The 57,671-nt window shown below is 73.0% G+C and carries 54 protein-coding genes (1 of these 54 running past the window's edge); 13 read left to right on the top strand and 41 right to left on the bottom strand.

The genetic code is table 11. The features are described 5' to 3' along the window. Positions 1-197: 197 nt before the first annotated feature. The 22 genes from hpf to WHI96_RS14585 all read right to left on the bottom strand — a co-directional run bounded on the left by hpf (position 198) and on the right by WHI96_RS14585 (position 28,231). Positions 198-857, bottom strand: a complete 660-nt coding sequence (hpf, locus tag WHI96_RS14480) for a ribosome hibernation-promoting factor, HPF/YfiA family (protein ID WP_345646575.1) — start codon at positions 855-857, stop codon at positions 198-200. A gap of 321 nt (positions 858-1,178) precedes the next feature. Further along, positions 1,179-1,913, bottom strand: coding sequence for a ComF family protein (locus WHI96_RS14485; RefSeq protein WP_345646578.1), 735 nt, complete (start codon positions 1,911-1,913; stop codon positions 1,179-1,181). Between the two features lie 117 nt (positions 1,914-2,030). Continuing rightward, positions 2,031-3,755: an LpqB family beta-propeller domain-containing protein gene (locus WHI96_RS14490; protein ID WP_345646581.1), complete on the bottom strand. Its 1,725-nt coding sequence runs from the start codon at positions 3,753-3,755 to the stop codon at positions 2,031-2,033. Continuing rightward, positions 3,752-5,428, bottom strand: coding sequence for an MtrAB system histidine kinase MtrB (gene mtrB / locus WHI96_RS14495; RefSeq protein WP_345646785.1), 1,677 nt, complete (start codon positions 5,426-5,428; stop codon positions 3,752-3,754). Before mtrB ends, WHI96_RS14490 begins: the two co-directional genes overlap by 4 nt. Before the next feature lie 133 nt (positions 5,429-5,561). After that, positions 5,562-6,239: an MtrAB system response regulator MtrA gene (gene mtrA / locus WHI96_RS14500; protein ID WP_020622190.1), complete on the bottom strand. Its 678-nt coding sequence runs from the start codon at positions 6,237-6,239 to the stop codon at positions 5,562-5,564. A gap of 25 nt (positions 6,240-6,264) precedes the next feature. Further along, positions 6,265-6,909, bottom strand: a complete 645-nt coding sequence (locus WHI96_RS14505; RefSeq protein WP_345646586.1) for a dTMP kinase — start codon at positions 6,907-6,909, stop codon at positions 6,265-6,267. A gap of 16 nt (positions 6,910-6,925) precedes the next feature. Then, entirely contained in the window at positions 6,926-7,405 is a 480-nt protein-coding gene (locus tag WHI96_RS14510) for an NUDIX hydrolase (RefSeq protein ID WP_073576339.1), read from the bottom strand. Between the two features lie 182 nt (positions 7,406-7,587). Further along, positions 7,588-9,075, bottom strand: coding sequence for an adenosylhomocysteinase (gene ahcY / locus WHI96_RS14515; RefSeq protein WP_345646590.1), 1,488 nt, complete (start codon positions 9,073-9,075; stop codon positions 7,588-7,590). 252 nt (positions 9,076-9,327) lie between these two features. Beyond that, on the bottom strand, positions 9,328-10,665 hold the full coding sequence (locus WHI96_RS14520) for a glutamate mutase L (RefSeq protein WP_345646592.1): 1,338 nt from the start codon (positions 10,663-10,665) through the stop codon (positions 9,328-9,330). Between the two features lie 767 nt (positions 10,666-11,432). Continuing rightward, the gene (locus WHI96_RS14525) at positions 11,433-13,658 is read right to left on the bottom strand and encodes a sensor histidine kinase (RefSeq protein WP_345646595.1); all 2,226 of its coding nucleotides are present in this window, start codon (positions 13,656-13,658) and stop codon (positions 11,433-11,435) included. Further along, positions 13,655-14,293 (bottom strand): response regulator transcription factor, encoded by a 639-nt coding sequence (locus WHI96_RS14530; RefSeq protein ID WP_345646598.1) that lies wholly within the window; start codon positions 14,291-14,293, stop codon positions 13,655-13,657. The genes WHI96_RS14525 and WHI96_RS14530 overlap by 4 nt, the downstream gene beginning before the upstream one ends. 77 nt (positions 14,294-14,370) lie before the next feature. After that, complete coding sequence (locus WHI96_RS14535; protein ID WP_345646601.1) at positions 14,371-14,802, bottom strand: hypothetical protein; 432 nt, start codon at positions 14,800-14,802, stop codon at positions 14,371-14,373. A 125-nt stretch (positions 14,803-14,927) separates the two neighbouring features. Further along, positions 14,928-15,698, bottom strand: coding sequence for a hypothetical protein (locus WHI96_RS14540; RefSeq protein WP_345646604.1), 771 nt, complete (start codon positions 15,696-15,698; stop codon positions 14,928-14,930). A gap of 53 nt (positions 15,699-15,751) precedes the next feature. Continuing rightward, on the bottom strand, positions 15,752-16,426 hold the full coding sequence (locus tag WHI96_RS14545) for a hypothetical protein (protein WP_345646607.1): 675 nt from the start codon (positions 16,424-16,426) through the stop codon (positions 15,752-15,754). Then, positions 16,423-16,824, bottom strand: a complete 402-nt coding sequence (locus tag WHI96_RS14550; RefSeq protein ID WP_345646610.1) for a hypothetical protein — start codon at positions 16,822-16,824, stop codon at positions 16,423-16,425. Before WHI96_RS14550 ends, WHI96_RS14545 begins: the two co-directional genes overlap by 4 nt. Positions 16,825-16,830: 6 nt before the next feature. After that, positions 16,831-16,986, bottom strand: coding sequence for a hypothetical protein (locus tag WHI96_RS14555; protein ID WP_345646613.1), 156 nt, complete (start codon positions 16,984-16,986; stop codon positions 16,831-16,833). 605 nt (positions 16,987-17,591) lie between these two features. After that, positions 17,592-19,142, bottom strand: coding sequence for a protein kinase domain-containing protein (locus WHI96_RS14560; RefSeq protein ID WP_345646615.1), 1,551 nt, complete (start codon positions 19,140-19,142; stop codon positions 17,592-17,594). A gap of 18 nt (positions 19,143-19,160) precedes the next feature. Further along, the gene (locus WHI96_RS14565) at positions 19,161-20,186 is read right to left on the bottom strand and encodes a virulence RhuM family protein (RefSeq protein WP_345646617.1); all 1,026 of its coding nucleotides are present in this window, start codon (positions 20,184-20,186) and stop codon (positions 19,161-19,163) included. Then, positions 20,183-23,314, bottom strand: coding sequence for a type I restriction endonuclease subunit R (locus WHI96_RS14570; protein WP_345646620.1), 3,132 nt, complete (start codon positions 23,312-23,314; stop codon positions 20,183-20,185). The genes WHI96_RS14565 and WHI96_RS14570 overlap by 4 nt, the downstream gene beginning before the upstream one ends. Further along, positions 23,311-24,363, bottom strand: a complete 1,053-nt coding sequence (locus tag WHI96_RS14575; RefSeq protein WP_349302391.1) for a restriction endonuclease subunit S domain-containing protein — start codon at positions 24,361-24,363, stop codon at positions 23,311-23,313. Before WHI96_RS14575 ends, WHI96_RS14570 begins: the two co-directional genes overlap by 4 nt. Positions 24,364-24,554: 191 nt before the next feature. Then, positions 24,555-26,525 carry a type I restriction-modification system subunit M gene (locus tag WHI96_RS14580; protein ID WP_345646626.1) on the bottom strand — a complete coding sequence of 657 codons (1,971 nt, stop codon included), beginning with the start codon at positions 26,523-26,525 and terminating at the stop codon, positions 24,555-24,557. Further along, the gene (locus WHI96_RS14585; RefSeq protein WP_345646629.1) at positions 26,522-28,231 is read right to left on the bottom strand and encodes an N-6 DNA methylase; all 1,710 of its coding nucleotides are present in this window, start codon (positions 28,229-28,231) and stop codon (positions 26,522-26,524) included. Before WHI96_RS14585 ends, WHI96_RS14580 begins: the two co-directional genes overlap by 4 nt. 109 nt (positions 28,232-28,340) lie before the next feature. On the opposite strand from WHI96_RS14585, the gene WHI96_RS14590 reads away from it, so the two are divergent. From WHI96_RS14590 to darG, 3 genes are read left to right on the top strand one after another with little or no spacing between them, the layout of a single operon-like run. Further along, on the top strand, positions 28,341-28,601 hold the full coding sequence (locus WHI96_RS14590) for a hypothetical protein (RefSeq protein ID WP_345646632.1): 261 nt from the start codon (positions 28,341-28,343) through the stop codon (positions 28,599-28,601). Between the two features lie 7 nt (positions 28,602-28,608). Beyond that, the gene (gene darT / locus WHI96_RS14595; protein ID WP_345646635.1) at positions 28,609-29,268 is read left to right on the top strand and encodes a type II toxin-antitoxin system toxin DNA ADP-ribosyl transferase DarT; all 660 of its coding nucleotides are present in this window, start codon (positions 28,609-28,611) and stop codon (positions 29,266-29,268) included. Between the two features lie 15 nt (positions 29,269-29,283). After that, complete coding sequence (darG, locus tag WHI96_RS14600; protein WP_345646638.1) at positions 29,284-30,369, top strand: type II toxin-antitoxin system antitoxin DNA ADP-ribosyl glycohydrolase DarG; 1,086 nt, start codon at positions 29,284-29,286, stop codon at positions 30,367-30,369. Between the two features lie 350 nt (positions 30,370-30,719). On the opposite strand, the gene WHI96_RS14605 is transcribed toward darG, so the two are convergent. Together WHI96_RS14605 and ald are read right to left on the bottom strand one after the other, a co-directional pair. Then, positions 30,720-32,255 carry an amino acid permease gene (locus WHI96_RS14605; protein WP_345646641.1) on the bottom strand — a complete coding sequence of 512 codons (1,536 nt, stop codon included), beginning with the start codon at positions 32,253-32,255 and terminating at the stop codon, positions 30,720-30,722. A gap of 94 nt (positions 32,256-32,349) precedes the next feature. Continuing rightward, positions 32,350-33,450, bottom strand: coding sequence for an alanine dehydrogenase (gene ald / locus WHI96_RS14610; protein ID WP_345646644.1), 1,101 nt, complete (start codon positions 33,448-33,450; stop codon positions 32,350-32,352). A 96-nt stretch (positions 33,451-33,546) separates the two neighbouring features. Here ald and WHI96_RS14615 point away from each other — a divergent pair, with 96 nt between their 5' ends. Together WHI96_RS14615 and WHI96_RS14620 are read left to right on the top strand one after the other, a co-directional pair. After that, a complete protein-coding gene (locus tag WHI96_RS14615) occupies positions 33,547-34,050 on the top strand; it encodes an Lrp/AsnC family transcriptional regulator (RefSeq protein WP_345646647.1) in 504 nt (167 codons plus the stop codon). Between the two features lie 14 nt (positions 34,051-34,064). Next, complete coding sequence (locus tag WHI96_RS14620; protein WP_345646649.1) at positions 34,065-34,466, top strand: FAD-dependent oxidoreductase; 402 nt, start codon at positions 34,065-34,067, stop codon at positions 34,464-34,466. A 31-nt stretch (positions 34,467-34,497) separates the two neighbouring features. On the opposite strand, the gene manA is transcribed toward WHI96_RS14620, so the two are convergent. The 5 genes from manA to WHI96_RS14645 form a co-directional block, all read right to left on the bottom strand. Then, on the bottom strand, positions 34,498-35,709 hold the full coding sequence (manA, locus tag WHI96_RS14625; RefSeq protein ID WP_345646651.1) for a mannose-6-phosphate isomerase, class I: 1,212 nt from the start codon (positions 35,707-35,709) through the stop codon (positions 34,498-34,500). A gap of 27 nt (positions 35,710-35,736) precedes the next feature. Further along, entirely contained in the window at positions 35,737-36,855 is a 1,119-nt protein-coding gene (locus WHI96_RS14630; protein WP_345646654.1) for a hypothetical protein, read from the bottom strand. Further along, a complete protein-coding gene (locus WHI96_RS14635; RefSeq protein WP_020627721.1) occupies positions 36,852-37,055 on the bottom strand; it encodes a Trm112 family protein in 204 nt (67 codons plus the stop codon). Before WHI96_RS14635 ends, WHI96_RS14630 begins: the two co-directional genes overlap by 4 nt. 110 nt (positions 37,056-37,165) lie before the next feature. After that, the gene (locus tag WHI96_RS14640; RefSeq protein ID WP_345646658.1) at positions 37,166-38,578 is read right to left on the bottom strand and encodes a phosphomannomutase/phosphoglucomutase; all 1,413 of its coding nucleotides are present in this window, start codon (positions 38,576-38,578) and stop codon (positions 37,166-37,168) included. A 64-nt stretch (positions 38,579-38,642) separates the two neighbouring features. Further along, on the bottom strand, positions 38,643-38,993 hold the full coding sequence (locus WHI96_RS14645; protein WP_020627719.1) for a DUF3499 domain-containing protein: 351 nt from the start codon (positions 38,991-38,993) through the stop codon (positions 38,643-38,645). Positions 38,994-39,128: 135 nt separating this feature from the next. Between WHI96_RS14645 and WHI96_RS14650 the strand changes: the two genes are divergently transcribed. Continuing rightward, entirely contained in the window at positions 39,129-39,614 is a 486-nt protein-coding gene (locus tag WHI96_RS14650) for a metallopeptidase family protein (protein ID WP_208622973.1), read from the top strand. Positions 39,615-39,708: 94 nt separating this feature from the next. Here the strand turns inward: WHI96_RS14650 and WHI96_RS14655 are convergent, their stop codons facing one another. Further along, positions 39,709-39,999, bottom strand: a complete 291-nt coding sequence (locus tag WHI96_RS14655) for a WhiB family transcriptional regulator (protein WP_083658828.1) — start codon at positions 39,997-39,999, stop codon at positions 39,709-39,711. 221 nt (positions 40,000-40,220) lie between these two features. On the opposite strand from WHI96_RS14655, the gene WHI96_RS14660 reads away from it, so the two are divergent. Further along, positions 40,221-40,991 (top strand): site-2 protease family protein, encoded by a 771-nt coding sequence (locus WHI96_RS14660; protein ID WP_345646661.1) that lies wholly within the window; start codon positions 40,221-40,223, stop codon positions 40,989-40,991. A gap of 7 nt (positions 40,992-40,998) precedes the next feature. On the opposite strand, the gene WHI96_RS14665 is transcribed toward WHI96_RS14660, so the two are convergent. The 6 genes from WHI96_RS14665 to WHI96_RS14690 are packed head-to-tail and all read right to left on the bottom strand — an operon-like array spanning position 40,999 to position 46,838. Next, positions 40,999-41,529, bottom strand: a complete 531-nt coding sequence (locus WHI96_RS14665; protein WP_073576348.1) for an NUDIX hydrolase — start codon at positions 41,527-41,529, stop codon at positions 40,999-41,001. Positions 41,530-41,532: 3 nt separating this feature from the next. Continuing rightward, complete coding sequence (locus WHI96_RS14670) at positions 41,533-42,882, bottom strand: coenzyme F420-0:L-glutamate ligase (protein WP_345646665.1); 1,350 nt, start codon at positions 42,880-42,882, stop codon at positions 41,533-41,535. After that, entirely contained in the window at positions 42,875-43,873 is a 999-nt protein-coding gene (gene cofD / locus WHI96_RS14675) for a 2-phospho-L-lactate transferase (RefSeq protein WP_345646668.1), read from the bottom strand. Before cofD ends, WHI96_RS14670 begins: the two co-directional genes overlap by 8 nt. A gap of 18 nt (positions 43,874-43,891) precedes the next feature. Further along, positions 43,892-44,839 carry a DNA-3-methyladenine glycosylase family protein gene (locus tag WHI96_RS14680; protein ID WP_301548999.1) on the bottom strand — a complete coding sequence of 316 codons (948 nt, stop codon included), beginning with the start codon at positions 44,837-44,839 and terminating at the stop codon, positions 43,892-43,894. An 11-nt stretch (positions 44,840-44,850) separates the two neighbouring features. Beyond that, complete coding sequence (manB, locus tag WHI96_RS14685; protein ID WP_345646672.1) at positions 44,851-45,921, bottom strand: mannose-1-phosphate guanylyltransferase; 1,071 nt, start codon at positions 45,919-45,921, stop codon at positions 44,851-44,853. Between the two features lie 38 nt (positions 45,922-45,959). Further along, positions 45,960-46,838: a glycosyltransferase family 2 protein gene (locus tag WHI96_RS14690; protein WP_345646675.1), complete on the bottom strand. Its 879-nt coding sequence runs from the start codon at positions 46,836-46,838 to the stop codon at positions 45,960-45,962. 414 nt (positions 46,839-47,252) lie between these two features. On the opposite strand from WHI96_RS14690, the gene WHI96_RS14695 reads away from it, so the two are divergent. From WHI96_RS14695 to WHI96_RS14710, 4 genes are read left to right on the top strand one after another with little or no spacing between them, the layout of a single operon-like run. Beyond that, positions 47,253-48,917: an LCP family protein gene (locus WHI96_RS14695; RefSeq protein ID WP_345646678.1), complete on the top strand. Its 1,665-nt coding sequence runs from the start codon at positions 47,253-47,255 to the stop codon at positions 48,915-48,917. A gap of 17 nt (positions 48,918-48,934) precedes the next feature. Next, positions 48,935-49,681 (top strand): TIGR03089 family protein, encoded by a 747-nt coding sequence (locus WHI96_RS14700; protein WP_179763028.1) that lies wholly within the window; start codon positions 48,935-48,937, stop codon positions 49,679-49,681. A gap of 22 nt (positions 49,682-49,703) precedes the next feature. Further along, positions 49,704-50,969: a threonine ammonia-lyase IlvA gene (gene ilvA, locus WHI96_RS14705; protein ID WP_179761874.1), complete on the top strand. Its 1,266-nt coding sequence runs from the start codon at positions 49,704-49,706 to the stop codon at positions 50,967-50,969. A 58-nt stretch (positions 50,970-51,027) separates the two neighbouring features. Then, the gene (locus tag WHI96_RS14710; protein WP_202416400.1) at positions 51,028-51,300 is read left to right on the top strand and encodes an MSMEG_0570 family nitrogen starvation response protein; all 273 of its coding nucleotides are present in this window, start codon (positions 51,028-51,030) and stop codon (positions 51,298-51,300) included. A gap of 42 nt (positions 51,301-51,342) precedes the next feature. Here the strand turns inward: WHI96_RS14710 and WHI96_RS14715 are convergent, their stop codons facing one another. Beyond that, complete coding sequence (locus tag WHI96_RS14715) at positions 51,343-52,521, bottom strand: benzoate/H(+) symporter BenE family transporter (RefSeq protein ID WP_345646681.1); 1,179 nt, start codon at positions 52,519-52,521, stop codon at positions 51,343-51,345. 156 nt (positions 52,522-52,677) lie between these two features. On the opposite strand from WHI96_RS14715, the gene WHI96_RS14720 reads away from it, so the two are divergent. Next, entirely contained in the window at positions 52,678-53,211 is a 534-nt protein-coding gene (locus WHI96_RS14720) for a helix-turn-helix domain-containing protein (RefSeq protein WP_345646684.1), read from the top strand. 56 nt (positions 53,212-53,267) lie between these two features. Here WHI96_RS14720 and WHI96_RS14725 read toward each other — a convergent pair whose 3' ends face one another. Continuing rightward, the gene (locus tag WHI96_RS14725; protein ID WP_345646687.1) at positions 53,268-54,233 is read right to left on the bottom strand and encodes a prenyltransferase/squalene oxidase repeat-containing protein; all 966 of its coding nucleotides are present in this window, start codon (positions 54,231-54,233) and stop codon (positions 53,268-53,270) included. A gap of 14 nt (positions 54,234-54,247) precedes the next feature. Further along, the gene (locus tag WHI96_RS14730; protein ID WP_345646690.1) at positions 54,248-55,402 is read right to left on the bottom strand and encodes an acyl-CoA dehydrogenase; all 1,155 of its coding nucleotides are present in this window, start codon (positions 55,400-55,402) and stop codon (positions 54,248-54,250) included. Between the two features lie 59 nt (positions 55,403-55,461). Here WHI96_RS14730 and WHI96_RS14735 point away from each other — a divergent pair, with 59 nt between their 5' ends. Beyond that, on the top strand, positions 55,462-56,169 hold the full coding sequence (locus WHI96_RS14735) for a TetR family transcriptional regulator (protein WP_345646693.1): 708 nt from the start codon (positions 55,462-55,464) through the stop codon (positions 56,167-56,169). A 48-nt stretch (positions 56,170-56,217) separates the two neighbouring features. Here WHI96_RS14735 and WHI96_RS14740 read toward each other — a convergent pair whose 3' ends face one another. Together WHI96_RS14740 and purE are read right to left on the bottom strand one after the other, a co-directional pair. Beyond that, positions 56,218-57,159 carry a hypothetical protein gene (locus tag WHI96_RS14740; RefSeq protein WP_345646696.1) on the bottom strand — a complete coding sequence of 314 codons (942 nt, stop codon included), beginning with the start codon at positions 57,157-57,159 and terminating at the stop codon, positions 56,218-56,220. 478 nt (positions 57,160-57,637) lie between these two features. Beyond that, positions 57,638-57,671, bottom strand: the 3' end of a protein-coding gene (purE, locus tag WHI96_RS14745; protein WP_073576360.1) for a 5-(carboxyamino)imidazole ribonucleotide mutase. It continues 479 nt past the right edge of the window; only the last 34 of its 513 coding nucleotides appear in the window; its start codon lies off the right edge, out of view; it ends in the stop codon at positions 57,638-57,640.

Below are 57,671 nucleotides of genomic sequence, written 5' to 3' on the forward strand. Positions count from 1 at the left end.
ACGTCGCGGTCAGGACACGGGGCCTCCCACCACGGTCTCCGCGCCGCGACACGGTGTCGCGGGCGGCACCGGCACGGCACCGGCGCCGCACGGCGGGCCGACCCCGTCGTCCATGGTACGGGCACCGGCGAAGGTGGCCCGCGCCGCGGCGGGGAGGCGTTCCCCGCCGCGGTACGGGCACCGTCGGGCGCGGGCGGTCAGCCGTCGAGCCGGATCACGCCGTAGTCGTAGCCGCGGCGGCGGTAGACCACCGAGGCACGGCCGGTCTCGCTGCAGGCGAACATGTAAAAGTCGTGGCCGACGAGCTCCATCCGTGACAGCGCCTCGTCGACGCTCATGGGTGTGGCCGGGTGGGACTTCTCGCGGACGATACGGCCGGGCCGGTACTCGGCCTCCCACTGCTGCTCGAGGCGGACCAGCTCGTCGTCGGTCAGGGACTCGTCGTGACCGCGCGGTGCGGGGATGGTGTCGGTGACAGGAGGGGCCGCTTCCATGAGCGCGACGGCCGAGGCGTCGGCGGCGGCACGGGAGGCGGCCACGCGGTCGCGGCGGCTGGGCTTGCGGCGGTCGTGGGAACGACGCAGTCGTTCGGCGAGCTTGCCGACCGCCATGTCGAGTGCGGCGTAGAAGTCGGCGGCGGAGGCCTCGGCGCGGGCGACGGCTCCACAGCCGCCGCGCCCGGTGATCTCGACGCGCTGGCAGGACTTCTGCTGACGGCGGTTCGGCTCGTGGAAGAGCTCCACCTCCATTCCGACGATCTTGTGGTCGTGGCGTTCCAGGCGGCTGAGCTTGTCCTGGACCAGGCCACGGAAGTGCTCCGGCACCTCGACGTTCCGGCCGGTGACGACGATCTCCACTCGAACATCCCTCGCTTCAGTCGTGCTGAACCCGGGACCCGACGACGGCCCCCGGGGGGTGGGCTCGCGGTCGTTCCTCCTGATGTGGTAGCGGTCGGAGTTCAGCGGACGTTATCGGGAAATCCGCCTCCGGGACAGGTCGTTCGCCGACCCGTCGGGTGGACACCCTGGCGCCATCGGACGCGGCGCGCGACGACCTCGCGGCACCCGGATGACCCGTCGCCCCCGGGGCGGCGCGCTCACCTCCGGATCGCGCTCCCGGCGACCACTGTGGACGACGGCCCGGGAGACGGGCGTACCAGTCCGGCCGTGTGATCGTCATCACAGTCTGTCGCCCGGTCGGCGGCGGCGGACCGAGGCGTCGGCGAGCACCACGGCCCCCACGGCGGGCAGTCCCGAGGCGGCGAGCACCGCCCCGCAGGCCCGCAGGGTCGCCCCGGAGGTCACGACGTCGTCGACCAGCAGCACCGCCTCCCCCGGGGCCGCGGGCACCGGCTCGCGGCCCCGGGCCGGGTGCAGCGCCGAGGCCAGGTTCGCCGCCCGGCCCGCGCCGTCGAGCCCCACCGAGTCCCGCGCGCGACGGTGCAGGGCCAGGGCCGCGTCGGGGCGGGCAGGCAGCCCGGCAGCGGTCAGCAGCGGCGCCAGCGCCCGGCACAGCCGCAGCACGTGGTCGCCGCCGCGCACCCGGGCCGCCGACGGCCGGGACGGGGCCGGCACCAGGCGCACCGCGGCCGGGTCCGGCGTCCCGTCGGCCCGCGGCGCGAGCACCGCCGACACCGGGCCCACCAGCAGCCCCGCCAGGTCCGGCGCCAGGTCCCGCCGGCCGCGCTCCTTGTAGGCCAGCACGGCCCGGCGCAGCGGCCCGCGGTAGCGCCCGGCCGCCGCGACCCGGCCGGCGCCGGGCACCCGGACCGGCACCGGGCCCGCCGTGTCCTGCGCGCAGGCCGGGCACCAGCCCCCGCTGCCGGGCGGCCCGGCACCACAGCCCCCGCAGGTCCGGGGCAGGAGGAGGTCCAGCAGGGCGGCGGCCGGGGACGGGGCTCGGGTCGGGGTCACGGCACCGATACTCGCCCCCGGCACCCTCGCCGCGGGCCCGCCGGAGCCCGCCCGGGCCGAGTTGTCCACAACCGCCGGAGTTGTCCACAGGCCGGGGATCCGGCCACCGGGACGCGCTCAGCCGGGGTAGAACGGCTGTGCGGCCGCTCCGGTCCCGCCCGCCTGCTGCCAGGCGTCGAACTCGCCGCCGGAGTAGCTCCACAGGCCGGTCCGGTCGGTCACGTACAGCGGGCGCCCCTCGGCGGCGGCCAGCGCCCCCAGCGGCGCGGTCAGGTTCGTGCCGGGGATCTGGTCCAGCCGCAGACCGTCCGCGCTCACCTCGGACATGGGGCGGTCCGAGTCCGACGCGACCACGATCCGGTCCGCGGAGTGCCAGTCGATCGACACCACGTCGTCGAGGTCCCCGGGGCGCAGGCGCCGCAGCGGCCCGACGGCGACCTCGCCGTCGTCGACCGGGACGATCGGGGCGACGAGCAGCGCACCGTCGGCGACGACGGCGATCCGGCCGCCCTCACGCGCCAGCGCGATGTCCCCGATCCGGCCCAGCGGCGTCAGCCGGCCCGCGTCCACCGCGCCCTCGACCGGCGGCCCGGACGGCGGGACGAGGACCCGGCGCAGCCTGCCGTCCACGACCGCCCAGATCTCGTCACCCGCACCGTTCCAGCTCAGCGAGCGGACGTCGGCGCCGGACACCGGGGTGGCGGTGAGCTCCCCGCCCAGCGGGCCGGTGAGCAGCCGCTGGGTGCCCGTCGACTCCCGGGACACGACGGCGATCCGCCCGCTGCGCGCGGACGCGGCGGCCTCGGTGATGTCGAACGAGCCGTTCCCGGCCTGCCCGGCGACCGGTGCCGCCACGCCGGTCGCGCCGAGCTGACGGACCCGGCCGCCGTCGACGACGTAGGGGAACGCGGGGGCCCGGCCGGGGCCGGCGACGAGGTCGGCCTGGTCCGCGGCCGACACCGTCGGCGTCGCGGGGACCAGCGGTCCGCCGTCGGCCAGCAGCTCCACCCGCGGCACACCCACCCCGCCGAGGGTCTGCGCGACCTGCGCGGCGAGCAGCTCCCGGTCCTGCGGGGACAGCCCCGACACCCCGGTCAGCTCGATCGACGCGGTGCCCGCCGCGGGGTCGGTCGTGGCCGAGCGGATCCGCGCGGTCGCCGGGAACATCGTCACCGCCGCCCCGGCCAGGCCGGTGGACGGCCCGCGCAACAGCACGTCGACGGCGTCCATCGCGAGCTCACCGGGACGCCCGCTGCGGATGTAGTGCCCGTCGGGCAGCAGCATCCGGCGGACCGGGTCGACGAACCAGGCCTGCAGCTCGCGGTAGTGCGAGCGGAAGTCCGACAGCCGGACCATCACCCCGGGCGGTGGCCGGTCGATCCGCCAGCGCTCGCCCTCCCGGACGACGCCGACGTCGACCTCGACCCGCTGCGGGGAGGACTCGAACGCCCCGCCCGGCCCGACCGTGCCCAGCCGGGTGCCCCGCACCCGCACCGTCATCCGGTCCGGGCCCGGTGTGCCGTTGTCCGGCGACACGACGGTGTCGAACCGCTCGTCCAGGACGGTCAGCGACGCCGCGTCGTCCCAGCCCGACGCCGACGCCGACAGGTAGCGGCGGGCCTGCGCGTGCCGGTCGTCGGGCGAGCCGGAACGGTAGACGAACCCGCGGACCAGGCCGAGCGGCTCGTCGTCCTCGATCGGGCCGCTCAGGTTCTGCTCGGCGGCCTGCTCGCCCTGGCGCAGCACCTGCACGTCGGACTGCTGGGGCACCGTCGCGCACCCGGCGACGACGGCGGCGGCGACCGTCACGACCAGCGCCGCCAGCGCACGGCGGGCGGTCACCGGTCGCCGCCCGGGTCGATGATGGCGCGCTCGGCGGGCTGCATCGGCGCGTGCTCCTCGGGGCGCAGCCGCCACAGGTCCTCCTCGCGCAGGTCGCGGCCGATCCCCTGCGGCGGGGTCGGCACCGAGCTGCCGTTGCGCCGGTCCCCGGCCGCGGCGGCGGGCGGGCCGAGCGGCAGCGGCGAGGCGCTGATGTGCCCGCCCACCTCGCGCGGCAGGGTCAGCCGGAACGCCGAGCCGTTGCCCGGCTCGCCCCAGGCCTGCAGCCAGCCGCCGTGCAGCCGGGCGTCCTCGATGCTGATCGACAGCCCGAGCCCGGTGCCGCCGCTGCGCCGGGCCCGCGACTCCTCGGCCCGCCAGAACCGGTTGAACACCAGGTCCGCCTCGCCGGGCCGCAGCCCGACGCCGTGGTCGCGCACGACGACGGCGACCGCGGCGTCGTCGCCGGCCACCGTCACCTCCACCGGGCGGCCCTCGCCGTGGTCGATCGCGTTCGCGACGAGGTTGCGCACGATGCGCTCCACCCGGCGCGGGTCGGCCTCGATCAGCTCGCCCGCCGGCAGGTCCAGGACGAGGTCGGTGCCGGCGTCGGCGGCGATGCCGCGCACCGCGTCGGTCGCCCGCCGCACCACCGCGGACAGGTCGACCCGTTCGGCACCCAGCTCGGCCACGCCGGCGTCGAGGCGGGAGATCTCCAGCAGGTCGGCGAGCAGCTCCTCGAACCGGTCGAGCTCGGTGACCAGCAGCTCGGAGCTGCGGCGCAGCGCCGGGAGCAGCTCGTCGCGGGAGGCGTAGAGGACGTCGGCGGCCATCCGCACGGTGGTCAGCGGCGTGCGCAGCTCGTGGCTGACGTCGGAGGTGAACCGCCGCTGCAGCGCCCCGAACTCCTCGAGCTGGGCGATCTGCGCGGCGAGGCTGCCCGCCATCTCGTTGTAGGACTCGGCGAGCCGGGCGACCTCGTCCTCGCCGCGCACGGCCATCCGCTCGTCGAGGTGTCCCCCGGCGAAGCGTTCGGCCACGTCGGCGGCGTGCCGGATCGGGCGGACCACCTGCCGGGTGACGAGGCTGGCGATCGCGGCCAGCAGCACCAGCAGCACCAGCCCGCCGACGATCAGCGTGCTCTGCACCAGCCCGAGCGTCAGCTGCTCACCGTTGAGCGGGAACAGCAGGTAGAACTGCAGCTCCCGGCCCGCGGTGGCGATCTTCTGCCCGATGACGAGGTTCGGGACGCCGTCGACGGTCGTGTACTGGCGGTTCAGGCTGTCCAGCGACCCGCGGGCGGTGATGTCCTGCTGGCGCGCGGTGATCTGGCCGACGTCGCCGGCGGACACCTCGGGCCCGTTCGCCGACCCGGTGGTCAGCGCGGCGCTGAACTCCCCGGCCGTCCCGGCCCGGCCGGGGCCGGTGGTGTCGGTCAGCCGTTCCAGGGCGGTGTCCAGGATCTCCTGCACGCCCTCGCGGTCCGGGTCGACGCTCGCCAGCTGCCCCTCCAGGACCTGCCGGTTCGCGTCCGACTGGGAGATCGCGGCGTCGAGCTTGCTCTGCAGCAGCCGTTCGGCGATCTCGCTCTGCAGCACCAGGCCGAGCACCAGCACGACCGCCGACGACAGCGCCAGCGTCGAGGTGACCACCCGCAGCTGCAGCGACCGCCGCCAGGCCGCGGCGATGAGCATGCCCAGCTCGTGCGCCTGCACCCGCAGCGGTCCCAGCGCGCGGGCGACCCGCCGGGCCCCGGGCAGCCGGGCCAGCCGGGTGCGGAGTCCGCGGCGACGCGTCACCACGGCCGGTGCACCCGCGGCGCGCCGGTCACGGAGGACCGGCCTTGTACCCCACCCCGCGGACGGTCAGGACCACCTCGGGGCGCTCCGGGTCGCGCTCGACCTTCGACCGGAGACGCTGCACGTGCACGTTCACTAGGCGGGTGTCCGCGGCGTGCCGGTAGCCCCACACCTGCTCGAGCAGGACCTCGCGGGTGAACACCTGGCGCGGCTTGCGGGCCAGCGCGACGAGCAGGTCGAACTCGAGCGGGGTCAGCGCGATCGGCCGGCCCTCCCGGGTGACCTGGTGCGCGGGCACGTCGATGTCGATCTCGCCGATGGACAGCTGCTCGGCGGGCTCGGCGTCGTTGCGGCGGACCCGGGCCCGGATCCGCGCGACGAGCTCCTTGGGCTTGAACGGCTTCACGACGTAGTCGTCGGCGCCGGACTCCAGCCCGAGCACGACGTCGACGGTGTCGCTCTTAGCCGTCAGCATGACGATCGGGACGCCGGACTCCGCCCGGATGGCCCGGCACACGTCGATGCCGTTCATGCCGGGCAGCATCAGGTCGAGCAGCACCACGTCCGGCTGGGTGTCCCGGACGGCGGGCAGTGCCCGCGTCCCGTCGGACACGACCGCTGTCTCGAAGCCCTCGCCTCGCAGCACGATGGTGAGCATCTCGGCCAGGGCCGGGTCGTCGTCGACCACCAGTACGCGCGACTTCATGGACGTCACTATCCCAGCCCCGTGATCAGCACCGGTGCAGCAGGGCGGGCACGAGGGCCGACGGTGCCGCGGCGGGGTCGTCGAGCACTGTCCAGCGGCTCAGCCAGGACCGCGCCGCCAGCTCCCGGTAGACGGCGTCGGTGCGGGCCTGCAGGCCGTCGTCGCTCTCGTAGGCGTCGCGGGCGCGGCCGGGCTCGGTGGCCGCGCGCGACCTCGCCCGCTCCGCGGCGACCTCCCGGGGCGGTGCCAGCAGCAGCTGGTGGCCGGGCACCGGGATGCCGAACCGGTCGACCTCCAGCGCCCGGACCCAGCCGACGACCTCGCCGCCGGCGTCCTGGCCGAGCCGGGCGGCGCTGTAGGCGGCGTTGGAGGCGACGTAGCGGTCCACGAGCACGACGTCGTGTGCGGCGAGCGCCGCACGCAGCCCGGCCGCGGCGGCCCGGCGGTCGAGCGCGAACAGCACCGCCATCGCGTGCACCGAGGAGGCGAGGTCGCCCATCCGGCCATAGAGCGCGTCGCGGGCCAGCTCGGCGTGCACGTCGTCGTCGTAGCGGGGGAAGGCCGTCGTGGTGACCGAGGCGCCGTGTGCGCGCAGCCCGGCGACGAGCTCCGTGGTGAACGTGTGCTTGCCCGCACCGTCCAGTCCCTCGACGACCACCAGTTCCCCCACGGCGGTCGAGCCTAGGTCAGGCACCCAGCTCCGAGACGGTGGGCCAGGTCGTCGCGAAGCCCGGGTGCAGGTCCAGCTCACCGAGCCGGTCGGTGCGCACCCAGCGCAGCTCGGTGCTCTCCGCGCCGCGCACCCGGACCGGCGGCGCGTCCGGCGTCCGCACGACGACCGTGGTGTAGCTCCAGCCGCCGTGGTCGTCGACGAACTCCTCCACCGGCGCCAGCCCGGCGACGGCGAGGGTGCTCTCCTCGGCCGCCTCGCGCAGCGCCGCCCGCACCGCGGACTCCCCCCGGTCCCGGGCACCGCCGGGGATCCCCCAGGTGCCGCCGTGGTGGCTCCAGGACGCCCGGTGCTGCAGCAGCACCCGGTCGACGCCCGCCGGGTCGGCGTCGTCGCGGTGGCGCACGAGCAGCCCGGCCGCGCCGAACAGGCCCCAGTGCCGGTGACCCCGGGCGCAGTGCACCCAGCCGTCACCCGACCCGATCTCGATCGTCATCTCGACGGTGACCCCCTGGTACGCCGACGGCGCGGCGCCCCGGGAGGGGGCCGCCGCGCCGTCGGACGGAGAACGCGGAGAACGAGGTACCGATGCGCGATCCGCGAGCTACTCGCTCAGTACCGATGCGCGATCCGCGAGCTACTCGCTCAGTACCGATGCGCGATCCGCGAGCTACTCGCTCAGTACCGGTAGTGCTCCGGCTTGTACGGACCCTCGACGTCCACGCCGATGTACTCGGCCTGGTCCTTGGTGAGCTTGGTGAGCTCGCCGCCGAGGGCCTGCACGTGGATCCGCGCGACCTTCTCGTCCAGGTGCTTCGGCAGCCGGTAGACGTCCTTGTTGTACTCCTCGTGCTTGGTGAACAGCTCGACCTGGGCGATCACCTGGTTCGAGAAGCTGTTGGACATCACGAACGACGGGTGGCCGGTCGCGTTGCCCAGGTTCATCAGGCGGCCCTCGGACAGGACGATGACCGAGTGCCCGTCCGGGAAGATCCACTCGTCGACCTGGGGCTTGATGTTGATCTTCTTGATGCCCTCGACGCGGGACAGGCCCGCCATGTCGATCTCGTTGTCGAAGTGACCGACGTTGGCGACGATCGCCTGGTGCTTGGCCCGCTTGAGCAGGTCGACCGTCAGGATGTCCTTGTTACCGGTCGCCGTGACGATGATGTCGGCCTGCTCGATGACCGAGTCCAGGGTCGCGACCTGGTGACCCTCCAGCAGCGCCTGCAGCGCGCAGATCGGGTCGACCTCGGCGACGATGACGCGCGCACCCTGGCCCGCGAGAGCCTCGACCGAGCCCTTGCCGGTGTCGCCGTAGGCGGCCACGACGGCCACCTTGCCGCCGAGCAGCACGTCGGTGGCCCGGTTGAGACCGTCGACCAGCGAGTGGCGGATGCCGTACTTGTTGTCGAACTTCGACTTGGTGACCGAGTCGTTCACGTTGATCGCCGGGAAGAGCAGCTCGCCGCGCTCGGCCAGCTGGTACAGCCGGTTGACGCCGGTGGTGGTCTCCTCGGTGACTCCGCGGATGTCGGAGTTGATCGTCGTCCAGCGCTGCGGGTCCTCGGCGAGGCTGCGGCGCAGGGTGTCGAACACGACCCGCTCCTCGTCGGAGACCGAGAGGTCGTCGTCGTCGAAGGTCGGCACGACGCCGGACTTCTCGAACTCGACGCCCTTGTGCACGAGCAGGGTGGCGTCGCCGCCGTCGTCGAGGATCATGTTCGGGCCGACGACGTTGCCGTCGGCGTCACGGAACTTGAACAGCTGCTCGGTGCACCACCAGTAGTCCTCCAGCGACTCGCCCTTCCAGGCGAAGACCGGGACGCCCTGCGGGTCCTCCGCGGTGCCGTGCGGACCGACGACGGTCGCCGCGGCGGCGTAGTCCTGGGTGGAGAAGATGTTGCAGGACACCCAGCGGACGTCGGCGCCGAGCGCGACGAGGGTCTCGATGAGGACCGCGGTCTGGGTGGTCATGTGCAGCGAGCCCGCGATCCGCGCGCCGGTCAGCGGCTTGGACTCCCCGTACTCACGGCGCAGGTCGATCAGGCCCGGCATCTCGTTCTCGGCGAGCCGGATGTCCTTGCGGCCGTACTCCGCCTCGGAGATGTCGGCGATCGCGAAGTCCAGGCCGCCGGCGTGCTGCAGCTTCGGGTGATCGGTCATGGGGTGGGTGCGCCTCCTCAGGCGTAAGAGTCGTACTCGTCGGCACGACGGGTGCGGTCCGACGGGGAGGAGGAGCGGCGTACACGGGTCACGGCGTCCTCCCTCCTCGTCGGAGACAGGCGCCCTTTCTCGTCCGTGCCGGCCGGGCCCGAGCGTGGCGGCCGGTGACGGCCGCTGCAGCGCCTCTCGGCGCCCGGCGATGTCGCGACTCCATGGTTCCGAGCCGCCGCGGGGGTGTCAACTCGTGCGTGATCAGCCCGTCAGGTGCTCGGCGAGCAGCCCGCCCGCCGCGACCTCGCGGCCGTGCGCGGCCAGCAGCCCGGCCGGGGCCAGCACGGACTCGCTGTCGACCCGCACCTCCGCCCGGGCCAGCAGCGGGGCCAGGACGGCGTCGTGGCGCACCGTGCGGGCCGCCGCGGCCAGCCCGGCCGCGTCGCGCTGGCGGAACACGCCCCCGGTGAGCACGACGAGACCGATCTCACCCGCGTCGACGGGGGCGTCCGGACCGGTGCCGGGATGCGCGGGATCGGCCAGGACGCCGGTGTGACGCAGGTGCCTGCGCAACGCGACCACCGCCGCGATCGCGGCCAGCCTGCGGTCCTCGGCGGCCGCGCCGCGGTCGGCGGGCACCGTGGCGCGCGACTCCTGCAGCGCGGCGACGGCCGGGCCGAGCAGGTCGGCCTCCACCGGGTCGACGATGCCCTCGGTCTGGGCCTCCGTCAGGACACCGACGGCGCCGTCGCGCACCCCGAGGTCGCCCTCCACGGTCGCGGCGGCCGGGCCGGGCCCGGGGCCGCTGCGGTGCACGTCGGTGGTCGCCGACCCGACGTCGACGACGAGCACCCCGGTCCCGGTCAGCCGGGCCAGCACCCCGGCCCCGTCGCCGACCGCGGCGTGCGTGCCGACATGGACCAGCGCGCCGAACCGGCCGGTGCCCGTCCCGAGGACGTGCCGGGCGTAGAGCGCGGCGACCGCGTCCCGCGCCGGTCCCGCGACGATCCGGCCCGGCCGCGGCGTGACGTTCGGGCAGGTCGTGACGGCCCGGCCGCCCGCCAGCAGGAGGCCGAGCGCGTCGGTGCGGGCGACGTCGTCGACCGAGAGCAGCACCGGCCAGTGCCCGCGGGTGCGGGCCAGCCGGCCCGCGTTGTGCAGCAGCACCGCCGGGTCGGCCCCGTCGGCACCGCCGAGCAGCAGCACCGCCCCGGGGCGCCGGCTCGACAGCTCCAGCACCGCGTCGGGCTCCAGCGGCCCGGGGTGCACCCCGACCACCCGGGCGCCCGCCGAGCGGCAGACCCGATGCCCGGCCTCGGTCGCGGTCAGGGTCTCCGACCCCACCACCGACAGGCGCAGCGCGCCGCCCGCCGAGGAACAGGCCAGCACCCGCGGCCCGCGGCGCCTGCCCCGGCCCGCGGCGGCCGCTGCGGCGGCGACGGCGGCGTCGACCCCGGTCAGCACGTCCGGTGTGGTGGGGTGCTCGGCGAACCCGGCGGGTGTCCCGTCGGGCAGCACCAGCACCGCCTTCGTCCAGCCGGAGCCGACGTCGAGGCAGACCGTGGGCGCGTGCGGGTCGTCCGGGGACGCTTCGGTCATGGACGGCGAGCGTACTGCGGTCGGGCGGTCACAGGCAGTGTCCGGAGCAGATCCGTTGCGACGCGGACCTGACCGAGAGGTGGGTGATCGAGGCCACGCCGCCGGGAGGTTGATCCGCGTGTTCGAACCGATGCGGGACCGACTGCTGCCCCCTACCGCATGCGTTCCACCGTGCGGAGCAGCCGTTCGGAGGCATACGGAGGGTGACCGCTCAGCCGGAGGGGCCCGAGGACGCCGTCACGGTGGCCCAGTGGGCCGAACGGGTACGGCGGCTCGCGACCGTCCTGGACACCCTGGGTATCTCCCCGGACGGCCGTGTCGGCACGTTCTGCTGCAAATCCTCCCGGCCCCTGGAGTTCCACCTCGCCGTGCCGGGCACCGACCGGGTGCTGCACACGCTCAACCATCCGGCTGCACCCCGACCAGCTCGTCGACGTGGCCGAGCACGCCGGCGACGAGGTCGTCTTCGTCGACCGGTCCCTGCTGCCACTGTTGTAGCCGCATGTCGACCCGGTGCCCGGCGTCGCACACCCAAGGCGGCCGGGGCCGCGGTGATCGGCATCTCCCACGAGCAGTGGGTGGAACGGCCGCCGGCCTGCGTGGTCGTCGAGCCGGGGCGAGACGCTGACCGCCGACGAGCTACGGGCGTTCCTCGCCGACCGGGTCGCCCGGTGACGGCTCCCGGACGCGGTGGAGTTCATCGACGAGGTACCGAGGACGAGCGTCGGGAAGTTCTCGAGGACGACCCTGCGCGAGCAGTTCACCGGCTACGAGCTGCCCGGCTGAGGGTCGCTTCCGGACACGACCACCTCCAGCCAGGCGTACTCGACGGTCGACTCGCGCACCGTGACCGTGGCGTCGTCGGGGACCGGCAGGTCCCGGCCGGGCACGACGACGAGGCTCGCGGTGGTGATCGATCCGTCGTCGTGCAGGCCGAGCACGATCTCGCGCGCCGGGATGCCCGTCAGCGCGGGACGCAGCAGCGCCGCGACGCGACCCGGTTCGACGCGCGCCCCCGCCGACGGCTGCAGCACGACCCGGCAGCCTGCCGAGCGGGCGGCGTCGAGTGCCGTGCGCAGGTCGTCGTCGAGCACCTCGGGCAGGTGCAGCTCGTCGCGGATCGCGGCGTCCAGACGCAGCGCGGTGTCCCGGCGCGACCCGGCGGCCTCGGTCCCCGCCGCGACCGCGGTCAGGAACGGCCGCACCTCCCGGTGCAACGACTCGATGCGCCGGTCCCGCACCGACCGCCGCACCCGGGCGACCACGGCGTCGGCCTCGACCCGGGTGCGGCGGGCGTTCGCCTCGATCGTGGCGCGACCGAGCCGACGGATCGTGCGCCCGATCAGCCACGCCATCAGCGTCCCCAGAGCGGGGGCGACGAGCATCGGCATCGCGAACAGGACGACCGTCACCGGCGGCTCGGCCGACATCGGCCCGGCCGCGAGCACGGCGACGATGCCGACCTGCGCGGCGAGGACGGCGAGCAGCGCCTCGGCCGAACGTCGCACCGTCACCAGCACCATGAGCAACGGCGTGGTCGCGCCGATCGGCCACGAGGCGAGGGTCAGCAGGTCCGCCAGCGGGACCACGGCGACGGCCGCGACCGCTCCCCCGACCGCGACGAGGGCGGCGGCCGCCGAGAGGACCGGCCCCACACCCCGCGCGGCCCGGACCACCAGCGCCGCCGCGAGCACGCACACCGTCGCGTACCACGGCAGGAACCATCGCGATTCCGGGACCTGGTCCGGTTGCAGGGCCGCCACCAGCGCGTTCATCGCGAGGTACCCGATCAGCAGCGCGTAGAGGGGTCGGCGGACGTCGCCCGTGGCGGCGGCGACGAGCGCGATCCGGTCGACGGGGGCGGAGGGCGGTGCCGGACCGACCGGATCGGGGGGCCGGTCCAGGCGCACCGTGGTGCCGCGTCCGGGCGCGCTCGTGAGCGTCGCCGTCCCGCCGACCGCCCGCATCCGGCCGACGATCGACTCGTCGACACCGGCGGACGGGCCATGCGCCGCGGGGTCGAAACCGCGGCCGTTGTCGACGACCGTCACTCGGATCCCCGGGCCGGGCGCCAGCTCGATCCGGGCCTCGCCCGCCGCGGCGTGCCGGTCGACGTTGCGCAGCGCCTCGCCGACCGCGCCGCGGACGGCGGCGACCACCTCGACCGAGGCGACGACCGGCTCGGCGGGCAGCGCGATCCGGCGCGGGGTCCGACTGTCGAGCCCGTCGAGCGCCGAGCGGACGTCGGTCTCCGGATCCCCGGGCGGCGTCGGGGCGGACCCGTCGAGCGCGGCGACCGCGCGGGAGGCCGCCGCGCGCCGCTGCGCACCGTCCACCCCGCCGGTGGCGGCCCCCCGCAGAGCGGCGGACACCTCGTCGTGCAGGACTCGGCCGAACTCCGCGGCCGCCTCCCGTTCGGCTGCGGCGCCGTCGGCGGTGATCCGGGCGGCGCGTTCGGCCTCGGCCGCCGCGTCGGCCCGGGCACCCGCGGTCCGCAGGACCGGTGCCACCACCGCGGCGATGGCGCCGCTGACGACCAGTGACCACACCCCCAGCAGTGCGGCGGGCAGCCCGTCGGTCGGTGCGCTGGTCGCGACCTGCAGGACGACGAGCGCACCGGTTCCGGCGGCCGCCCACCGGGGCGGGGCCAGCGTGAGCAGCGGGACGATCGCCGCCACGACCGCCTGGCTGCGGTACCCGACGACCAGACCGGCGGGTGCCTCCACCAGGTATCCGACCTGCACGAGGGCGGCGACCAGCACGACGACGCCGACGTCGACGGGTCCGAGCCGGGTCCGGATGCCGCGGACCGTCAGGACCGCCGCGGTCGTCACGAACGCCGCCGCCCCCGTCGTCGACACGGGGGCCCCGGCGGTGGGACCGGCGCCGGTGAGCCCGCGCACTGCGATCGCCGACCAGCCGACGGCGAAGAGCATCAGCAGCGACGCGTACGCGCGTTGCAGGCCGACCTCGACCCCGGCCCGGAAGCTCATCCCGGATCCAGGTCGAGGTGGCCGTCGGCGTAGGCGCGCCACGGCAGCTCGGTGGAGTCCTTGAACAGGACCCCACGGGCGGCGTACGCCGCCAGTGCCCGCTCGCGGTAGGTCTGCAGCGTCCCCGGCGTCACGAACAGCTGCTCGGCGATCGAGCGGCGCGGCACCCCACGCGCCATCATGCGGAGCACGTCGAGCTGCCGCTCGGACAGCCGGACCCGACCGGCCGGGTCGTTGACGATCTGGTGGGCGAGTTCGCTGGAGACGTAGACGGTCCCGCCCCCGGCACACCGGATCGCCTCGATCAGCCCGTCCTCCGGGTCGCCCTTGAGCACCAGCCCGGACGCCCCTGCCTCGATCCCGCGCCGGACCGGCGCCGGGCGACGCTCGGTGGTGAACAGCAGGACCGCCGCCCCCCACGCGCGCAGGCGGGTGACGTTGTCGGCGACGTCGCTGCCGTCGCCGAGACGGACGTCGAGCAGCACGACGTCCGGCGGGTCACCGACGATCAGCTCGTCGACCGTCGACGCGGCCGCGGCCCAGACGATCCCCGCACCGGCCGCCTCCAGGTGCGCCCGCAGCCCGGTGAGCACGATCGGGTGATCGTCGACACCGGCGACGGTGAGCGAGGTCATGGGCCGATCCTGCCAACCCCTCCGTGGCAGGACCGACCCGCCCGCCGTAGACCGGACCCGCCGGTCAGCAGGTCGGGTCACCAGAACCGGGCCGTCACCGACGGTCGTGTGACGGAATCCGGTGCCCGCGTGGTCTGCCATCGCTCCAGTACCTCACCGGTCTCGTCGTAGACGGTGACACGCGTCCCATGGGCGAACTCACCGTCGAGCCCGACCGAGTCGCAATAGTCCGAGCCGCGTGGAGGCCGTTCGACCATCACGACGAACGGTGCCTGCACGTTGTAGAACCGGGTGGTGTACCCACCGTAGGCAGGACTGGTGTGGCAGCGATTGACGATCGGCACCCCGACGATCGGGCCGTCGGGGTCGCGCAGGTTCTCCAGAACCATCGTGACCTGTCCTGGACGGAGAGGCGTGCCGTCCTCCGCCTCCTCGGGGAGCGGCTCGTCACCGTCGGCCGCGGCCGCCGAATGGGCGAGCTGCCGCTGCTGTTCGGTCAGCGGTTTCATCAGCTGACCGGTCGCCCCGTCCCACACCGGCGGTGACGCCGGGGCCATGGCCCCGCACCCGGCGGCCACGAAGCCGACGAGGACGGCCACCACGGCGAGCGGTCCGTGTCCGGCTCTCGACATCGTCACCTCTCCCGGTAGGTCGCCGAGCAGTCGCCGCCGTCGCAGCCGGCGACCACGACGGAGTACTTCTCGGGCTTCGCCCCGATGTCCGAACCCGTCGGGTCGTCCGGTGTCTTCTCCGCACTGCGGACGAACTGGATGATCTGCGGGTCCGCACCGGGTTCGAACCAGATCCGTCCGGGCAGCCGCTCGGCACCGTTGTTCGCGGTGTCGCAGGTCAGGGCTCTGTCGAAGTACTGGCTGGTGGCGCCGTCGTCGTAGGTCACCGGGAATCCGCTGTCCGGTTTCCAGGCGAAGCCGTTCGACACGAGATGGTCGACCGACACCAGGACCGAGACCACCCGAACGGTGTGGTCGTCGAAGGCCTCGGGCCGCGTCGAGGTGAAGTTCACCGCGCATCCGGGAGCGAGGAAACCGGCATCGGTGGCCGGTACCTCCTCGTGCCACTCCAACGTCACCTCGGCGCGATAGCCGCCTTGGGCGGAGGCGGACACGACGTCAGTGCGCCGCACCGCTCCCCACCGGGACTCGATCGCGGTGACTGGATCCGCGTCGCGTGAGTTCTCCCAAGAGTCACCGCTCGAGTCGGATTCCGTCGGACTCGAGATGACGTTCTGCGGGCTCGCTTGCGGATCGGGAACGGACGCACCACACCCAGCACCGATGAGGGCCACGACCAGGATCGCTCCGACGATCAGGACACGCGCAGACGAGAACGACCGTGCCCCGACCGAATCGGTCGACTCGAGGATGCGGACCTTCGCCACGATCATCTTCCTCTCTTCCCAGGACGCCGGGCCGTCGCTCGCCGGACGATCCACTTCCTTCAGTTCCGGCCGGCCTTCGCGGCCATGGCGGCGAGACGGACGAGGCCCGCCGGTTCCATCGAGTTGGTGCCGATGTTCCCTGCGAGTCCGACGGAGTCGCCGTAGCGGACGAGGGCGGTGTGGTGATGGTCGATCCACAGCGCATCATCCGCACCGATGACGATGAGATCCTGATAGGTGAGACCGGCCTTCGTGAGCGCCGCCCGATATCCCTCGAGGTCCGGCCCACGCCCAGGAACAGTCACTTCCGCCATGGCGCCTTCGACCTTCACCGCGTCCGGCGCTCGGTATTGACAGAGGCCTCGAATAGCCTCGACGTTGTCCGGGTCCTCGAATACTTCGGTCACGATCCTGCCCCCGTAGCCGAGTGCATCCCTGGCCGCCGCGGCGTCGATGACCGAGCAGAGGTCTTCCGGAGTGGTCAGCACCCCCGAGACCTCACCCACCTCGAACAGCTGCCCGCGGAGATCCCCCTGCTGAGCGCCGGAATCTCCGGCGGGTTCCTCAGCCGGTGTCCGATCCCCCTCGACACCGCATCCGCCGACGATCAGCGACGAGGCGATCGCCAGTGCGACCAGGACACGGGTCCACCTCGACGCTCTGCTGATCCGTGCCGGAGCCGTTTGTCGTGCCGATCGGCCGACGGCGATCAGCCACGCCCGGGCGCCGGTCACGCCCGGCCGGGCGAGGAACCCGCCTCGACCGCCTGCAGCCGCCGATAGGCGCCCTCCGCGATCGGGATGCCCTTGGACCGCAGATGCGCGTGACGCAGGCTGACCCACATGATCACGTCGAACGGGGTGTGCCCGACGACGCGGAGCAGCACGTCGCGGACCGGGCCGAGGTCCTCGATGTGGATCTGCACCGCCCACCCGCCGAAGTGCTGCGTCACGCTGGCCACTGCGGCGAACGTCGGGTCCGTCTCGAACGGATTGGTGTTCGGGTCCAACGGCGCCAGCTCGACCTTGCGTGACTGCGCCGACACGTACTCGTGGAAGACCCGCTTGATCACCTCAACCGGCAGCGGAGTGGTGAAGGTGATGTCGTGGATGCGCGCCTTGACCGTCCTCATCGACGCTCAGCGCCCGTCGAGCAGCCGTCGGGCTCGGTTGCCCCGGGAGCCGGACTCCCGCGCCATCCGGGCGAGCAGCTCCCGCTCGGCCCCGTTCAGCGAGCCCAGCCCGGTGATCTCCCCCTTGTCCAGTACCCGCTCGTACTCGTCGGCGTTCGCCACGTCCCACCTCTGCTCATCGCGCTGTCGATCATTCGGGGGGATCGTGTCGTCAACCGGCCTCCGGTGGTGTCGGTGATCGATCGGACACCGGGCCGGGCCCACGAGTCCGGCCTCGTCGTCATGATCGAGAGGTGGGGTTCGTCGGTGCTGTCCCGGGTGGTTCCCACGGTCGTGCTCGCGGCGGTGCCCGTGGGCTGCGGCACGGCCGGGCTCACGGAGCCGGCGTCACCGTTCCCACCGCGGCCCGCGCCGCTCGCACTGGACGGGGCGGCGCTGTGCTCGGCGCTGACCGAAGCCCGGAAGCAGGCGCTCGGCGTCGAACGGGAGCGCGCCCACGCCGGCACCGCCGACGGCCGTTCGTCATCCGCGTGTTCGTGGGCACCGCCGAGGACGGACGCGGGGGCGACCCCGCCGCCGTCGAGCGCTCCTGTGCCCGGGCAATCGGTGTCGCCGCGGACGTCATCACCAACCTGGGCCGCTGACGTTCACGATCGCAACCCACGATCACGAACAGAAGTGTCCGGTCCCGCCCCGGCGTAGCGTGCATCACGGTGACCACCTGACTACGGCATCATTGAGGACCGCGTCGCACAGACCGTCCGCAATCAGCTCATCTCGCGCAGGCGATCCCGCAGACGGTCCAGGGCCTGAACCTGGGCGGCATCCCCGCCGACACGGACCACCAGACGAGATCGCAGCTGGTCGAGCTCCTCGATCGCCCGGTCGTGTTCGCCCAGCCCACCGAGAAGCTGGGCGATGAGAAACCGCGCGTCGACGACGTCGGGTTCGGAGACGGTGTCGGTCTGCCCCACGGCCAGACGCAAGTGCGGGAGCGCGTCCGCCGCGCGGCCGAGTTCGGCGTAGGCGTAGCCGGTCTGGAACGCCAGATCGACCAGGATGTGCGACGGGGTCTTCTCGAACCGGCGGTACTCCTGCGCGACGGCGACGAGCAGGGGGGCGGCCCGGGAAAACCGACCCGCTTCGACGAGTGCGCCCGCGAGCATGTGCCGCAACTGCAGATGGTGATACGGCCGGCCGACGCTGCGCGCGACGCCCTCGTCCAGCACGCGGACGGCCCGGTCCGGCTGGTCGGCGTCCAGGAGCGCCACCGCGTTGCCGACGAGCTCCTCGTACTCGGCGTCACCGAGCGGTGGCAGCTCATCGCGTTCGGCCGCGCCGGCCGACGGGGACAGCAGCGGGCTGAGGAACGGTCGGAGAGGGTCCCGATCCCCGCCCTCCGAGGTGTCACCCGGAACGGCCGTGTGCGGCAACAGTCCCGTGTAGACCTCCGCCGCGGTGGGCCGTTCGGTCGGCTCCTTCGCGAGCATCGTCTCGACGAGCCGGGCGAGTTCCTCGGGGATCTCCGGGCGCCGGTCACGCACCTGCGGCACGGGCGACTGGAGATGGTGCACGCGCAGCGGCCTGTCCGCGGTCCCGTGGAACGGCAGGTCGCCGGTCAACATCTCCACCAGCAGACAACCGAGCGAGTACACGTCCGACGCGGCGGTGACGACGATGCCGAGACACTGCTCGGGCGACATGTACGGCGGGGTGCCGATGGTCCGGTCGACCTGGGTGAGCCGGGGCAGCGCACCCGCGCCGCGCAGGATCGCGATGCCGAAGTCGAGGAGCTTCACCAGCCCGCCGTCGACCAGCATGACGTTGGCGGGCTTGAGGTCGCGGTGCACGACGTCGACCCGGTGCACGTCGGCGAGCACGGCCGCGAGCTGTGCGCTGATCGCCGCCGCCCAGGCGATCGTCGGCGGGTCGGTGTCGAAGTCGGCGGCGTCGATGACGGCTTCCAGCGTCGTCCCGTGCAGCAGCTGCATCACGACCCACAGCTCGTGGACGCCGTCCGGTCCCGGTTCGACGCCGGTGTCGTAGACGGCGGGGGCACCGGCGAGTTCGAGTCGTGCGGTCGTGCGGATCTCGCGCAGGAACCGCTTGCGGTCCCGGTCGAGGTCCTCGGCGATCTCGGCTTCCTCCGGAGTCGTCGGCGGATTCGGCACCGACCGGGACTGACGGAGCACCTTGATCGCGACGCGACGGTCGAGACGTTCGTCGTAGCCGTGGAATACCTGGCCCATGCCGCCCCGACCGAGCAGGCCGTCGACGCGGTAGCGACCGCCGAAGTACCGCGCATCGTCCGCCGTCACGGGCGCTCCGCGAGACCGTCACGCATGGTCGGGATCGTCCCTCCCGTGTTCGATCTCCGTCAACGCCCGCAGGTCGTCCGCCTCCTGAAGGAGTGCATGCCGGGCCTCGTGTGCACGCCGTCCGGCGTCGAACGCGGCGTAGCGCTCGGCACTGACGGCCTTGGCGTCCTCGTGTGACACGGTGCCGACTCCCTCGAGCAGGGACTCCTCGTTGAAGGCCAAGAACCGGTCCGCCTGCGTCACCCAGTCCGCCATCAGCGTCGTCCGGCGTGCCTGTGCACGGTTCTCGGCGAAGTCGAGGAACATCGTCGTGAGCCGGTCGAGGTGGGTGACCTCCTGCCTGGTGAGGTAGTTCTTGGCGACATCGACGTCCTTCTTCCGGATTCTGGCTCCCGACCAGCTCGTCAGACCGAGGTTGGGAGCGTCCTGATCGCATCGCGCCACGACCAGCTCCGCCGCGGTCCGACCGGTGACGGCGTGGACGAGCTTGTTCTGGATCGTCGCGAAGAAGTCGCGAGCGGTCCGTGCCTGCTTGTCGTAGTCGGCGCTGGTGGCGAAGATGTCGCACACCTTCTGGTAGAAGCGTCGTTCGGACGCCCGGATCTCCCTGATCTGTTCGAGCAGCTCGTCGAAGTAGTCGAAGCCCCCGGGGTCCTTGAGGCGCGGGCTGTCAAGTACGAAACCCTTCACCAGGTACTCCTGCAAGACGGTCGTCGCCCACTGGCGGAACTGCACGGCGCGAGGAGTCGACACCCGATAACCGACGGCCAGCACCATGTCGAGGTTGTAGACCTTGACCTGGCGCCTGACCTGCTTGGAACCTTCAGTTCGAACTCTCAACTCAGAGTTTAAAGTTGCCTCGGTCACCTCGCTGTCGTCCAGGACGCGAGCGATGATCTGGCCGATGTTCTGGACTGACGTGCCGTACAGCTCGGCGATCTCGGCCTGCGCCAGCCATACCGTGCCGTCCACTGCCCGCAGCTGAACTTGCGACCGGCCGTCGTCGCCGCGGTAGACGACGATCTCCCCGCCCGGCTCGATCACCCGCCGGTCTCCCGCTCCATCTCGGCCCGCAGCGCGGACAGCGCCTCGTCGCGCGCCGGCTCGCGGATGATCCGGTAGGCGCGCTTGCGGGCCGCCTCCTTGATGGCCTTCGAGAACTCGTCGTTGTCGAAGTAGAGCTTCATGAAGTCGGTGTTGCGCTCGGCGTTCTCGGCGACGATGTCGTCGAGCCGGTCGTCGGCGACCTGACCGAAGCGCTCCTCGTCGTTCATCAGGGCGATCTGCTGCATCCCGGTGTCGGCGACGAGGCCGAGGACCTGCTGGTACACGAGCACCTGGTCGGAGGTACCGAGTCCGAGCCCGAACCGGTCGTTCAGCTCGGCGATGACCTCGGCGAGCGGCACCATCTCCGGCTCCCGTGCGGTGGCGCCGTCGGCGGCGTGTCCGCGCACGGTGTGGTCGCCGCCGTCGGACAGCGACACGTTGTGCGCGCCGGTGAACTCCAGCCGGAAGTGGGTCAGGTCGGAGTCGCCGATGTCGACGGTCACCACCGGTCGACCCGGCAGGCGCAGCAGGAGCAGGCGGCCGTACTGGTAGAGCCGTTCGAGGTCGGGATCGCCCCAGTCGATGACCTGGGCGAGCACGCTGTAGGCGTTGACGTAGCCCTGGAGGGCCTTGCGGAACAGCTCCTGCTCGTCGGTGTCGAGCGCGGCGAACCGGTCTAGCGCCGGGACGAGGTACCCGTGCAGCTTCGCGTGCAGCTTCTTCTCCGCCGCCGGCGCCTGACGGCCCGGTGGGGCGTCGGCCAGCACCCGGACCAGATTCTCCATCTCGGTGACGTCGAGCAGCCCGAAGTCCATCACCTCGCGCTGCTTGTCGTAGAGCAGGTTGGGGTCGCCCTCGGTGGTCAACGTCCGCTCGAACCAGGGCGCGAACGACTCCTGGATCGCGTCGGCGGAGTTGGCGAAGTCGAGGATGCGGACGTCGTCCTGGGTCTTGAGCGGGTGGGTGCGGTTGAGCCGGGACAGCGTCTGCACCGCGGCGACACCGGTGAGCAGCTTGTCGACGTACATGCCGCAGAGCAGCGGCTGGTCGAAGCCCGTCTGGTACTTGTCGGCGACGACGAGCAGCCGGTACTCGTCCTGGCCGCGCGCGGCGGCGTCACGGTCATCGGCCCGGGTGTAGGCGAACCGCTCGGGCAACCGGGCCTCCGGGAACCCGTTGAGCTGGGCCTCCGTGTACTCCAGTTCGGAGTCGGCGTCGGTCAGCTTCCCGGAGAACGCGACGAGAACGCCGATGTCCGGACGGTCGGCGACCTTGTGTATGAAGTGGATGATCGCCTGGTAGAGCGACAGCGCCTCCTGACGACTGCCGGTCACCACCATCGCCTTGGCGCGCCCGCCGAGGCGCGGGGCGACGGACTCCAGGAAGTCCTCGACGATCAGCCTCGCCTTCTGCTTGACCGCGGTGGGGTGCTGCTCGGCGAGTTTGACCAACGCGGCCTTGGCCTTGCGCTCGTCGACGTCGGGGTTGGACGTCCCGGACTGCTGTTCGACGGCGGCGTTGCGCAGCCGCCACTTCGTGTCGTAGGTGAGGTAGTTGGCGAGGACGTCGAGGATGTAGCCCTCCTCGATCGCCTGCCGCATCGAGTAGACGTGGAACGGCTCGTAGACGCCGGGCTCGCCCGAGACGGGGTCGATCCCGCGCTCGTTCCACGTGCCGAACGTCTTCAGCGTCGGCGACTTCGGGGTGGCGGTGAAGGCGAAGTACGACAGGTTCGGCTGCTTCCCGCGGGCGCGGGCCAGTGCGGCCACCGGGTCCTCCCCCTCCTCGGCCGTCGCGTTGGAGCCGAGCGCCTGCTTCAGCCGGGTGGCGGCGTCACCGCTCTGGGAGGTGTGCGCCTCGTCGATGATGACGGCGAAGCGGCGGTCGCCGAGATTGCCGTCGGCGAGCTTCTGCAGGACGAACGGGTACTTCTGCAGCGTCGAGATGACGATCTTCGACGACGAGTCGGTGAGCGCGTCGGCGAGCTGGGTCGTGTCGTCGTCGATCTTCCGGACCACGCCGGGGACGTGATCGAACTGGTAGATCGTGCGCTGCAGCTGCCGGTCGAGCACGACCCGGTCGGTGATGACGACGGTCTTGTCGAACACCGGCCTGTTGTCGGCGCCGTGCAGGTTCGACAGCCGGTGCGCGAGCCAGGCGATGGTGTTCGACTTCCCCGAGCCCGCCGAGTGCTGGACCAGGTAGTTGTTCCCGGCACCGTGGACTCGGGCGTGGTCGATCATCTTCGTGACCGCGTCCCACTGGTGGAACCGCGGAAAGATCCGGTCCGCGGTGTGCGGGTTCAGCCGCCGGCCGCTCGTGTCGGCCTCCTGGACGTGCACGAACCGCTGGATGATCTCCAGCCAGTTGTCGCGCTGCCAGATCTGGCGCCACAGGTAGGCGACGGCGTACTCGCCGGCGGGCGGGCGCGGGTTGCCCGCCGAGCCACTGACCCCGGCCCCGTTCGTCCCGATGTTGAACGGCAGGAACCGGGTGCTGCCGCCGGCGAGCCGGGTCGCGACGGCGGCCTGGTCGGGGTCGACGGCGAAGTGCACGAACGCGCGCTTGGCGAACAGCAGCTCGCGCGGGTCGCGCTCGCGGTACTGCGCCTTCGCGTGCTCGATACCCTGGCCCGTGTTCGGGTTCTTCAGCTCGATCGTCGCGGTGGGCAGGCCGTTGACCAGCAGGACGACGTCGATCGACAGCGTCGCCTGCTTCGTACTGAAGTGCACCTGCCGGGCGACGGTCAGGACGTTCGCCTCGTACTCGGCGAGGGCGTCCTTCGCGATGGTGTGGCCGGGACGGAAGGAGCACAGTTCGATCTGGACGCCGCGGTCCTTGACTCCTTGGCGTAGCACGTCGAGCGTTCCCCGGGAGTCGATCTCCATCGCGACGCGCTCGGCGAACTTGCGCTGCGCGGTGTTCTGGTCGCCGCCGTAGAGGTCGACGAGCCGGTTCCAGGCCTTCATCTGGGTAGAGGCGATGAACTCGAACAGCGCGCCCGTGTCCAGGCCGAGGTCGGGACGGTAGAAGCCCTTCGACGCCTGGGACCAGCCGGCGTGGGTGGTCAACTCGTGTTCGACGGCGTCCTCGAACGCCAGCTCGGTGTGGGCGCCGGGATTCATACGTCGACACCTCGCGCCGTTGCGACGTCAATCTGCCCGGTCATCGCAGCGGTGATGAGGCCTTGTCTCCGCTCGCCGAGCAACTCGATCTGCTCCTCGATCAGGCTCGTCGCCGTTTCGATCATGGCATTCTCAGCCTTCAGTCGATCAACCCGATCAATCTGCTCCGATTCACATGGAAGCGATATTCTGAAACTAGCCACCTGTGCAGCACTGATCACTTCCTGAGCGGCGCCATACTGCGAGAAGCGCACCTGACCGCGACCAGGAGAACCATTCATTACCGCAGCAAGATACTCGGGGACGACTGCGCTCGATCGCCGCAGAACCAGCACTGAAGCACAGTTCGCACCATCGAGATCATCCGTCACGACGGCGGCGCGGCCAGGGGCCCCTACCCTGACCACCAGCACATCCCCGAAGGAAACCTGCGACCGCCGGAGTTCGAAATTGCTTTGCTCAGAGAGGAACTTCATCCCCGCGCGATCAATGAAACCAGATCGAACATTGAATCCATGAATGAAGGGGACGCCCTCGTCAACAAAGTACGTAGACGGATTGACGACAACCCCCACGTCGATGCGACGGATCGCATATCTGAGAGACATAGTCTTCCAGTCAGCGCCTACGCGCCCCACCAACGGGTCGACAAGTTCTCCCCGACTGTCGGTCACGCACTGTTCAAGTGCGGCATCGCGACGCTCTCGCAAAAGATCGAGACTACGAGTTCGCATCTTTATGGTTTTATCGATAGCCGACAGCTCGATATCCAGGAACGAGACGACTCTCCGCTGCTCTTCAATGTCAGGAAAAACAAACTTGAGGTGCATCACATCTTCAGGTGCCACGCGCTGATGGCTTCGTGTAACAGACTGGGCTCGACCATCTAATGTAGCACGCACTCGCTCAGTCGCCAGACTGTATGCAAGGAATCGCGTATCCAAACCAGGACCCGGCTCAATTGCTACGAACTCAGGTGAGGCCAGGATAGGAGTCCCGGCCGGAACAACGACCACGACTCGACTCTTTCGAGGATTCAGCTTGCTCACCAAGACCTCTCCGCCGGAGAGTAACAGCTTCCCTGATGCTGAATCGGCCGCCATTTCGACTCGACCCGTTCCGATTTTATCGACAACCGGAATACTGTAGTGCACGACCTCACCCGCGAGTGAAGCTGGATCCACTGTGCGCCTGACCTCTCGCGCACGCACCCAGAGAGGGACCCCTTCGCCTTCCTGAATCATCCTGCTACCTCACCGAGGAGGCCCTGAATCCGGGCTTCCAGGAACTTCAGGTCGGCGTCAATTTCCGCAAGTAGTCGTGGATCACTGCGAACGTAGAACGTTCGCGTGAACGGAATTTCGAAACCGATTCTTGTCTTCTCGTGGTCGATCCACGCATCTGCAACGTGGGCAACGACCTCTCGCTGAAAATACCGGTCGAGATCTTCGTTCAGCGGCACGTTCTCATAGTCCCGCAGATCCGGATCCGGCACCCGCTCTCCCTTGACGAGCTGGTACTCCCCCTCCGGATCCGACACCGCGACCGCACCCCAGATCCCCTTCAGGATCGACTGCGTGCTCGGGCACAGAATCCCGGTCCCGGCGAGGATGTCCCGCAGCCCGATCCCGGCCTCCTTCTTCGTCGCCCACACCGTCCCGACGTGCCCGCGCAGCGCTTCGATGAACTCGTCGCGGTCCGCCCACTTCGCGAGCGGCTTCGCATACTCCAGTGCAACGAGGGTGTCCTCGGTGATCTCAAACCGCTGCCGCAGCGGCCGCTCCACGGTGATCCGCTGGTACCCGAACTCGCGGGTGCCGAAGATCTTCACCTTGGCGTGGTCGGGGTGTTCAGGATCGGCGGCGACGTCGACGGCTTTGTCGTACAGCTCGGTGACGTGCTTGATCTGGTCGGCGCTGATCTCCTTGCGCTTGTCCCCCAGGGACTTGCGCATCTTCACCCACTGGTCCCGGGCGTCGAGCAGGATGACCTTGTCCTTCAGCGCAGGGCGCTTGCGGTTGGACAGGATCCAGAAGTAGGTGGAGATCCCGGTGTTGTAGAAGAGCTGGTCGGGCAGCGCGACGATCCCTTCGAGCAGATCGCTCTCCAGGATCCACTGCCGGATCCTCGACTCACCCGAACCGGCGGCCCCGGTGAACAGCGGCGACCCGTTGAACACGATCGCGAGCCGTGAGCCCTTGCCGTCGGCGGGCTCCATCTTCGAGATCATGTGCTGCAGGAACAGGAACGAGCCGTCGTTGATCCGGGGCAGCCCCGCCCCGAAACGACCGGCGGGGCCGAGCTCGGCCTCGTTCTCGACGTCGTCCTTGACCTTCTTCCACTCCACGCCGAACGGCGGGTTCGCCAGCATGTAGTCGAACTTCCGGTCGCCGTACGCCGGATCGGAGAAGGTGTTGGCCAGCGCGATCTCGCCGCGATGGCTGCTCATCAGCATGTCGGACTGGCCGATCGCCCACGACTCGGGATTGACCTCCTGGCCGTAGAGGTAGACCTCGGCGCGGGGGTTCATCGACCGGATCGCCTCGTCGGCGGCGGTGAGCATGCCGCCGGTGCCGCAGGCCGGATCCAGGATGTTGATGACCTGCCCCTCCTCGCTGATCCGGTCGTCCGGGGCGAACAGCAGGTTCACCATGAGCCGGATGACCTCGCGCGGGGTGAAGTGCTCCCCTGCCGTCTCGTTGGAGTCCTCCGCGAACTTGCGGATCAGATGCTCGAAGACGTAGCCCATCTCGTGGCTGTCGAGCTTCTCCAGACCCTCGAACTCGTTGAACTTCGCGACGACCTTGTACAGGAGCTTGTTGCCGGCGAGCTTGGTGATCTCGTTGTCGAAGTCGAACGCGGCCAGGATCTGCCGGATGTTGTCGGAGAACCCGTTCACGTAGTCGCGCACGTTCTTCGCGACCCCGGTCGCGTCACCGGACATCGTGGTGAAGTCCTGCTGCGAGACGTTGTAGTAGGGCAGCCCGGCCGCCCGCTCCAGCAGCGGCCGCTTGTTCCGCATGTCCCCCAGCTGCGCGTCGCGCTCGCGGACCTTCGCCCGCGTCGGGGCCAGCTGCGCGTCGAGCCGGCGCAGCAGTGTGAACGGCAGGATCACCCCGCCGTACTCATGGCGCTTGTAGTCGCCGCGCAGGAGGTCGGCCACCTTCCAGATGGCGCCCGGCATGTCGGTGAAGGTGAGTCCGGAGGTCACGGGGTCTCGCTTTCGCTCGGTTCGGTGGCGATGTTCTCGCGGTGCGTGGTGACGGTGGGCAGCAGGGCTCCGATGGTCAGTCCGTGCAGTGTCTGCTCCAGCACCCCCTGCCCGAGACCGGCCAGCGCGGCCATGGCGGCCTGCAGGTCGACGACGTGGCGGAAGTGGGCGCCGTAGCGGCGCTGCTCGGCCGGCGGCATCCGGGGGATCCGGCACCGGCGCAGGTCGTCCCGGCTGATCGCGCCGTGGGTGTTGGACACCGGGAGTCCGGCGACCTCGGCCCGCAGGAACAGCGCGAGGAAGTGTGCGTCGAGCTTCCCGGGCGCGATCTCCACGACCTGTGCGACGCCGCGGTCGTCGTCGGCCGTACCGTTCGCGACGACCGGTGGGCGCCCGAGAACCCGCAGCAGCACGTCCCCGGCCCGCGGCGTGGTGTCCCGTGCGCGGACGCGTAGTGCCCCGGCCCGTTCGAGTTCGGCGATCGTGACCGTCGGCCGCTCCCGGTTCCCGGGGGAACCCACGGGGTCGGGGATCGCGTCGCTCACACCGCCGAATGCGGCACGCAGTCGTCGCACGATGTCGTTGAGCTCGTCGGCAGGTGCGACCCCGACGTCGGCGACGTGTCGGCGCGGCGACAGGTCGACGCCGCCGTCGAGGAGATCCAGACGGGCGACCGCGCGGACCCGCTCCGGATCCGCATCGGCGATCAGGCGCTCCCACCCGCGGTCGTCGGTCGGCAGATCGGCCGGGTCGGCGAGGTGGTCGAGCGCGACCATCCGGACCGGACGGTCGTCGACCGGGGGCCGACGCAGGACCCAGAGGTGTAGCGTCGACCCGGTCGCACCGGTCAAGGTCGCCGGGAGAGCGACCACCGTCCGCAATGTCCCGCTCCGGACCAGCTCGGCACGCAGATCACGCCCGGAGCCCAGGGCGGCGACCGTCGGTGGGACCGCGACCACGGCCGTTCCCCGGGGGCGCAGGAGGGACAGGACGTAGCCGATCCAGCCGAGGTCGTGCCGCGGTGTGTCGTCGCGGCCACCGGTCGGCCGGGGGGCGGACCGGGTCAGCGCGGGCCCCGTGCACAGGACGCCGGCGGCCCGGCCCCGGTACGGGGCGAGCCGGTCGTCGCCACCGGGCTCTGCGGACAGGACCGCGTAGGGCGGGGCGTGCGGGTGGGCGCGGAGTCGGTCGGCCGCCGTCCGCGCCACCGCCTCGTCGCCCTCGTGGCCGACCAGTACGACATGATCGCCGAAGCGGTCCGCGACGGCGGCGAGCAGCAGCCCGCCGGCACACGACGGGTCCAGTACGACAGGGGGCTCGCCGGTGTCGGGGGTGCCACCTGCTTCGGGGTCGCCGAGATCGTCGGGGAACGGGAGGAGCGCGGCCATCGTCCGAGCCAGCAGCTCGTGGTCGCCGAGGCCGTCGACGGCCCGCTCCTGAGGGACGACGGCGACTCCTGCGATCGAACCGGCCACGACGCCGTCGAGCCGCTGGGTGCCTGTGTCGGTCTGCCCGGCGACGGCGAGCTGGTCCGCCTTGCCCGTCGCCCGCAGCCATCGCAGTACCTCCGGCCAGGAGTACAACCCGTCCCGGGGGCGGGGGAAGTCGTCGTGACGCTTCCGCCAGTTGGACACGGCGGCCCGACCCACCCCGGCCCGGCGCGCGACGGCGGCGGCCGTCACGAGATCGTCCGCGTCAGTGCTCATGGTCCACGAGCCTAGCGTTCACACCAATCCATGACAACTCTGTGAACAGCGTGACAAACGCACACAGCTTGGCTACGGTCTGCCCACGTCCACCACCGGGAGGTCCGTCGTGCGCCACCACCGTCTCGCCCTCGCCGCAGAACGCGCCCTGCACCCCCGGGTCGTGCGGGAGCGGTCCTGCGGGAAGCGCCGCTTCCGCGACCGGATCGCGGCCGACCTCGCCCTCGCCCGGATCCGGTGCTCCGGTGCCGCCCGGTACCGCGACCCGGTCCGGTCCTACGCATGCCCCGTCTGCAGGGGCTGGCATCTGACCTCCCGCCGGGCCTGGACACCCGTCGTCCCCGCTCCGCGCAGTCCACGGGAGGCGTGAGGGACGCATGCAGCTCCCCGCCCCAGCCGACCGCGACATCCTGCACTTCACCCATGTCGGCAACCTGCCGGCGATCCTCGATCAGGGTCGGCTGCTCGCGGACTCCGCCGTCGGCGACCACCTACGACGGGAGGTCGGTGATCGCGACATCAAGGACGACCGGCGCCGGCTGGTGGTGACCTGCGGCCCCGGAGGACACCCGTGCGACTACGTCCCCTTCTACTTCGCGCCGCGGTCCCCGATGCTCTATCGGATCGCCCGCGGTGGGGTGTCGCACTACCAGGACGGGCAGGACCCGCTGGTCTATCTGCGCAGCACGATCGGCGCAGCCCTCCACTCGGGCCGGCCCTGGGTGTTCAGCAACGGCAACTGCGGTGCGCACCTCACCGAGTACTTCGACGATCTCCGCGAGTTGGACGGCCGGATCGACTGGCCCTTGCAGTACGCCCGCATGTGGAGCATGACAGCCGAGGATCCGAGCCGACCGACGCGCCGGGCGGCCGAGTTCCTCGTCCACACGTGGATGCCGTGGTCCCACGTGCTCCAGGTGGTCGTGCGGACGCCCACGATGGCGACCCACGTCCAGGGTGTCCTCGCCGACGCAGGCGCGGAACGACCCGTCGTTGTCAGACCCGAGTGGTACTACGTTGGGGCGAAGTTCCGATAGCCGAGAGGAGGACCGATGATCGAGTTCGGCCACGGGAACCTACTCCAGGACGACGTCGAGGCCCTCGTCAACACGGTCAACACCGTCGGTGTGATGGGCAAGGGGGTCGCCCTCCAGTTCAAGCAGGCCTTCCCCGCGAACTACAAGGCCTACCGAGCGGCCTGCCACCGCGGCGAGGTGCGACTGGGACGGATGTTCGTCTGGGACAGCGGACAGCTCGGTCCGAGGCGCTACATCGTCAACTTCCCGACGAAGGGCCACTGGCGCTCGGCCTCACAGCTCTCGGACGTCCGGGACGGACTGAACGACCTCGTTCGTGTGCTCGGCGATCTCGAGATCGCCAGCATCGCACTACCGGCACTCGGCTGTGGGAACGGCGGATTGAGGTGGGACGACGTCCGGCCGCTGATCGAGGACACACTCGGCCCGCTCGACATGGAGGTGATCGTCCACCCGCCGGCCGACGCTCCGCCGGCCCGCCAGATGGTGATCGCCACCCGGCGACCCGCCCTGACGTTCGGCCGCGCCGCCCTCGTTGCCGTGGTCGCCGAGTACGCCCGCGCAGCAATGCGGGAGAGGTTCGACCTGGTGCGGCCCGGCGCCTCATTGCTGGAGATCCAGAAGGTGATGTACCTGCTGCAGACGGCCGGGCAGCCGTTGCGGCTCGACTACCGCAAGGGCCGCTACGGGCCGTACGCGGAGAACCTCAACCCGGTAATGCAGACCCTGGAGGGCCACTACCTGCGCGGCTACGGGGATCGGAGCCGCGCGGTACTGGCGCTGGATCCCATCGAGGTCGTGGACGGTGCCGAGGACGAGGCGCGGAACTGGCTGCGGGAGCACCGGCCCGATGTGAACGAGTCGGTCGACGAGGTCCTGGCGCTGGTCCGGGGCTGGGAGAGTGCCTACGGCATGGAGCTGCTCGCGACCGTGCTGTTCGCCGCTCACCACGACGACGCGGTCCGCACCGACCCGGCCCGTGCGACGACCTACGTTCACGCGTGGAACAAGCGCAAGGCAGCCACGTTCCCCGATCAGCATGTGACAGCCGCATGGTGCCATCTGTCGGCCACCGGATGGCTCGACCGGCACGACGTCTGACCGGCCCGCGTTCGGACCCGGCGCGCGTCCCGGGCGCGATGGCTGGATCCCCTCGCAGTGATCGGGGTGCGATGATGGCATACCGGTCGGCCGCCGTGGCTTCGTTGCTCGGCCTGGTTCTGCGGGCCGCCCGGGTCCCGGGTCGTCGCCATCGCCGGCGACCTGGTCGGTCGCACCTTCCGCGCCTTGGTCCGACACGCGTTCCGCGGAACGCGACCGCCTCCGGCACCGGGATCCCGATGCTCCCCTCACCGTGTCGAGACAGCCACCCCAGCTGCTCGGCACCGCGGGGCCGAAACGGAGCGGCGGCGCACCCGGGAGCCGGGTACGCCGCCGTCGCCGGGGGTGGGTCAGCCGGATGACGTCGCCTGGGCGGGCAGGTCGCCGCGCTCGCGACGGCCGAGGATCGAATTCCTCCGCGAGTAGGAGAAGTACACGATCACGCCGACGACCATCCAGATGACGAACCGCAGCCAGGTCTCCACCGACAGGTTCAGCATCAGCCAGACGCAGGCGAGCACGGCCAGGATCGGCACGAGCGGCACCAGCGGGGTGCGGAAGCCGCGCGGCAGGTCCGGCCGGGTCCGGCGCAGGATCACCACGCCGATCGAGACCAGCACGAAGGCGAAGAGCGTGCCGATGTTGACCATCTGCTCGAGGTCCTGGGCCGGGAAGAACGTCGCGACCAGGGCGATGACGACGCCGATCAGCCAGGTGGCGCGCCCCGGGGTGCCGAAGCGGTTGGTCTTGGCCAGCGCGGTCGGCAGCAGCCCGTCGCGCGACATCGCGAAGATGACACGGATCTGGCCGAGCATCAGCACCATGACGACCGTGGTGAGGCCGAGCAGCGCGCCGACGGCGATGATCGTCGCCGCCCAGTTGATGCCGAGCGAGGCGAACGCCGTGGCCAGCGTGGCGCGGGTGCCGTCGGGCTTCGTGGCCAGGTCGGTGTAGGGCACCATGCCGGTGATCACGAGCGCGACGGCGACGTAGAGCACGGTGACGATCGCGAGCGAGCCGAGAATGCCGCGCGGCAGCGCCTTCGACGGGTTCCTGGTCTCCTCCGCGGTCGTGGCGACGGCGTCGAAGCCGATGAAGGCGAAGAACACGATCGCGGCGGCGGCGAACACGCCGTAGACACCGAAGACGCTCGACGAGGCGCCCCCGAAGAACGACAGCAGCGACTGCTGGATGCCGGTGCCGGTCTCGACGGTGCCGGGCGTGGGCTCCGGGACGAACGGCGTGTAGTTCGCCGCGTTGATGAAGAACGCGCCCAGGATGATCACGAACAGCACGATCGCGACCTTGATCGTGGTGATCACCAGGCTGACCCGGCTGGACAGCTTCGTGCCGCGGTAGAGCAGGAACGCCAGGACGACGACGAGCAGCAGCGCGCCCCAGTCGAAGGAGAAGAAGCTCCCCAGCTCGAACGAGGTCGACACCTCGATGCCGATCAGGCCGAGGGTCTGTGCGAGGTACTCCGACCAGCCCTTCGACACGTAGGCCGAGCCGACCGCGAACTCCAGGACCAGGTCCCAGCCGATGATCCAGGCGATGAACTCGCCGAGGGTGGCGTAGGAGAAGGTGTAGGCGCTGCCGGCGACCGGCACCGTCGAGGCGAACTCCGCGTAGCAGAGCGCGGCCAGCCCGCAGGCCACCGCGGCCAGCACGAACGACAGCGACACCGCGGGCCCCGCGATGTTGCCGGCCGTGCTGGCGGCCAGGGTGAAGATGCCGGCGCCGATGACCACCGCGACCCCGAAGACGATCAGGTCGATCGTCCCCAGGTCCTTCTTCAGCCGGGTGTCCGGTTCGTCGGTGTCCCGGATGGATTGCTCGACCGTCTTGGTGCGGAACATGCCGCCACCACGGCTCGTGACCGTCATGGGCGGTGAAACTACGACCGCGTTGCGGCCTGCGTCACGCGTCCGGGGCCGGATTTAAGGTCACGATGGTGTTGCGCCGCCGAACCGGGCCCGGTCAGAGGGTGCCGTGCGGCAGCCCGTGCGCCTGCGCGACCTCGTGCGACAGCAGCGTCCCGGCGTGGGTCGTCAGACCCGCGGCGAGGTGTGGGTCGGCCTCGGTCGCGGCCCGCCAGCCCTGGTCGGCCAGGCGCAGCACGTGCGGCAGCGTGGCGTTGGTGAGCGCACGGGTCGAGGTGTGCGGCACCGCGCCGGGCATGTTCGCGACGCAGTAGAAGACGGTGTCGTGCACCCGGTAGGTCGGGTCGGCGTGGGTGGTGGGCCGCGAGTCCTCGAAGCATCCGCCCTGGTCGATCGCGATGTCGATGAGCACGGCGCCGGGCCGCATCTGGGAGACGAGCTCGTTCGACACCAGGGTGGGCGCCTTGGCCCCGGGCAGCAGGACCGCGCCGATCACGAGGTCGGCGCCCGTCACCGCCTCGCGCACGGACAGCGCGGTGGAGTACTGGGTGCGCACGGCACCGGCGTACTGCTCGTCGATCACGCGGAGCTTGTCCACGTCGACGTCGAGCACGGTCAGCGTCGCGCGCATGCCGGCGGCGATGGCGATGGCGTTCGCCCCCGCGACTCCGGCGCCGAGCACGACGACGTCGGCGCCCGGCGCGCCCGGGACGCCGCCCAGGAGCACGCCGCGCCCGCCCGCCGAGCGCATGAGGTGGTAGCCGCCGGCCTGCGGGGCGAGCCGGCCCGCGACCTCGCTCATCGGGGCGAGCAGCGGCAGCCGGCCGCGGGAGTCGGTGACGGTCTCGTAGGCGATGGAGGTCGTCCCCGCCGACAGGAGCGCGTCGGTGCAGGCGCGCGACGCGGCCAGGTGCAGGTAGGTGAACAGCGTCAGGTCCGGGCGCAGGTGGCCGTACTCGGACCCGATCGGCTCCTTCACCTTGAGCAGCAGCTCGGCCGAGCCCCACACCTCGGCGGTGTCGGACACGATCTGCGCGCCGGCCTCCTTGAAGTCGGCGTCGGAGATCGCGGACCCGGCGCCGGCGTCGTGCTCGACGACGACCTCGTGCCCCCGCCCGACGAGCTCGTGCACCCCGGCGGGCGTGAGCGAAACCCGGAACTCGTTGTCCTTGGTCTCCTTCGGCACTGCGACGCGCATGTCCTTCTCCTCCACTCGGGGTCACCGACGACGTCAATGGTGAAGAAACCTCGATAAACTGCCAAGTCGAACGAACAACATTCTCGGAGGACCCAGTTGCCCGACGATTCTTCGCTGCACTCCGGCGAGAGGACCTTTCCGTCGAACCCTGTTCGGCTCGACGCGATCGACCGTGCCCTGCTGCGCCTGCTGGAACGGGATGCCCGCACACCGAACAACGCACTCGCCGAATCGGTGGGGATCGCCCCGTCGACGTGCCTGGGGCGGGTCCGGGTGCTGCGCGAGCGCGGGGTGATCCGCGGGTACCACGCCGACGTCGACCCGTCGGCGACCGGACACCCGCTGCAGGCCATGATCTCGGTCCGGCTGCAGGCCGACGCGCGCGGAAGGCTCGCCGAGTTCGTCGCCCGGGTCTCGCGCCGGCCCGAGGTGCGCGACGTGTACTTCCTCGCCGGCGACGACGACTACATGATCCGGGTCGCGACCGCGGACTCGGTGGCGCTGCGCGACCTGGTCGGGACGATGAACTCCTGGGCGGAGGTCGCGGGCACCCGGACGTCGCTGATCTTCGAGCACCACCGGGCGCCCGACACCTACTGAGCCCCGTCGTAGCCGTGGCGGAGCAGGGCGAGCGGCCGCTGGAGATGCTGCCCGTGGGGCACCGCTGGGACCCGGTGCCGGGGGTCACGCTCATCGGCGACGCGGCGCACCTGATGTCGCCGTTCTCCGGGCAGGGCGCCAACTCGGCCATGCTCGACGCCGCCGACCTGGCCCGGGAGGTCGCGGCGACCCCGCACGACCTCACCGGCCCGGTCGCCCGTTACGAGGCGACGATGTTCCCGCGGGCGGAGCACGACGCCGCCGGCGCGGCGCAGGGGCTGGAGCGCTTCTTCTCGGCGGAGGCGGCCGCCGACCCGGTCGCGGTGTTCGCCGAGGCGATGGCCGAGGTCGGCGCGGCCGGGGCGCACGACGGCGCCGGGGGGACCGACCCCGCCGCAACCCGCCGCACCGGATGAGCCGGAACACGGCGGGCTACGGCGCGGCGGGCTACAGCGCGTCGCCGGACAGGAAGACGGTGGCCCCGTCCTCGCCGGTGGTCAGGACGGCGCCGCTGTCGGCCGCGGAGAGGAACACCGCGCGGCCGCGGGGCAGCTCGACGGTGACACCGCCGGTGTCGACCGCGGCCTCACCGGCGACGCACAGCAGGATGCGGGCGCCGCCACCGGGGACGTCGAGCTTGTCCCGGCCGTCGGTGACCGCACGGCGGAGCAGGAACTCCTCGACCGGCACGTCGTAGCGGTGCCAGCCGTCGGCGCCGGGGTCGGGGACCGGGGCGCGGACCGGCGGCGGCGGGGCGGTGAAGTCGAGGACGCGCAGCAGCTCCGGCACGTCGACGTGCTTGGGCGTCAGTCCGCCGCGCAGCACGTTGTCGGAGTTGGCCATCACCTCGATGCCCGCCCCGGACAGGTACGCGTGCAGGTTCCCGGCCGGGAGGTACAGCGCCTCGCCGGGGGCCAGGGTGATCCGGTTGAGCAGCAGCGCGGCGAGCACACCCGCGTCGTCGGGGTAGCGCTCGGACAGGTCGAGCGTGGTCTTCGCCTCCCCGGTCCACTCCCGCGCGTCGCCGCGCTCCAGCAGCCGGACCGCACCGTCCTGCAGGGCCCGGACCAGCCCGTCGAGCACCGACTGGGGCAGCGTGATCCAGGTGGTGAACAGCGCGCGCAGCCCGTCCGGGCACGGCTGGCCGGCGAGCAGCTCGGTGTAGGCGGCCAGCTCGGGGACGTCCAGGGCGCGCAGCAGCTCGACCGTGCGGGTCGGCTCGCGGAACCCGACCAGCGCGACGAACTCGGTCAGCGCACAGATCAGCTCCGGCTTGTGGTGGGCGTCGCGGTAGTTGCGGTCCGGTGCGTCGACCGCGATCCCCGCGGCGTTCTCGCGGGCCCAGCCCTCGCGGGCCTGCTCCAGGCTCGGGTGGGCCTGCAGGCTCAGCGGCTCCTCGGCGGCCAGCACCTTCAGCAGGAACGGCAGCCGCCCCTCCCAGCGGTCGCGGCCCGGGCCCAGCGCGGCGACCGGGTCGGCGGCGATGAGCTCGTGCAGCGGGCGGGTGCCCCCGGCGACCGTCGACGGGGCGGCCGGGTGCGCGCCCAGCCACAGCTCCGCCTGCGGGTGCGGTGACGGGACGGGCTCGCCGAGCAGGTCGGCGATGACCGTCCGCGAGCCCCAGGCGTAGGTGCGGATCGGGTTCTCCAGCAGTTCCACGGGTCTCCCGGTGTCAGGTGCGCGGGGTCAGGTGATCAGGGTGGCGCCGGTCGCCAGGCCGAGGTACACGGCGGCGATGTCGGCGCGCAGGGCGAGCACACCGGCCCGCAGCAGCGCCGCGTCGCGGGTGCCGCGCGGGATCTCGTCCACCGGGTGCGCCAGGTCGGCGTTCGGCCACTCCCGGCCGAGCACCCGGCGGCTCACCGACTGCGGGTCCTCCTCCCCCGTGCCGAGCAGTACCAGCCGCGGCGGCGGCGCGTCGCCACCGGGGGCCGGGTCGTCGAACGGGTCGTGGAAGATGTCGCCCCCGCCCCGCTCGGACAGGTCGACGGCGACGCGCAGCCCGGCCAGGGTGCCCGCCTGCGCGAGCCCGTCGGCGTGCGCGACGACACCGGCGTGGGTGGCCAGCGCCAGCGCGCCGTGCCGGGCCACCGCGGCGGCGGCCGGGTCCACGCCCCACAGCAGCGGCGTCCGCTCGGCCAGCCGCAGCGCGAGCGCCTTCGCCGGGTTCACGAACGGCTCGTGCGCGGGCTGGCAGCGCTCGGCCTCGGCGTCGAGCGCGTCGGCCAGCGCCTCCAGCCGGGCGGGGACGTCCTCGCTGCGCATCCCGGGCAGCAGGTCCAGCTCGGCGACGGCGACCAGCGCGACCGTCAGCGCCTGGGCGAACCCGAGGCCCTCGGGCAGCGGGATCCGCGGCTCGACCAGGAAGGCCCGGCCCGCGCCGGCCTGGGCGACCGGCCCGGCGTCCGGCGCGGACAGCACGACCTCGGCGCCGCGGTGCACCGCGACGGCGACCGACTCGGCCAGCTCCGGATCGGTGGGGTCCGCGGTGTGCGCGACGACGACGTCCAGCGGCCCGATCCAGCCCGGCAGCCGCTCCGCGGCCACGACCGGCACCGGGCAGCGGTCCCCGAGCAGGGCCGTGACGAGGTCGGCCACCACTCCGGAGACGCCGGGCCTGCGCAGCAGCACCAGCGCGCGCGGACGGTGCCCGCGCAGCCGGTCCAGCCCGGCCTGGCCCGCGGTGTAGAGCGCGGAGCGGACCTGGGCGCCCGCGGTCGCGGCGGCCCGCAGGACGCCCGTGGTGTCCCGCGCCGCGAGCCCCTCGGGATCGGCCAGCAGCGTGTCGTCGAGCACCCCGTTCACCCGTCGTCCCGTCCGTCCCCCGCCGGCCCGGTCCCGGGCAGCGCCTCGTCGAGGAGCAGCACCGGGATCCCGTCGGTCACCGGGAACGCGCGACCGCACGCCGTGCAGGTCAGCCGGTCCTCACCCGGGGTCAGTACCGCGTGCGCGTCGCACGGGCAGGCCAGGATCTCCAGCAGCTGGGGGTCGAGCTGTAGGGCCACGGTTCTCCTCGTCGTCATGTCGCGCTCTCGATGCTGCCACCCGGTACCGACACTCCGCGGCAGCCGACCGGGTACGGACGTCATCACCGCAGGTGTGCGGGGCCGCGCGATCAGGCGCGCACGATTGCCAGCACCTCGTCCACCAGGGCACGGACGGCCGCGTCGTCGGCGGCCTCGACGTTGAGCCGCAGCAGCGGCTCGGTGTTCGAGGCCCGCAGGTTGAACCACGAGCCGTCCGGCAGCGAGACGGTCAGGCCGTCGAGCCGGTCGAGCTCGACGCCGTCGCGCGGGCCGAAGACGCCCTCGATCTCGGCGATCCGCGCGGCCTGGTCGGTGACCGTCGAGTTGATCTCCCCGGAGGCGGCGTAGCGGTCGTAGCCCCCCATCAGCCCGGACACCGTCGCGCCGGTGGCGGCCGCCCGGTGCTCGCCGAGCGCGGCCAGCAGGTGCAGCGCCGCGAGCATCCCGGAGTCGGCCTTCCAGAAGTCGCGGAAGTAGTAGTGCGCGGAGTGCTCGCCGCCGAACACCGCGCCGGTCTCGGCCATCGTCTGCTTGATGAACGAGTGGCCCACCCGGGTGCGGACCGCGCGGCCGCCGTGCTCGGCGACCAGCTCCGGGACCGCCCGCGAGGTGATCAGGTTGTGGATGACGGCGACGTCGGACTCCCCCGCCGCGTGCGCCCGGGCGAGTTCGCGGGCGGCGACCAGACCGGTGATGGCGCTGGGGCTCACCGCCTCGCCCCGCTCGTCGACGGCGAAGCAGCGGTCGGCGTCGCCGTCGAAGGCCAGGCCGAGGTCGGCGCCCTCGGCGACGACCCGCTTCTGCAGGTCGACCAGGTTCGCCGGGTCCAGCGGGTTCGCCTCGTGGTTCGGGAAGTTCCCGTCGAGCTCGAAGTACAGCGGCACGACGCGCACGTTCAGGCCGTCGAACACGGTCGGGACGGTGTGTCCGCCCATCCCGTTCCCGGCGTCGACGACGACGGTCAGCTCCGGGGAGGCGTCCAGCGAGGTCAGGTCGACCAGGCCGCGCAGGTACCGCGCGTAGCCGGTGAGCATGTCCTCGGTGCGCACCGCACCCGGCGACGGGACCTCGGGGACCCCGGAGTCGAGGAAGCGGCCCGCCTCGTCGCGGATCGTCGCGAGGCCGGAGTCCTGGCCGACCGGGACGGCGCCGGCGCGGCACAGCTTGATGCCGTTGTAGGCGGCCGGGTTGTGGCTGGCGGTGAACATCGCGCCGGGCAGGTCCAGCGTGCCGGAGGCGTAGTAGAGCATGTCGGTGCTCGCGAGCCCGATGTCGACGACGTCGAGCCCCTGCCCGGTCACCCCGTCGGCGAACGCCGCCGCGAGCGCGGGCGAGCTGTCCCGCATGTCCCGCCCGACGACCACCGCCGACGGCGCCGGGTCGTCGCCCGCCACGAGCCGCGCCGTCGCCGCACCCAGTGCGCGCGCGGTGGACTCGTCCAGTTGGTCGCCGACGACACCGCGGATGTCGTAGGCCTTCACGATCGCCGAGAGGTCGGGCACGACGCACGACCCTAGCGCAGCCGTGTCACCCGTCCGCGCAGGTCTCCTCGCCCCGTGGGGCGGCTCAGCCGTCCTCGGGCTTCGGGAGCACCCGCAGGTGCCCGCGCCGCCCCGTGCCACCGGGGCGTGCGACCACCTCGACCGGCCGGTCGACCCGGCCCGCCTCGCGGACGGCGTCGGCCAGCGCGGTGAGGTCCTCGCCGCTGTGCTGGGGCTGGGCGAACTCGCCCTCGAACCGGACGACCTCCCACCCGCGGGGGGCGGTGAGGTTGTGCGCGTGCCCGGTGCAGAGGTCGTAGGAGTGCGGCTCGGCCTGCGTGGCCAGCGGGCCGACGACGGCGGTCGAGTCGGCGTAGACGTAGGTGAGCGTGGCGACGGCGAGCTCGGTGCAGCCCGTCCGTGAACATCTCCGCACACTCAACACGTCGCCGACGATAGCCCGTCGCCGCCCCGTCTCCGCACTGCGACGCGCACCCCGCTCGGCGGACGGTCCGCCCGCCGCGGTCGCGGGTCACCCCCGGGTGGGGCGCGGAGGTCCTAGAATGCCCCGGTGCCCACCGCTCGTCCCGAGAACGACCGCCGGTCGCCGCGCAGCCCGCGCCGGCGGGACCGGCGCGGACGCGGCCTGCGCGGCCTGATGTACCCGGTGTCGACGCCGGCCTTCCGCACCCGCGCCGAACGCTTCGACGCGAAGGTGCTGGAGGCGCTCGAACCGATCGAGGCGCGCTGGGGCCCGGAGCTGGTCGACCTCGACCTCGCCGTCGACGACGTGCCCTCGGTCGACCGCACCTCGCCCGACGAGATCGTGTGGGGCACCGGGGTGCTGGCCGACGTCGGCGTCCCGCTGGCGCACCTCGTGCCGGCCGGGGTCGACTCCGCCGGGATGCCGACCCGGGCGCGGATCGTGCTCTACCGCCGCCCGCTCGAGGCCAGGGCGCGCAACGGCGAGGACCTCGCCGACCTCGTGCACGAGGTGCTCGTCGAGCAGGTCGCGGAGTACCTCAACATCGAGCCCGACGCCGTCGACGGCGGCTGAGCGCCCCCGCGGGGCGACACGGCCCGGGGACGACGACGGGCCGGTCACCGTGACGGCGACCGGCCCTCGTGTTCCTGTTCCCCCCCGCGGAGTCTCACACGGCGGCGCGGCGGAGGCGACGGCGCTCCCGCTCGCTCAGCCCGCCCCAGATGCCGAAACGCTCGTCCTGGGCCAGCGCGTACTCCAGGCACTCGGCCCGGACCTCGCAGCCGGAGCAGATGCGCTTGGCCTCACGGGTGGAGCCGCCCTTCTCGGGGAAGAACGCCTCCGGGTCGGTCTGCGCGCAGAGCGCACGCTCCTGCCAGTCCGGCACCTCCTCGGAGGAACCGTCGTCCAGCAGGCCCTTCAAGTCCAGGATCTGGGCGACCTGGTCGTAGTCGGCCATCTCGTGATCGGGCCGTTCGACCGTGCCCACCGGCTCGGCCTCCACCGGCCGCAGCATCCGCATGAACCCCTCGACGTCGTCCACTCGCCCACCTCCCCGCAACGCACTGGCGAATGACACCACTGTAAGTACAGCGCTGACACTCGCTCTGTGCAAGCCGGCTCTGCCGATTGAGTGAAGGGTCGCGCGCGGGCGTTTCCTCCGACATGGAGTATGGGTACGTGCCGTCCCTGACACGCCGCATCAGCCCCTGGTTCCTGCTGATCCTCGGCATCACCCTTCTCGGTGGTGTTCTCGCCGCCGCCGCCGTCCCCACCCGATCGGGGGTCCTGGCGACCTCCGGGATCTTCGTCCTGGTGCTCGGCGGCTGGGTGGTGTCGCTGTGCCTGCACGAGTACGGGCACGCCGTCACCGCCTATCGCGGCGGGGACACCTCGGTCGCGGCGAAGGGCTACCTGACCCTCGACGTGCGGCGCTACGCCGACCCCGGCCTGTCCCTGGTGCTGCCGCTGATCATCCTGCTGATCGGCGGGCTGCCGCTGCCCGGCGGAGCGGTGTGGATCAACCAGTGGGCGCTGCGGTCGCGGGCCCGGCGCAGCGCGGTCTCGCTGGCGGGCCCCGCGGCGAACCTGGCCCTCGGCATCGTGTTGATCATCACGGTGGCCGCGTTCCCGGGGATGCCGCGGCCGGTGGCGGCCGGGCTGTCCGCGCTCGCGTACTTCCAGATCATCGCGTTCGTGCTGAACATGCTGCCCGTGCCCGGCCTCGACGGCTGGGGGGCGCTGGAGCCGTACCTGTCCGCGCCGGCGCGGCGCCTCGGCGAGCGGGTCCGGCCCTGGGCACCGTTCGTGCTGCTCGCCCTGCTGCTGTTCGTGCCCGGGGTGAGCGCGCTGTTCTTCGCCGCCACCCAGCTGCTGTTCGGCGCCGCCGGCGGGGACCAGGAGCTGTTCCGGCTCGGCTACTCCGCGATGTTCTTCTGGCGCAACCTCTGAGCCCGGTTCAGCGGGCGGCGGCGACCATCGTCGCGACGGTGTCGTCGTCGGCGGGCAGCGCGTCCACCGGCCACCACCGCAGGTCCAGCGACTCGTCGCTGATCCGCGGCGTCGCGCCCGCGGGGGCGCGCACCAGGTAACGCACGTCCAGGTGACGGGTCGGGACCCCCAGCGAGCAGGTGACGGGGTGGACGTCGACGTGCAGCGGGTGCTCGTCGATCTCCAGGCCGTCGATCCCGGACTCCTCGGTGGCCTCGCGCAGCGCCGCGGCGCGCAGCGAGTCGTCGCCCGGCTCGCAGTGCCCGCCCAGCTGGATCCAGCGGCCCACCCGCGGGTGCAGGGTCAGCAGCGTGTGGTCCCCGCCCGCGTCGAGCAGCAGCGCCGACGCGGTGAGGTGCCCGGGCACGCAGGAGCGGTCGCAGGCGTCGTCGGGGCGCGCGTCGAGGAAGGCCAGCAGCGCGTGCTGCAGGGCCCGCTGGCCGGGGTCGCGCGGTGTCCAGGCGCCCAGCTCGCGGGCGGCCGTCGCCGTGGCCACCACGGCTCACAGCTCCAGCAGGCCGTCGCCGGCCGGCCGGGGCGCGCGCGGGGCGATCGGCTCGACCGGCACGCCGACGGCGACCGCACCGAGCGCCGCCCAGTCGTCGGGCAGGTCCAGGACCCGGCGGGCGACGTCCGCGGCGAAGATCGTCGAGCCGACCCAGCACGACGCCAGCCCCTCCGCGGCCAGTGCGACCAGCAGGGACTGCACCGCCGCCCCGCCGGCGACGGTGAACATGTCCCGCTCGGCGGCGTCCCGGGCCGGGTCCGGGTAGCCGTGCATCCCCGCGGTGGACCGGAACGCCAGCACCAGCTCCGGGGCGCGTCGCAGCAGGTCCCCGCGGGCGAGGCGACGCTCCACCTCGTCGGCCGGGCGCCCGTCGGCGACCAGGTCGGCGCGCCAGCGCTCGCGCAGCGCGTCGAGCACCGCGGTGCGCCGCGCCGCGTCACGCAGCCACACGAACCGGAACGGGGTGCTGTGGTGCGGCGCGGGCGCGGTCAGCGCGACGCCCACGGCGCGGCGCAGGGCGTCGGCGTCGACCGGCTCCTCGGCGAAGTCCCGGGTGCTGCGACGCAGCAGGACCGCCTCGCTGCGCCCGCGGGCGATCGCCTCGTCGGTGCCCAGCCGGAACAGGTCCTCGGAGATCGGCCGGATCAGGTCACGGGCGGTCGAGCCGTCGTCGGGCAGGACCGCGCCGCGCAGCACCGCGACCGGCAGCCCGCCGAGCTTGCCCTTCACCAGGTCCGCGGCCGCGGCGATCTCGTCGGCGACGGCGATCTCGGTGACGACCAGGTCGTTGCCCTGGCCGTCGACGGCGCCGGAGTAGCCGTGCAGCACCGGCAGTCCGGCCGAGCCGATCGCGATGTCGGTCTGGCCGACCCGCCAGCTGCGCCCCAGGGTGTCGGTGACGACGACGCCGACCTCGACCCCGAGCCGCTCCCGCAGCCCGGCGCGCAGCCCGGCCGCGCTGGCGTCCGGGTCGGCGGGCAGCAGGGCGAGCTCGTCGCGGCGGACGTTGGAGCCGTCGATGCCCGCGGCGGCCTGCACGATGCCGAGCTTCCCGGCCACGATCAGCGTCCGGCCCTTGCGGGCCACCACCCGCTCGGTCTCCTGGTCGACCAGCCTGCGGCGCAGCGCGTCGCGCTCCTCCTCGTCGGCGGGGGCCTGCACCAGCCTGCCCTCGACCTTGGAGAACACCTTGCTGGTGACCACCACGACGTCGCCGTCGCGCAGCCAGGTCATCCGCTCGGCCAGCGCGGCGGTGAGGTCGTCGCCGGGGCGGAACTCCGGAAGCCCCGGGACTCCGATGATCTCCAGCCGCTGCGACGCGTGGTCGGGGAAACCCTCAGACACCGACGCCCGCCAGCTCGAACGCGGCGCGGGCCATGGCGGCGGTCGCGTCGTGGTCGGTCATCAGCAGCGGCACCTCGCGCACGGTCGCGCCGGGCACGGTCGCGGCGTCGCCGGTGTGCACCAGGTAGCCGTCGAGCAGTCCGCCCTCGCCGCGGCCGCCGTAGTGCCGGCCCACGCCCTCGGCGCTGGTCTCGACGCCGATCGCGGTCAGGCAGGCGTCGGCCATGCCCCGCACCGGCGCCCCGCCGACGATCGGGGACAGCCCCACGACCTTCGCGGGCGTCGCCGCGAGGGCCTGGGCCATCCCGGGGACCGAGACGATCGTGCCGATCGACACCACCGGGTTGGACGGGGCGACGAGCACGATGTCGGCCCCGGCGATCGCGGCCCGGGCGTCGGGCAGGATCGCGGCCTGGTCGGCGCCGACCGAGGCGAAGCGGTACGCCTTCGGGGCGGCCCGGTGCCGGATCCACCACTCCTGGAAGTGGATCGCGACCTGCGGGGTCTCCTCGACCGCGGCCGGGTCCGGGTTGTCGATCACGACGTGGGTCTCGACGCGGTCGTCGGAGGCGGGCAGCAGCCGCACCCCGGGCTGCCAGCGGTGGCAGAGCGCCTCGGTGACCTGGGACAGCGGGTAGCCGGCACGCAGCATCCGGGTGCGGACGAGGTGGGTGGCGACGTCGCGGTCGCCCAGCCCGAACCAGGTCGCCTCGGCGCCGTAGGCCTCCAGCTCGGCCTTGACCGACCACGTCTCGTCCGAGCGGCCCCAGCCCTTCTCGACGTCGATGCCGCCGCCGAGGGTGTACATGACGGTGTCGAGGTCCGGACAGACCCGCAGCCCGTGCAGCCAGATGTCGTCGCCGACGTTGACCACGGCGGTGACCTCGTGCGCGGACTCGCCCGACCCCACGGGGGGCAGTCCGAGCGCGTGCTTCACGCCTTGCAGGAAGCGGGCTCCGCCGACGCCGCCGACCAGAACGGTGACCTTCACACGGCGACCCTACGTCGGTCAGAACGAGCGGTAGTCGCGCGGGGAGAACCGGGGCCCGAACCGGGGACGGCGGAACCCGGACGCCTCGATGTAGCGGACCGCGCGCTGGCGCTGCGGCACGTAGGGAGCGAGCACCTCGAGCATCCCCGCGTCGTCGAGGTCGTGCCCGAGCAGCGCCCAGCCGACGGTGTTGGGCACGTGGAAGTCGCCGAAGCTGACCGCGTCCGGGTCGCCCCAGGCGCGCTGGGCGATCTCCGCGGCCGTCCACACCCCGATGCCGCGGACCCGGCGCAGCAGCACCCGGCCCTGCTCCCCGCCCAGCTCGGCGGCCCGTTCCAGCCGGTGGGCGACGACGGCGGCGTGCAGGATCGCCGTCCGCCGGGCGTGGTCGACGCCGGCCCGGTGCCACTCCCACTCCGGCACCGCGCGGATCTGCCCGGGTGTCGGCGGCACCCGCATGCCGGCGGGCACCACCCCGGCCGGGCCCGGTGCGGGCGACCCGAACCGCCACGCGAGCTCGCGGAACGAGCGGTGCGCCTCGGTGCCGGTGACCTTCTGCTCCAGCACCGCGGGCAGCAGCGCGTCCCACACCCGGCCGGTGGAGCCCAGCCGCAGCCCGGGACGGCGCCGGTGCGCGTCGGCGACGAGCGGGTGGTGTGCCACGAACGCCGACGGGTCGTCGTCGGCCCCCAGCAACGACGGCAGCCGGTCGACCTCCCAGGCCGCGCCCGGCCCCCAGCCGGTCGCGCGCACGGTGCCGTGCGGGCCGCCGTCGGCGCGGCGGCGGATCGCGACGGTGGCGGGGCCGGCCGGCGTCGTCGAGACCCGCCAGATCACGGCACCGTCGACGGCGGTGCGCCAGGTGGGGTCGCCGCGGCCGCGGCGCAGCGGGGCGAGGACGCCGTACAGGTCGAGCGGGAACGGCGGCCGCCATTCCCGGTCCACCACCACGGCGGCCGTGTCCACGCCCCCGATGGTCACACGTCGGGCGAGAACCGGACCCCGTGGGGCGGCAGCGTGACGTCCGGCCACACCCGCATGTTGTGCCGCAGCTCGCAGTGCGCGCCGATCACGGCCCGGTCGCCGACCACGGTGTCGCGGACGCTCGCGCCCTCCTCGACGACCGCACCGACCCCGATCACCGAGTTCTCCACGACCGCGCCCGCCTGCACCATCGCGCCGTCGAACAGCATGGAGCCCTCGACCCGGGCGCCGGAGCCGATCCGGGCGCCACGGCCGACGGTCGTCCCGCCGAACACGAACGCGTCGGAGGCCACCTCGGCCCCCTCCAGCACCATCGACTCGCCGGTCGGCCCGGGCAGCGCCGCCGAGGGCGCGACCCCGCGGACCAGGTCCGCCGAGCCGTGCACCAGGTCGCCGGGGGTTCCCATGTCGCGCCAGTAGGCGACGTCGACGTGGCCCTGCACGTGCGCCCCGGAGGCGAGCAGGTCGGGGAACGTCTCACGCTCCACCGACACCGGCCTGCCCTCGGGGATGGTGTCGATGACCTCGCGGCGGAAGACGTAGCACCCGGCGTTGATCTGGTCGGTCGGCGGGTCCTCGGTCTTCTCGAGGAACTCCAGCACCCGGCCGGTCGGATCGGTGGGGACGCAGCCGAAGGCCCGCGGGTTCTGCACCCGCACCAGGTGCAGCGTGACGTCGGCACCGGTGCTGCGGTGGGTGTCGGCGACGGCGGTCAGGTCGGTGCCCGCCAGCACGTCGCCGTTGAAGATCATGACGTGCTCGGCGGAGAGCTTGCCGGCCACGTTGCGGATGCCCCCGCCGGTGCCCAGCGGCTCGGTCTCGGTGACGTAGGTGAGGTCCAGCCCCAGCGACGAGCCGTCGCCGAAGTGCTCCTCGAAGGTCTCGGCCAGGTAGCTCGTCCCCAGCACCGCCCGCCGGATGCCCGCCTCGCGGATCCGCGACAGCAGATGCGCCAGGAACGGCACCCCCGCCGTCGGCAGCATCGGCTTGGGCGCCGACAGGGTCAGTGGCCGCAGCCGGGTGCCCTTGCCCCCGACCAGCACGACCGCCTCGACGTCCTGCAACGCAGGTTCCCCCTCAGGTTCTTTCTTCTCGTTCGCGCTCAGCCGGTCCGCCGCAGCAGACCCGAGCGCACGGCCAGGCCGGCGCGCAGGGCCGCACGCAGCGGCGCGTGCACCGGACCGCGGTGGCGGTCGGCCAGGTAGCGGTAGGCGCTGCGGTGGTGCTCGGCGAGCATCCGTGCCGACACCTCCGGCTTGCCCGTGGACGCTCCGCCCACGTGGACGACATCGGCGCCGGGGACGTACACGTTTCGCCATCCGGCGAGACCGAGCCGCATCCCCAGGTCGACGTCCTCGAAGTACATGAAGTAGCGCGGGTCGAAACCGTCGACGGAGTCGAACGCGGTGCGCCGCAGGAGCAGGCACGACCCGGACAGCCAGCCGGCCGCGCGTTCCGTCAGGTCCTCCCGGCTGCGCCGGTAGGCCGCCGTCCAGGGATTGCCCGGCCAGACCGGGGCCAGCACGGCGTGCGCCGCCCCGGCCGTCAGCGACGGCACCTCGCGCGCCGAGGGGTAGACCTCGCCGGACGGTTCGCGGATCAGCGGGCCGAGCGACCCGGCCCGGGGGTGGCGACGGCCGGCGTCGAGCAGGGTGTCCAGCGACCCGGCGCCCCACTCCAGGTCCGGGTTGGCGACGACGACCCAGCCGTATCCGTCGGGCAGCGAGGCCACGCCACGGTTGGCGGCGGCGCCGTAGCCGACGTTCTCGCCGATCGGCAGGAACGTCACGTGGTCGCGCTCGCGGGCCGCGCGCTCGGGGACGCCGTCGACGGATCCGTTGTCGGCCAGGACGACCGGCACGTCCGTGCGGGCCGTCGCGCCCCGCAGCGAGTCGAGGAAGGTGTCCAGCAGCGCGCCCGGCGAGTAGGTCACCGTGACGACGGCGACCCCGTCGCCGTAGGACCGTGCGTCGTCGGTCACGTGGCCTCCCCGTCCTTTTCGTCCACCCCGCGCATGTCCCGCAACCTAGTCAGCACGGGCACGCCCGCGCCCGGCGGCTCCGTCCGGCACCGCCCGTTCGCGCCCGTGAAGATCACACTCCGTCACCGCGACCATGATTGCGATACTCTCACTCCAACATTCGGACCGCCCCCGAGCAGCGACGACACGTCGTACCCGTGCGTCACCCTCAAGTCCGGACCCCCTACGACGACCGGGCGAGCAACCCGACACGCAGGCCCGTACGACCCACGGCGCGGGCCCGGATGCTGCACCCTGGTCCCCGACCGGGGTGTCCGGTCCCAGAGACGCACGGGCCGCGCTCCGGTTCACCGGACTCCCCCGTCCGGGTGAGACGCGGCGGCGCGGACGAGACGGACCCCGAGGGGAGCGAGCATGGGCGAGGGCTACCGGGACCGCTCCCGCCCGTCGGCCGCCGAGCGCGCCGCCGCGCGACGGTCCGGCCGCCCCGCCGCCCCCGACGACCGGTGGCGCTCGCCCCGGGTCCGCCCGGACACCGGCGCCGCGCGCGGCCGCCCCGCGGGCTCCGCCGGCTGGAGCCGGGCGGGGACCGCGACCGGCCCCGACGAGCACCCCCCGTACCCGGCGCGGGGCGGGCGCACCGGCGGACGACCGCCCCGGGGCCGCGGGCTGCTGGCCCGGTTGCGGCTCGCCGTCGCCGTGCTGTCGGCGCTGACGGTGCTGCTCACCGGCGCCGTGTGGACGCTCTACCGCGACGTCACCGGCGGCATCACCACGACGAACCTGCTGTTCGGCGGCTCCGCGGGCGGCGAGCAGAACATCCTGCTGGTCGGCGTGGACAGCCGTACCGACGCGCAGGGCAACCCGCTGCCGGCCGACGTCCTGGCCCAGCTGCGCAGCGGCGCCGAGTCCGGCGTCCTCAACTCCGACACGATCATCGTCGTGCACCTGCCCGCCGACGGCGGCAGCGCGACCGCGTTCTCCATCCCGCGCGACTCCGAGGTGTCGATCCCCGGGATCGGCCGCAACAAGATCAACGCCGCCTACCCGCAGACGAAGGCGCAGACCGCGTCCCGGTTGGTCGCCGAGGGTGTGCGCGACCCCCGGCAGATCGACCGGGACTCGTCGCAGGCCGGCCGGCAGGCCCTGATCGACACCGTGCAGGACCTCACCGGGCTGGCCATCGACCACTTCGCCGAGGTCAACCTGCTCGGCTTCTACAACCTCACCAACGCCGTCGGCGGCGTCGACGTCTGTCTCAAGGCCCCGGCCAGGGACGAGTTCTCCGGCGCCGACTTCCCCGCGGGCCCGCAGACGATCTCCGGTGCCGACGCGCTCGCGTTCGTCCGGCAGCGGCACGGGCTCGCCGGCGGGGACCTGTCGCGGATCAACCGTCAGCAGGTGTTCCTCGCCGCGGTCGCCAACAAGGTCCTGTCCTCGGGCACGCTCACCGACCCGACCAAGCTCGGCGCGCTCATCGAGGTGGTCCAGCAGTCGGTCGTCATCGACAGCGGCTGGGACCTGCTCGGCTTCGCCCGCGAGGCGTCGTCGATCGCGGCCGGGAGGATGGACTTCCTGACCATCCCCACCGGCGGTCCGGAGACCACCCGGAGCAAGGACGTGCTGCTCGTCGACCCCGCCGAGGTCCGCGACTTCGTCGCCCACCACACCGACCCCGAGCCCGAGGAGGCGGCCGCGACCTCCACGGAGGCGGCGGCGCCGGTCGTGGCCGACGTGGCGAACGGGTCCGGGGTGACCGGGCTGGCCGCACAGGTCGCCGACACCCTGGGCCGCAACGGGTTCACCCCCGGCGAGGTCGGCAACGCCCCGGACCGCACCACCTCGGTGGTCCGCTACAGCCAGGCCGACGGCGACGCCGCCGCCCGCCGGGTCGCCGAGGCGCTGGGCGGCATCGGCGTCGAGCAGTCCGACGCCGTCGCCCAGGGCCGGGTCCAGGTGCTGCTCGGCACCGACCGCGCGAACGGCGGCCGGTCGACCTCCGCGGCGGCCGCGCCCGCCGCGGCCCCGGCTCCCTCGACCCCGCCGATCACCGCGGGCGGGGTCCCCTGCATCGACTGACGTAGCGTTCCGGCGTGATGGACACCGTCTTCGGCTCCGGCCTGTTCCTCACCGACGCGCTGCTCGGCCCGGCACTCGGCGCCGCCGCCCCGCGACCGCTGGTCACCCACTACGACGACGCGACCGGCGAGCGGACCGAGCTGTCCGGCACGACCACCGCGAACTGGACCGCCAAGGCGGCGAATCTGCTGCGCGACGAGGTCGACGTCGAGCCGGGCGCCCGGGTCGCGGCGCTGCTGCCCGCGCACTGGCAGACCGTCGCCGCGCTGCTGGCCGTGTGGTCCTGCGGCGCGGAGCTCGTCGGCGACCCGGCGGGCGCGGACGTCGTGCTCGCCGACGCGGCGCGGCTCGACGTGGCGCTCGCGGCCGGGGCGGGCACGGTCGTCGCGTTCTCGCTGGACTTCTTCGGCCGCGGCCTGGGCGACCTCCCCGGCGGCACCGTCGACTTCGCGACCGAGGTGCGGGTGCACGGCGACGAGTTCGTCCCGTGGGACCCGGTGGACGGCGCGGCCCCGGCCTGGGACGGCGCGAGCGGCGAGCAGGTCCTGGCCGCGGCCCGGGAGCGTGCGGACGCACTCGGCATCACCGCGGGCGCCCGGGTGCTGTCGAGCACCGGCTGGGACAGCGCGGACGGCCTGCGCGACGGGCTGCTCGCCGTCCTCGCGGCGGGGGCCTCGCTGGTCCAGACCGTGAACGCCGCCGGGGACCCGGCGGTCCTCGACCGCCGCGCGGAGTCCGAGCGGGTCACCCTGCGCCTGGGGTGAGCGGCGGCCCCGGCCGGGGGTCATGACACCCTGGTCGACCGTGACCCCCTCTGTGAGCGCCCGGGACGTCGACGACGCGGCGGCCCGGCTCCGCGCCGTCATCGGCCCGACCCCGCTGCAGCTCAACCCCCGCCTGTCCGACGCGCTCGGCGGCGAGGTCTGGGTCAAGCGCGAGGACCTGCAGCCGGTCCGTTCGTACAAGATCCGCGGCGCCTACAACCTCATCGCGCAGCTGCCCGAGGCCGACCGTCTCGCCGGCGTCGTCTGCGCCAGCGCCGGCAACCACGCCCAGGGCGTCGCGTTCGCCTGCCAGCGCCTCGGCGTGACCGGGCGGGTCTACCTGCCCGGCACGACTCCGCGCCAGAAGCGGGACCGGGTCGCGCGGCTGGGCCGTGACGCCGTCGAGGTGCGGGTGGTCGGCAACACCTACGACGAGGCCGCCGCGGCCGCCCGTGCCGACGCCGCGTCCACCGGTGCCACCCAGGTGCCCGCCTTCGACGACCCGCGCACCGTCGCGGGCCAGGGCACGATCGCCCGCGAGATCCTCTCCCAGCTGGCCGACCCGCCGGACGTGCTGGTCGTGCCGGTCGGTGGCGGCGGACTGCTCGCCGGGGCCATCACCTACCTGCGCGAGCACGCGCCGTCGACCCGGATCGTGGGCGTCGAGCCCGCCGGGGCGGCGAGCATGGCGGCCGCGGTCGCCGCGGGCGAGCCGGTCGACCTGGGGGCGCTGGACCCGTTCGTCGACGGCGCCGCCGTGCGCAAGGTCGGCGCGGCCACCTTCGACGTGGTGCGCGACGCGGGCGTGGAGCTGCTCGCGGTGCCCGAGGGCCGGATCTGCGTCGAGATGCTCGCGCTCTACCAGTCCGACGGGATCATCGCCGAGCCCGCGGGCGCGCTGTCCCCCGCGGCGCTGGACCGGCTCGACATCCCCCGCGACGCGACGACGGTCTGCCTGCTCTCGGGCGGCAACAACGACGTCTCCCGCTACGCCGACATCGTCGAGCGCGCCCTGGTCTTCGAGGGCCGCAAGCACTACTTCCTCGTCGAGTTCCCGCAGGAGCCGGGCGCGCTGCGCCGGTTCCTCGACGACGTCCTCGGCCCGGACGACGACATCACCCTGTTCGAGTACACCAAGCGCTCCAACCGGGAGACCGGCCCGGCCCTGGTCGGCATCGAGCTGGGTTCGCCGGACGACCTGCCCGCGCTGCTCAAGCGGATGCAGGAGGCTCCCCCGCACATCGAGCCGATCCCGCCGGACAGCCCGCTGTTCGGCTTCATCCTGTAGACGCCGCGCGCAACACGGCGGCAATCCGGGCCGCCTACCGTGCACGACCGTGCCCGAGATGATGTTCGACGTCCGCTGGCCGGACGGCACCGAGGTCAGCTACTACTCGCCGTCGCTGGTGGTGACCGAGCACCTGGACACCGGCACGACCTACCCGGTGGCCGAGTTCGTCACGCGCAGCCGCACCTGCATGGAGATCGCCGACGCGCGGGTGCGGGCGAAGTACGGGTTCGGCTGCGCGCAGTCGGCGCGGACGATCGCGCTCATCGACGCGGCCGCGGGGCGGTTCGCCCCGACCGACGAGGTGCGGGTGGAGGGCTTCCGCCGCTGACACCGCCGGGTCCTGCGGTGATGCGGCGGCCACGGCGCGGCGTCACGCGGCGGCCGGGCGCCGCCGCAGCACCAGGTGCAGCGCCACCCCGGCGAGCAGCCCCCAGAACGCCCCGCCGATCCCGGCGATCGTAACCCCGGCCGCCGAGACCAGGAACGCGGCGGCCGCGGGCACCCGCGCGACGGCCGGATCCGGCGTCGGGTCGGCGACGGCGAGCGCCCCGGCGAGCGCGGCACCGAACGTCCCGAGCAGGGCGAGCCCCGCGACGGACTCCACGACCCCGGGCGGCGCGGCCGCGACCAGGGCGGCCATCGTCGTCGCGAGCGGGGCCAGCAGCAGGCAGGCGACGCCGTTGGCCTGGCAGGCGACCCAGCGTCGCGCCGGGTCCGGGTGGGACTCGGGCGAGGCGGGCAGCGCCGCGGTGATCGCGGCCAGGTTGATCGCGTGCGCACCGGCCGGGGCCCCGAGGACCGTCCCGGCGCCGGTGAGCACCATCGCGTGGCGCCAGGGGACGGGGTAGCCCGCCGCGGCGAGCACCGCGACGCCGGGCACGTTCTGCGAGGCCATCGTGACCACCCAGAGCGGCAGCGCGACCCCCACGAGGGCCGCGACCGAGAAGGCCGGGACGGTGAGGGTGATCTCCGGCGGGCGCAGCCACGACCAGCCGTCGGCGAGGGCGACGACGATCACCAGCGCCAGCCCGAACGCGGCCGGGGACGCCCAGCGCGGCGCGAGGCGCGACAGGGCGACCCACAGCACCACGATCGGTGCCACCAGCAGCGGCCGCTCGACCAGCGCCCGGACCGGCGCCAGGCACAACGGCAGCAGCACCCCGGCCAGCATCGCCTGCGCGATCGGCGCCGGGATCGCGCCGACGAGCCGCCCGAGCGGGCGCACGAGCCCGGTCGCGACGATCAGCAGACCGCTGACGACGAACGCGCCGACCACGGCGGGCCACCCGCCCGCGACGGCCCCGGTGGACGCCAGCAGCGCGGCGCCGGGCGTGGACCAGGCGACCATCAGCGGGCGGCGGAACCGGCGGGACAGCCAGATCGTCGCCACCCCCATCAGGGCGGTGAGCACCACCAGCCCGGACGCGGCCTGCGCCGGGTCGGCACCGACCGCCGTCAGCCCGGCGAGGACGACGGCGAACGAGCTGGTCACCCCGATCACCGCGGAGACGACACCGACCGACACCGGTTGCGCCCAGGAACGATCCACGGCCCCACCCTAACCTTCTCGTTCTGTAAACAGAACTCTCCCCGGGCGTAGTCAGGAGGTTCTGCAGCCGGGACACGGGGAGCCCCGGGGGACCTCCGGCCGGGTGGCGCGGGCTCGGGGCCCGCCGGCCGTCCTGCCCCCGGCTACAGTCGCCCGGTGGACGACGGGGCGCTGCGCACGGCCGTCGGCGCACGGCTGCGGACGGCCCGGACCGCACACGGTCTCTCCCTCGGAGCCCTCGCGGAGCGGGCGGGGATCGGCAAGGGCTCGCTGTCGGAGATCGAGAACGGCAGCCGCAACCCCACCCTCTCCACCCTCTACGCGCTCGCGGACGCCCTGGGCGTACCGCTGTCGCGACTGCTCGCCGAGCACCCCGGGGCCGAGGTCGCCGGCCCCGGCATCACCGCGCGCCTGCTGGAGACGGCCACCGACGACCACGGCACCGTCGAGGTGTACGCCCTGACCCTCGTCCCGGAGGCGGTGCACGTGTCCCCCGGGCACGGTCCGGGGGTGGTGGAGCACCTGCTCGTCACCCGGGGTGCCGTCCGGGCCGGACGCAGCGGGCGCGAGGCCGACCTCGGCACCGGCGAGGCCACCCGCTGGCCCGCGGACGGCGAGCACACCTACACCGCCCTCGCCGGGGAACCGGCCGCGGCCGTGCTCGTCATCCGCACCCCGCCGGGTCCATGATCATCAGTACCTCAGCGCTGCGCGCCCGGCCCCGGACCGCGCTCAGGTACCGATCGTCAGGCCGCCGCGTCCCACCAGGCGAGCACCCGGGTGGCGTAGAGGGTCAGCCACGGCGACGGCTCCCCCGGCGGCACGTCCACCTCGAACCACATCTCACCCGGGTCGCGGACGCCCTGGGCCCAGTGCCCGTCCGGCCGCCGCGACGCGCGCAGCACCGCGACGGCGTCGGCGAGCCGCGGGTCGGGCGGGACCCCGTCGAGCGCGGCGGCGAGGCGGAAGTACTCCGTGCCGCGCAGCACGTCGTGCCGCCAGCGCAACGGGTACGCGAGCTCGGCCGGGTCCCGTTCGAGCAGTACCGGCTCGCCGGTCGAGAGCCGGTACAGCAGCCCGCGGGTCAGCAGGTACTCCTCACCCGACCGGCGGGCCGCCCGCGTCGCGGCGGTCCCGCCGGTGGCCCGCTCGTGGGCGAGCAGCCCGTACAGCGCGTTCAGCGTGGAGTGGAACGACGACCGCTGCGCGCCGTCCACCCAGAAGCAGTTCCAGCCGCCGTCGGCGAGCCGGTGCTCGGCGAACCAGGCGGCGAGGGCGTCCATGTCACGGCCGAGCCACAGTCCGTTCGCGACGGTGAACGCGTTGATGCAGGCGTCGACCTCACCGCCCCAGTAGGGCAGGTCGTCGTACTCCCAGCGGCACGACTCGAGCTTCTCCGCGGTGCCCGCCAGGGCCGCCGGGCCCAGGCCCCACTCGCGCAGCGCGTTCAGCGACCAGATCGTCGCCGTCCACGGCTGCCCCTCCACCGTGGACGGTGCGGCCGGGAAGTACGCACCGCCCGCCCAGGTGCCGTCGGAGTCCTGGCGGGCGAGCAACCGGGCGCCCATCCCCTCGGTCGCGACCCGCGCGCGGGTGGCCTCCCACACCTCGGGAGGCGCACCCGCCAGGTCGCGCTCGACCTGCCAGCGCAACGCCGGGTCGGTGTCGAGCAGCCGGTCGAGCAGTGCGCGGTCCACGACGGCCCCGTCCATGGGGCGTCAGGGTGTCACTTCAGCAGGCTGCGCGCCATCACCATCCGCTGGATCTGGTTGGTGCCCTCGTAGATCTGGGTGATCTTCGCGTCGCGCATCATGCGCTCGGCCGGGAAGTCACGGGTGTAGCCCGCGCCGCCGAGCAGCTGGACGGCGTCGGTGGTCACCTGCATCGCGGTGTCGGAGGCGAAGCACTTGGCAGCCGAGGAGATGAAGCCGAGGTCGGGCTCGTTGCGCTCGGCGCGCGAGGCGGCGACGTAGCAGAGCTGGCGGGCGGCCTCGACCTTCATCGCCATGTCGGCGAGCATGAACTGCAGGCCCTGGAACTCCGCCAGGTGCCTGCCGAACTGCTTGCGCTCCTTCAGGTACTGCGTCGCGACGTCGAGCGCGCCCTGGGCGATGCCGACGGCCTGCGAGCCGATGGTCGGACGCGTGTGGTCCAGGGTGCGCAGCGCGGTCTTGAAGCCGGTGCCCTCGGCGCCGATGATCCGGTCGGCCGGGATGCGGGCGTCCTCGAAGTGGATCTCGCGGGTGGGCGAGCCGTGGATGCCGAGCTTGCGCTCCTTGGTGCCGACGACGAAGCCCGGGTCGTCGGAGTGCACGACGAACGCCGAGATCCCGTTGGCCTTCTTCTCCGGGTCGGTGACGGCCATGACCGTGTACCAGGTCGACTCGCCGGCGTTGGTGATCCAGCACTTGGTGCCGTTGAGGACCCACTCGTCGCCGTCGCGGCGGGCGCGGGTCTTCATCGACGCGGCGTCGGAGCCCGCCTCGCGCTCGGACAGCGCGTAGCTGACCATCGCCTCGCCCGCGGCGACCGACGGCAGGACCTGCTTCTTCAGCTCGTCCGAAGCGGACAGCAGGATCGGGGTGAGCCCGAGGCCGTTCACCCCGGGGATCAGCGACGACGACGCGCAGACCCGCGCGACCTCCTCGATCACGATGCAGCCGGCCAGCTCGTCGGCGCCCTGACCGCCGTACTCCTCGGGGATGATCACAGCCTGGAAACCGGCCTTGACCAGCGCGTCGCGCGCCTCGACGGGGTACCGGCCCTCCTCGTCGACGTCGGCCGCGTGCGGGGCGATCTCCTTCTCCGCCAGGTCCCGGACCGCCTCGCGGAGGGCCCTGTGCTCGTCACTGAGCCGGTAGCTGTCGAACTCGCTGTTCATGCGGACCATGCTAACGGCACTCCGTGCCACATGTCACGGGACTTGCTACCCTCCGTGCCATGACGACCAGCACGCGGCGCGGGCGTTCCCCCGAGGGGCGGGCCGAGGTGCGGCGGGAGCTGGTCGCGGCGGCCGCGCAACTGTTCACCGAACGCGGCTACGACGACACCACCGTCGACGACATCGCCGCCGCCGCGGGCGTCGGCCGCCGGACCTTCTTCCGCTACTTCCGCGGCAAGGAGGACGCGCTGTCCCCCGACCACGAGCGCGGGCTAGCCCGGATCGGCGAGGTGTTCGCCGGTGCGCACCCCGACGAGCCGCTGCCGTCACTGGCACTGCGTGCCGCGGAGACGGTGTTCGAGCTCTACACCGAGGACCCCGAGGTCGCCCGGCTGCGCTTCGCGCTGGTCGGTTCGGTGCCCGCGCTGCGCGACCGCGAGGCCGCGTCGGTACACCACTACCGGCGGCTGTTCACCCGCGAGCTCACGGCCCGGCTCGGCGGCCGCCCCGACGGCGAGCTGTGCGCGGCGGTGACGGCGGCGGCGCTGGTCGCCGCGCACAACCAGGCGCTGCGCCGCTGGCTGGTCGACGGCGCGCACGACGACGACCTGCCCGGCGCCGTCGACCACTTCCGTCGGGTCGCGCCGATGCTGCCGCTGGAGGACGCGGGCGAGCCGGCCGCGGCGCCCGACCTGGAGGACGTGACCCGGCGCCTGGAGCGCGCGGCCCGGTCCCTGGAGCGGGAGACCTCGCGCAGGACCGGCTGAGGCGCGTCGGGCAGGTTCGACGCGGGAGATCCCGACCGGAACCCGACCTCACCGCGCCGGGGACGGCGGGCGTCCGACCACGGCTGGCTCCGGCGGTGCGGCCCGCCGCCGGGCGTCCGCGACGACGACGGAGGTGAGCAAGCCGGTCGTCGCGGCCAGCAGCCCGAGCGCGGCCCACGTGGGCCCGTCCGGGTGGATCAGCGACTGCCCCCGCAACGCCTGCCACGTCGTGATCGCGAAGACGCCGGTCACCCCGAGCACGGCCACCCCCGTGAGCCGCGCCCGCACCCGGGCGTCCCGCAGCCGGACGACGCGGGCCGCGACGAACCCGAGCGTCACCGCGACCAGCACCAGCACCTGGGTCGCGTGCAGGCCGACGAAGTGCGGCACCCGCAGGTCTCCCCCGGTGACGCTCCAGTTCGTCAGGGGCATGCCACCGCCGTCGGGCGTCCCCACCCCGTGCGCGCCCGCCAGGGTGACCGGGCGGCCGTACGCGTCGGGCACGGTCCGGGCAGCCCCGGAGCCGGCGATCCCGAACGCGACCACCATCCCGGCCGCCGCCAGCAGCAACCCGGCCCGCAGTGCCCGGGTCAGCGCGACGTCCCCGACCCGCTGGAACAGCAGCATCACCGCGATCACCAGGCTGACCCCGAACAGCCCGACCACTCCGCTGGAGAAGATCTGCTGGCCGATCGCGTTGACCGGGTCGGTGTCCTGGTTGAAGTGGCTGTAGGTGCCCCGGGCCGCCGCCAGGGCGATGAACCCGACGTCGACGACGCCGGTGGCGGCGAACGCCGTACCGAGCCACCACATCGTGCGGCGGGCCCGGGTCAGCATCGGGAGGAGCGCGGCGAGCGTCAGGCCGTGGATCGCGAACGAGACGCCGAACTTGAACGGCTTCGCCCACACCGACTCGGCGAGCAGGGTGCGGTCGTCGACGACGAGGCCGACCGCGGCGACGGCGACGAGCACCGTCATCAGAACGGACATGACGAGCAGTGGCCGGTGCCAGGACGTCGATGGCGGCTCGATGGCGTGTCTCACGGATCCCCCTCTGCCGACACGGTGTGTGCCGTGTCACCGAGCGTCCCGGGGTCCGTGCGGGATCTCATCGGGGCCGTCCCCCGAACCCGGGTGGGGAGAACCGGTCGGGGGACCAGGGGTGCACCCCCGGGAGCGCCCGGCCCCGGACATGCGTGATCCCCGGGCCGCACCGGGGTGCGTCACCGAACCGGACAGAGTTCGGACCCGGGGATCACGGGTGACCGTCGGGAACTCGCCGGCACCACACCGGCTTCCACGACCGCCTCTCCGACCGGTTCTCCCGGTCGGAGCAGAACGTGGTGCTAGCTGACGGCCACCTCACGTGTCCTGCTGTAGCTCATCTGCTGGACCACCTCCTCTCCCGTGTACCGACACCGTACGCACGGGATCGAGCGGCGCGCCACCGGAAATCGCGGCCCGGTCCTCAGCCCTCGCGGGCGGCCACGCGCAGCGCCGCG

The organism is Pseudonocardia tropica (assembly GCF_040105315.1).
GTDB classification, from domain to species: Bacteria; Actinomycetota; Actinomycetes; order Mycobacteriales; family Pseudonocardiaceae; genus Pseudonocardia; species Pseudonocardia alni.

What these genes read in the sequence shown, in the direction of transcription:
- ald (WP_345646644.1), bottom strand. Translation starts at nt 33,450, where the DNA reads ATGCGCGTCGCAGTGCCGAAGGAGACCAAGGACAACGAGTTCCGGGTT.
- WHI96_RS14510 (WP_073576339.1), bottom strand. Translation starts at nt 7,405, where the DNA reads ATGACGATCGAGATCGGGTCGGGTGACGGCTGGGTGCACTGCGCCCGG.
- darT (WP_345646635.1), top strand. Translation starts at nt 28,609, where the DNA reads ATGCAGCTCCCCGCCCCAGCCGACCGCGACATCCTGCACTTCACCCAT.
- ahcY (WP_345646590.1), bottom strand. Translation starts at nt 9,075, where the DNA reads ATGACCGATCACCCGAAGCTGCAGCACGCCGGCGGCCTGGACTTCGCG.
- WHI96_RS14700 (WP_179763028.1), top strand. Translation starts at nt 48,935, where the DNA reads ATGGACACCGTCTTCGGCTCCGGCCTGTTCCTCACCGACGCGCTGCTC.
- WHI96_RS14695 (WP_345646678.1), top strand. Translation starts at nt 47,253, where the DNA reads ATGGGCGAGGGCTACCGGGACCGCTCCCGCCCGTCGGCCGCCGAGCGC.
- WHI96_RS14535 (WP_345646601.1), bottom strand. Translation starts at nt 14,802, where the DNA reads ATGAAACCGCTGACCGAACAGCAGCGGCAGCTCGCCCATTCGGCGGCC.
- darG (WP_345646638.1), top strand. Translation starts at nt 29,284, where the DNA reads ATGATCGAGTTCGGCCACGGGAACCTACTCCAGGACGACGTCGAGGCC.
- WHI96_RS14520 (WP_345646592.1), bottom strand. Translation starts at nt 10,665, where the DNA reads ATGACCGAAGCGTCCCCGGACGACCCGCACGCGCCCACGGTCTGCCTC.
- WHI96_RS14570 (WP_345646620.1), bottom strand. Translation starts at nt 23,314, where the DNA reads ATGAATCCCGGCGCCCACACCGAGCTGGCGTTCGAGGACGCCGTCGAA.
- ilvA (WP_179761874.1), top strand. Translation starts at nt 49,704, where the DNA reads ATGACACCCTGGTCGACCGTGACCCCCTCTGTGAGCGCCCGGGACGTC.
- WHI96_RS14710 (WP_202416400.1), top strand. Translation starts at nt 51,028, where the DNA reads ATGATGTTCGACGTCCGCTGGCCGGACGGCACCGAGGTCAGCTACTAC.
- WHI96_RS14605 (WP_345646641.1), bottom strand. Translation starts at nt 32,255, where the DNA reads ATGACGGTCACGAGCCGTGGTGGCGGCATGTTCCGCACCAAGACGGTC.
- WHI96_RS14540 (WP_345646604.1), bottom strand. Translation starts at nt 15,698, where the DNA reads ATGATCGTGGCGAAGGTCCGCATCCTCGAGTCGACCGATTCGGTCGGG.
- mtrA (WP_020622190.1), bottom strand. Translation starts at nt 6,239, where the DNA reads ATGAAGTCGCGCGTACTGGTGGTCGACGACGACCCGGCCCTGGCCGAG.
- WHI96_RS14730 (WP_345646690.1), bottom strand. Translation starts at nt 55,402, where the DNA reads ATGAACAGCGAGTTCGACAGCTACCGGCTCAGTGACGAGCACAGGGCC.
- WHI96_RS14550 (WP_345646610.1), bottom strand. Translation starts at nt 16,824, where the DNA reads ATGAGGACGGTCAAGGCGCGCATCCACGACATCACCTTCACCACTCCG.
- mtrB (WP_345646785.1), bottom strand. Translation starts at nt 5,428, where the DNA reads ATGCTCATCGCCGCGGCCTGGCGGCGGTCGCTGCAGCTGCGGGTGGTC.
- WHI96_RS14585 (WP_345646629.1), bottom strand. Translation starts at nt 28,231, where the DNA reads ATGAGCACTGACGCGGACGATCTCGTGACGGCCGCCGCCGTCGCGCGC.
- WHI96_RS14725 (WP_345646687.1), bottom strand. Translation starts at nt 54,233, where the DNA reads ATGGACGGGGCCGTCGTGGACCGCGCACTGCTCGACCGGCTGCTCGAC.
- WHI96_RS14740 (WP_345646696.1), bottom strand. Translation starts at nt 57,159, where the DNA reads ATGTCCGTTCTGATGACGGTGCTCGTCGCCGTCGCCGCGGTCGGCCTC.
- WHI96_RS14655 (WP_083658828.1), bottom strand. Translation starts at nt 39,999, where the DNA reads ATGGCCGACTACGACCAGGTCGCCCAGATCCTGGACTTGAAGGGCCTG.
- WHI96_RS14525 (WP_345646595.1), bottom strand. Translation starts at nt 13,658, where the DNA reads ATGAGCTTCCGGGCCGGGGTCGAGGTCGGCCTGCAACGCGCGTACGCG.
- WHI96_RS14735 (WP_345646693.1), top strand. Translation starts at nt 55,462, where the DNA reads ATGACGACCAGCACGCGGCGCGGGCGTTCCCCCGAGGGGCGGGCCGAG.
- WHI96_RS14530 (WP_345646598.1), bottom strand. Translation starts at nt 14,293, where the DNA reads ATGACCTCGCTCACCGTCGCCGGTGTCGACGATCACCCGATCGTGCTC.